Source organism: Anaerostipes caccae L1-92 (assembly GCF_014467075.1).
GTDB lineage: Bacteria > Bacillota > Clostridia > Lachnospirales > Lachnospiraceae > Anaerostipes > Anaerostipes caccae.
Genome location: NZ_AP023027.1, coordinates 315685 through 373355, shown reverse-complemented (window position 1 = coordinate 373355; position 57671 = coordinate 315685). Strand labels below are relative to the sequence as shown.

General features: G+C 39.7%; 42 protein-coding genes, 2 pseudogenes and 2 CRISPR repeat arrays (2 of these 46 only partly in view). Of the genes and pseudogenes, 7 read left to right on the top strand and 37 right to left on the bottom strand.

Translation table 11 applies throughout. The features are described from left to right. The 13 genes and pseudogenes from ANCC_RS01905 to ANCC_RS01845 all read right to left on the bottom strand — a co-directional run. Nucleotides 1-207: the 5' portion of a type II toxin-antitoxin system RelB/DinJ family antitoxin gene (locus ANCC_RS01905; RefSeq protein ID WP_006567713.1), read on the bottom strand. 96 nt of this gene lie to the left of the window's left edge; only the first 207 of its 303 coding nucleotides appear in the window; the start codon lies at nt 205-207; its stop codon lies off the left edge, out of view. A gap of 222 nt (nt 208-429) precedes the next feature. Further along, the gene (locus ANCC_RS01900; protein ID WP_039946786.1) at nt 430-711 is read right to left on the bottom strand and encodes a hypothetical protein; all 282 of its coding nucleotides are present in this window, start codon (nt 709-711) and stop codon (nt 430-432) included. 93 nt (nt 712-804) lie between these two features. After that, nucleotides 805-2411: direct repeats of the CRISPR family, unit length 30 nt; unit sequence CTCTAAATTCCACTATGTTTCTATTAAGAT. Nucleotides 2412-2590: 179 nt separating this feature from the next. Further along, nucleotides 2591-2869, bottom strand: a complete 279-nt coding sequence (cas2, locus tag ANCC_RS01895) for a CRISPR-associated endonuclease Cas2 (RefSeq protein WP_006567717.1) — start codon at nt 2867-2869, stop codon at nt 2591-2593. A gap of 3 nt (nt 2870-2872) precedes the next feature. Continuing rightward, nucleotides 2873-3865, bottom strand: coding sequence for a type I-B CRISPR-associated endonuclease Cas1b (gene cas1b, locus ANCC_RS01890; RefSeq protein ID WP_006567718.1), 993 nt, complete (start codon nt 3863-3865; stop codon nt 2873-2875). A 15-nt stretch (nt 3866-3880) separates the two neighbouring features. Then, nucleotides 3881-4375 (bottom strand): CRISPR-associated protein Cas4, encoded by a 495-nt coding sequence (cas4, locus tag ANCC_RS01885; protein WP_006567719.1) that lies wholly within the window; start codon nt 4373-4375, stop codon nt 3881-3883. A 67-nt stretch (nt 4376-4442) separates the two neighbouring features. Further along, nucleotides 4443-6710, bottom strand: a complete 2268-nt coding sequence (locus tag ANCC_RS01880; protein WP_006567720.1) for a CRISPR-associated helicase/endonuclease Cas3 — start codon at nt 6708-6710, stop codon at nt 4443-4445. A gap of 18 nt (nt 6711-6728) precedes the next feature. Next, nucleotides 6729-7808 (bottom strand): CRISPR-associated protein Cas5, encoded by a 1080-nt coding sequence (cas5, locus tag ANCC_RS01875; protein ID WP_006567721.1) that lies wholly within the window; start codon nt 7806-7808, stop codon nt 6729-6731. 15 nt (nt 7809-7823) lie between these two features. Continuing rightward, nucleotides 7824-8705 (bottom strand): type I-B CRISPR-associated protein Cas7/Cst2/DevR, encoded by an 882-nt coding sequence (gene cas7i, locus ANCC_RS01870; protein ID WP_006567722.1) that lies wholly within the window; start codon nt 8703-8705, stop codon nt 7824-7826. 2 nt (nt 8706-8707) lie between these two features. Then, nucleotides 8708-10096, bottom strand: coding sequence for a type I CRISPR-associated protein Cas8a1/Csx8 (gene cas8a1 / locus ANCC_RS01865; protein ID WP_006567723.1), 1389 nt, complete (start codon nt 10094-10096; stop codon nt 8708-8710). Then, nucleotides 10093-10839: a CRISPR-associated endoribonuclease Cas6 gene (gene cas6, locus ANCC_RS01860; RefSeq protein WP_006567724.1), complete on the bottom strand. Its 747-nt coding sequence runs from the start codon at nt 10837-10839 to the stop codon at nt 10093-10095. Before cas6 ends, cas8a1 begins: the two co-directional genes overlap by 4 nt. A 402-nt stretch (nt 10840-11241) precedes the next feature. Beyond that, nucleotides 11242-11996: a CRISPR direct-repeat array (repeat unit 30 nt; unit sequence CTCTAAATTCCAATGTGGATCTATTATTAC). Nucleotides 11997-12271: 275 nt separating this feature from the next. Continuing rightward, nucleotides 12272-12871 (bottom strand): class I SAM-dependent methyltransferase, encoded by a 600-nt coding sequence (locus tag ANCC_RS01855; protein WP_006567725.1) that lies wholly within the window; start codon nt 12869-12871, stop codon nt 12272-12274. Between the two features lie 21 nt (nt 12872-12892). Then, on the bottom strand, nt 12893-16207 hold the full coding sequence (locus ANCC_RS01850; protein WP_039946787.1) for a DEAD/DEAH box helicase: 3315 nt from the start codon (nt 16205-16207) through the stop codon (nt 12893-12895). A 93-nt stretch (nt 16208-16300) separates the two neighbouring features. Next, a pseudogene (locus ANCC_RS01845) lies at nt 16301-17089 on the bottom strand (ATP-binding cassette domain-containing protein); the annotation flags it as partial. Between the two features lie 637 nt (nt 17090-17726). Here ANCC_RS01845 and ANCC_RS01840 point away from each other — a divergent pair. After that, nucleotides 17727-18018 (top strand): annotated as a pseudogene (locus ANCC_RS01840) (ATP-binding cassette domain-containing protein); the annotation flags it as partial. Between the two features lie 408 nt (nt 18019-18426). Here ANCC_RS01840 and ANCC_RS01835 read toward each other — a convergent pair. The 21 genes from ANCC_RS01835 to ANCC_RS01735 form a co-directional block, all read right to left on the bottom strand. After that, nucleotides 18427-18846: a helix-turn-helix domain-containing protein gene (locus ANCC_RS01835; protein WP_006567730.1), complete on the bottom strand. Its 420-nt coding sequence runs from the start codon at nt 18844-18846 to the stop codon at nt 18427-18429. Nucleotides 18847-18865: 19 nt separating this feature from the next. Next, entirely contained in the window at nt 18866-19252 is a 387-nt protein-coding gene (locus ANCC_RS01830) for a metal-dependent transcriptional regulator (protein ID WP_008726159.1), read from the bottom strand. 48 nt (nt 19253-19300) lie between these two features. Then, the gene (locus ANCC_RS01825) at nt 19301-20674 is read right to left on the bottom strand and encodes an MATE family efflux transporter (RefSeq protein WP_006567732.1); all 1374 of its coding nucleotides are present in this window, start codon (nt 20672-20674) and stop codon (nt 19301-19303) included. Nucleotides 20675-20721: 47 nt separating this feature from the next. Continuing rightward, a complete protein-coding gene (locus ANCC_RS01820; protein WP_006567733.1) occupies nt 20722-22455 on the bottom strand; it encodes an ABC transporter ATP-binding protein in 1734 nt (577 codons plus the stop codon). A 4-nt stretch (nt 22456-22459) separates the two neighbouring features. Next, complete coding sequence (locus ANCC_RS01815) at nt 22460-24280, bottom strand: ABC transporter ATP-binding protein (protein WP_006567734.1); 1821 nt, start codon at nt 24278-24280, stop codon at nt 22460-22462. A gap of 155 nt (nt 24281-24435) precedes the next feature. Further along, a complete protein-coding gene (locus ANCC_RS01810) occupies nt 24436-25899 on the bottom strand; it encodes an ABC transporter ATP-binding protein (RefSeq protein WP_006567735.1) in 1464 nt (487 codons plus the stop codon). Between the two features lie 20 nt (nt 25900-25919). Next, the gene (locus ANCC_RS01805; protein WP_006567736.1) at nt 25920-26873 is read right to left on the bottom strand and encodes a helix-turn-helix domain-containing protein; all 954 of its coding nucleotides are present in this window, start codon (nt 26871-26873) and stop codon (nt 25920-25922) included. Between the two features lie 15 nt (nt 26874-26888). After that, nucleotides 26889-27650: an alpha/beta fold hydrolase gene (locus tag ANCC_RS01800; RefSeq protein ID WP_006567737.1), complete on the bottom strand. Its 762-nt coding sequence runs from the start codon at nt 27648-27650 to the stop codon at nt 26889-26891. Continuing rightward, on the bottom strand, nt 27631-28713 hold the full coding sequence (locus tag ANCC_RS01795) for an NAD-dependent epimerase/dehydratase family protein (RefSeq protein WP_008726155.1): 1083 nt from the start codon (nt 28711-28713) through the stop codon (nt 27631-27633). Before ANCC_RS01795 ends, ANCC_RS01800 begins: the two co-directional genes overlap by 20 nt. A 54-nt stretch (nt 28714-28767) precedes the next feature. After that, on the bottom strand, nt 28768-34302 hold the full coding sequence (locus ANCC_RS01790) for a non-ribosomal peptide synthetase (protein WP_006567739.1): 5535 nt from the start codon (nt 34300-34302) through the stop codon (nt 28768-28770). A 22-nt stretch (nt 34303-34324) separates the two neighbouring features. Beyond that, nucleotides 34325-37216, bottom strand: a complete 2892-nt coding sequence (locus ANCC_RS01785) for an amino acid adenylation domain-containing protein (protein WP_267904113.1) — start codon at nt 37214-37216, stop codon at nt 34325-34327. Between the two features lie 36 nt (nt 37217-37252). Next, on the bottom strand, nt 37253-37732 hold the full coding sequence (locus ANCC_RS01780) for a phosphopantetheine-binding protein (RefSeq protein WP_006567741.1): 480 nt from the start codon (nt 37730-37732) through the stop codon (nt 37253-37255). Further along, nucleotides 37729-39288 carry an AMP-binding protein gene (locus tag ANCC_RS01775; RefSeq protein WP_006567742.1) on the bottom strand — a complete coding sequence of 520 codons (1560 nt, stop codon included), beginning with the start codon at nt 39286-39288 and terminating at the stop codon, nt 37729-37731. Before ANCC_RS01775 ends, ANCC_RS01780 begins: the two co-directional genes overlap by 4 nt. Next, nucleotides 39218-39985 (bottom strand): 4'-phosphopantetheinyl transferase family protein, encoded by a 768-nt coding sequence (locus tag ANCC_RS01770; protein ID WP_025483254.1) that lies wholly within the window; start codon nt 39983-39985, stop codon nt 39218-39220. The genes ANCC_RS01775 and ANCC_RS01770 overlap by 71 nt, the downstream gene beginning before the upstream one ends. Next, nucleotides 39975-40727: a thioesterase II family protein gene (locus ANCC_RS01765; RefSeq protein WP_039946789.1), complete on the bottom strand. Its 753-nt coding sequence runs from the start codon at nt 40725-40727 to the stop codon at nt 39975-39977. Before ANCC_RS01765 ends, ANCC_RS01770 begins: the two co-directional genes overlap by 11 nt. Before the next feature lie 46 nt (nt 40728-40773). Continuing rightward, on the bottom strand, nt 40774-41469 hold the full coding sequence (locus ANCC_RS01760; protein ID WP_330385484.1) for an energy-coupling factor transporter transmembrane component T: 696 nt from the start codon (nt 41467-41469) through the stop codon (nt 40774-40776). Between the two features lie 2 nt (nt 41470-41471). Continuing rightward, nucleotides 41472-42083 (bottom strand): MptD family putative ECF transporter S component, encoded by a 612-nt coding sequence (locus ANCC_RS01755; RefSeq protein WP_006567746.1) that lies wholly within the window; start codon nt 42081-42083, stop codon nt 41472-41474. 440 nt (nt 42084-42523) lie between these two features. Then, nucleotides 42524-44023, bottom strand: coding sequence for an ABC transporter ATP-binding protein (locus tag ANCC_RS01750; protein ID WP_006567747.1), 1500 nt, complete (start codon nt 44021-44023; stop codon nt 42524-42526). Nucleotides 44024-44036: 13 nt separating this feature from the next. After that, nucleotides 44037-44762 carry an energy-coupling factor transporter transmembrane component T gene (locus tag ANCC_RS01745; protein ID WP_006567748.1) on the bottom strand — a complete coding sequence of 242 codons (726 nt, stop codon included), beginning with the start codon at nt 44760-44762 and terminating at the stop codon, nt 44037-44039. Continuing rightward, nucleotides 44762-45349 carry an MptD family putative ECF transporter S component gene (locus ANCC_RS01740; protein ID WP_006567749.1) on the bottom strand — a complete coding sequence of 196 codons (588 nt, stop codon included), beginning with the start codon at nt 45347-45349 and terminating at the stop codon, nt 44762-44764. Before ANCC_RS01740 ends, ANCC_RS01745 begins: the two co-directional genes overlap by 1 nt. A 78-nt stretch (nt 45350-45427) precedes the next feature. Then, the gene (locus ANCC_RS01735) at nt 45428-46045 is read right to left on the bottom strand and encodes a TetR/AcrR family transcriptional regulator (protein WP_006567750.1); all 618 of its coding nucleotides are present in this window, start codon (nt 46043-46045) and stop codon (nt 45428-45430) included. Between the two features lie 126 nt (nt 46046-46171). On the opposite strand from ANCC_RS01735, the gene ANCC_RS01730 reads away from it, so the two are divergent. Both ANCC_RS01730 and ANCC_RS01725 read left to right on the top strand, forming a co-directional pair. Further along, nucleotides 46172-47926, top strand: coding sequence for an ABC transporter ATP-binding protein (locus ANCC_RS01730; RefSeq protein WP_006567751.1), 1755 nt, complete (start codon nt 46172-46174; stop codon nt 47924-47926). Next, nucleotides 47927-49651, top strand: a complete 1725-nt coding sequence (locus ANCC_RS01725) for an ABC transporter ATP-binding protein (protein WP_006567752.1) — start codon at nt 47927-47929, stop codon at nt 49649-49651. It begins immediately after the preceding gene. 554 nt (nt 49652-50205) lie between these two features. Here the strand turns inward: ANCC_RS01725 and ANCC_RS01720 are convergent. The 3 genes from ANCC_RS01720 to ANCC_RS01710 are packed head-to-tail and all read right to left on the bottom strand — an operon-like array spanning nt 50206 to nt 53909. Further along, the gene (locus tag ANCC_RS01720; RefSeq protein WP_006567754.1) at nt 50206-50811 is read right to left on the bottom strand and encodes a hypothetical protein; all 606 of its coding nucleotides are present in this window, start codon (nt 50809-50811) and stop codon (nt 50206-50208) included. 33 nt (nt 50812-50844) lie between these two features. Continuing rightward, a complete protein-coding gene (locus tag ANCC_RS01715; RefSeq protein ID WP_006567755.1) occupies nt 50845-52428 on the bottom strand; it encodes a recombinase family protein in 1584 nt (527 codons plus the stop codon). A 2-nt stretch (nt 52429-52430) separates the two neighbouring features. Next, on the bottom strand, nt 52431-53909 hold the full coding sequence (locus ANCC_RS01710) for a recombinase family protein (RefSeq protein ID WP_006567756.1): 1479 nt from the start codon (nt 53907-53909) through the stop codon (nt 52431-52433). A 255-nt stretch (nt 53910-54164) separates the two neighbouring features. Here ANCC_RS01710 and ANCC_RS01705 point away from each other — a divergent pair, with 255 nt between their 5' ends. The 4 genes in view from ANCC_RS01705 to ANCC_RS01690 are tightly spaced (at most 41 nt apart) and all read left to right on the top strand, a layout consistent with a single transcriptional unit that may run on beyond the window. After that, on the top strand, nt 54165-55148 hold the full coding sequence (locus ANCC_RS01705) for a DUF6017 domain-containing protein (RefSeq protein WP_002569163.1): 984 nt from the start codon (nt 54165-54167) through the stop codon (nt 55146-55148). A 23-nt stretch (nt 55149-55171) separates the two neighbouring features. Then, on the top strand, nt 55172-55393 hold the full coding sequence (locus ANCC_RS01700) for a DUF5348 domain-containing protein (protein WP_002569164.1): 222 nt from the start codon (nt 55172-55174) through the stop codon (nt 55391-55393). A gap of 41 nt (nt 55394-55434) precedes the next feature. Further along, nucleotides 55435-55911, top strand: a complete 477-nt coding sequence (locus ANCC_RS01695) for a PcfB family protein (RefSeq protein ID WP_002569165.1) — start codon at nt 55435-55437, stop codon at nt 55909-55911. Further along, nucleotides 55908-57671 carry the 5' portion of a VirD4-like conjugal transfer protein, CD1115 family gene (locus ANCC_RS01690; protein WP_002569166.1) on the top strand. Its footprint extends 45 nt past the window's final position, so the window shows 1764 of its 1809 coding nt (coding positions 1-1764); its start codon is at nt 55908-55910; its stop codon lies beyond the right edge, outside the window. The genes ANCC_RS01695 and ANCC_RS01690 overlap by 4 nt, the downstream gene beginning before the upstream one ends.

Sequence of the window (57671 nt, the reverse complement as noted above, 5' to 3'; positions counted from 1 at the left end):
TTCATCTTCTGTCATTAGATCTACATTAATTGTATCTGGTGCTTTTGGCAATGAAATTGAAAAAGGAATACTACCTGTAAGAGAAATCTGATTTAAATACATATCAATCGCAGTCGACATAGGAACTCCTAGCCTCGATAAAACAGCCTCTGCTCTCTCTTTTACTTTTGGATTGACTCTTAAATTTAATGTTGCAGTTTTTTCCATGATATAACACCTCCTATTAAGATTATTGTAACGTTTTTGTCGTTACAATTCAATCACTATTTCTATTTCAAATGCTTTTTTCTTTTTAGAGGGTTAGAAATTGTACTACCATTGCAAACCAATCAATCTCTAAATTCCTCTATGTCTCTATTAAGATAAAAATAACCCATGTATAAGCCTTAGTAGACTTTACACGAGTTATATATGTTATATTATACCTATTTATCTCACTTGTGCTAAAAAACGCTTAATCATTGTTACGTCCGTTTTAAGAGAATCTATATCTTCACTTCCGTCTTGATAACGTTTATATGTATCAAGGTAGCAAGATTCAATATCTTTCAAACGTGGGATAATCTCAGTTTCCTGAGTAACTTCAAGATTAGTTACACGCTGTTTAACATCTTTCATGTCTCGTTTTATCTCACATACATCTTTAGATAATGCATTTACATCCTTAGATAGAATTGTAAGTATAGAGAGTATTTGCTCCTCGTTTGTCATGTTCATCACCTTCCTTGCTGAATATGTGCATGGATATAATAATATAATAACATAAAAATCTGTGCAACGTCTATTTAATATTCAAGTTGCTTGCTCTAAATTCCACTATGTTTCTATTAAGATTAATACATTTTCCGCCTTCCAAGCATCCTTTAAAATCCTCTAAATTCCACTATGTTTCTATTAAGATGAATCAATCCCAAGCCTTTTTCTTGCTTCTTTGATTTCTCTAAATTCCACTATGTTTCTATTAAAATTCGTGCGGTTTGTTACTATTGCGCTTGTTGCTACCTCTAAATTCCACTATGTTTCTATTAAGATTATTTCTATCTACCGGGAGATGCAGAAACATCTTTCTCTAAATTCCACTATGTTTCTATTAAGATGTCGAAAAAGCTAAATGAAGAGCAAGCATATTACAACTCTAAATTCCACTATGTTTCTATTAAGATTACTTCCGAATCGCTCATGCTCTTCGTTGTGGCATCCTCTAAATTCCACTATGTTTCTATTAAGATACTACTGAATTTTAAAAATCTGCAAACAGAAATCTACTCTAAATTCCACTATGTTTCTATTAAGATGATGTTGAAATAGAAGAGGAGGTGACCTTAAATGCCTCTAAATTCCACTATGTTTCTATTAAGATGGTTCTTAAAACGGTTGTTGATGATTTGCAGGATCCTCTAAATTCCACTATGTTTCTATTAAGATTGGAAATATGATGTTCAGGGACATGGCCCCACCGGACTCTAAATTCCACTATGTTTCTATTAAGATACTTCGGCATCATTCACTGCATTCATAATCTCTCGCCTCTAAATTCCACTATGTTTCTATTAAGATCATTGCTTTGGCCAACGTCTTCCCAGTTGTAGCTTTCTCTAAATTCCACTATGTTTCTATTAAGATAAAGAGGCACAAGAAGAGGTATTATTCAATGAACTACTCTAAATTCCACTATGTTTCTATTAAGATAAAATCTGGCAGCTACTTTGCACAGGGACTTAAACTCTCTAAATTCCACTATGTTTCTATTAAGATGAGCAAGATCAGAAAGTCTGTCAATATTGCAAAAAACTCTAAATTCCACTATGTTTCTATTAAGATTAAGGAGAAGGCCAGAGAACGTCTTCTCCTTTGTACTCTAAATTCCACTATGTTTCTATTAAGATCTGTCTACTAATTGCCTTATTCAATTCCCCATTCCTTCTCTAAATTCCACTATGTTTCTATTAAGATAAAGATGGGCAAGTAATTAAACGAAAAACATACGCCTCTAAATTCCACTATGTTTCTATTAAGATGGCTTGCATCACAGGCCGACATGCTGGCAGAAGACCTCTAAATTCCACTATGTTTCTATTAAGATGCGAAACAAGTGTCGATTGAGCGCTACGAACGAGCACCTCTAAATTCCACTATGTTTCTATTAAGATCAAGCTGGCCAATGCCCAATTTAAAGCGGCATCAGCCTCTAAATTCCACTATGTTTCTATTAAGATTGTTTTTCCGCTGGTTAAGCTATCGCTTCTAACTACTCTAAATTCCACTATGTTTCTATTAAGATTGTGACGGCCCCGCCGGATAAGGTATCAGAAGAGACTCTAAATTCCACTATGTTTCTATTAAGATGCAGAGATCTCTTCTGCATTTTTGGAGGCGGATCTCTCTAAATTCCACTATGTTTCTATTAAGATCCGTTACATTAGAAGCCCCTATTTCTCACCTTTAAACCCCTACAAATTGTCGACCCCATAATAATCATTAACTTTCAACACAAAGATACAAATTATATAAGCATGAAGTCCCTGTTTTATTAAGTTACTCGCTACTGTCGATCTCCCTATAATTTTGCACTACCAAGGGTCGACAGTTCTTATATAAGAAAACTAGTCTTATCCTCCTCTTTCCCCCAAAATTCCTTATCCAGCCATCTCTCATGACGACTTTTGAAAATAATGACGGAATCTAAATCTTTGTCCACATAAGGCTTCAATTCCTGCTGTAATTGTACCAGCTGGACCTTGGATATCTCGCCCTCAAAAACAGAATTTTGTATATGTGACAAATATTTCTTACATATCTTAAAAACCCTTGACCAGCGTTTTTGTCCATTTTCACTTTGACTAATATCATAAACCAAAACTACATACATAAACTACCACCATATCTTAAACCCTTCATACTCTTTTTCCCCGATTAAATGCTTAATTAATTTGTACGCTTCCAGCCGCATTAGATACTGATAAGATACCTTTTTCCCCAACTCCTTGTGCATAATTGTTGTTTTCAGACGATCTTCAAATTCTGTGACAATCAATTTAGACGCCTCTTTTTTTAAATGAAGAAAATTCAACTCTTTGGTAAAGCTATCTTCCGTTATCTGCTTCCGATTCAACAAAGAAAATATCAGCCGATCTCCAATCAACGGCTTAAATACCTCAGATAAATCCAGGCATAAAGAATACCTTCTCGCTCCTGGTTCATGAAGATAACTGATTGTCGGGTTTAATTGAGTATGATATATTTCACTTAACGTCTTTGAATAAATCAAAGAGTTTACAAAAGATATCAGTGAATTAATCATGTTATCCGGTGGATGCATGACTCTTTTCTCAAATTGAATTTCCTGGTTGACGATTTCATTCCAAGCTGTATAATAATATCTTCGGATGTTACCCTCTATTCCCATTAATTCATCAACAGCTTTTGCCTTTGGTATTTTCTTTCGCAGATGATCTACTTCATTCATAAATTCTGAAAGTTCTTTTCCTCTGCTGTTGTAATAGCGTAGATTTCGATAGATATTATCTGCCGCTGCATTAATAAATTTACGTGCAATTTCAATTCTTTTTTCATAATCTGTGTAGTGCTCCACCTGTTTTACGAGAAGCTGGCCCGCTAGAAGACTTTCTTTTGGATAATAACTTCCGGTATAAAAATTATAATAATTAAAGAAATGAATCGGGATACCATACTGCGATATGTAATTAATAAATGCTGTGTTAAATGTCATCTCTGACATTACATAAATATCATTAATCCGTTCAATGGGAATGTCTCTCTTTTCTCCTTCATATGAAGTAAACTGAAGTGTATTATCTTTTCTCTTTAAATCGCCATTGTTATATACATAAAGGCTTCTCTTCATCCTTTCACCTCCCTATTAGATGAAACATAAGTCATGGTAAGCACATTTCTTGCAAATTTTCTTTTCACAGAACTCAGGTGGTGTTTCTAATTCTTTGATTTCATGTATTTCAGAAATAATACCTTCTAATTTCTTAATATCCTCTTCTTTCAACTCAACAATCAGGTTTTTCTTTAACAATGGGTAATCAATTTTAGCCTTTAAATTCTTTACGCCTCTCTTCCAAAGATAGTAAAGATAATATTTCACTTGCCAGACTCCTGCCTCTTCAATAGATTTACTTTTCTTTACTTCATGCAATTCCTTATGTTCTTTTATAAAATCGATATTAATAATATTATCAATGTTGATGTGTTTTTCATCACGGCGATAGCTGTTTTCATCTAACAACTTACCCAGCATAACACTTTCGTTTTCGGCTTCCATATTTATTTCATGACAGAAATACCATAATTTCCTCTTACAGACGAAATAGTAGTAAATCATTACTCCTGTAATTCTCTCCTCCATAAAACGAAACCTCCCCTTTATATTACAATTACCAACTAGCTATTATAAAATTTTATTTCTCACTATTTTATAGAGTAAATATAGGCTCATCCATTTCCTCTACATCTAATGGATAAAATCCCTTTTCATCATAATGACAGTCTATTACCGGTATCGTCTCAAACCGATTAATTTTTATCTCTCCAAAAATTTCGATTTCATGACGTTTGTATTTTATATACATATATTTCGGTATGGAGACTATATATCCTTTAAGTTGTTCTTGTATCTCTAATCTCCTTTTCCACAAGTTATTTAAAATTAGTTTATCTTTTCCTAATTTCTTTTCCTCTTTTATTTGCTTTTCTACATCCATTAAATTTTTTTGCAGCCCTTCAATACTCTCTTTATAATCCAGATATACGGACTTTGGAACAATATTTTGAGAAAAGATATTTCGTAAGTCCTGTTCACCATCACTAACTTTAACACCAATCTTAAATTTATTAAAAGTTTCATTGTATTCTTTTAAATAGTCACTTTCAGAAACTGCTTCCGTAGTAAAATATTTTTCAATCAAAGCCAGTTTATCTTCTTCACTGATCGGACCATCACAATTTGACAAAGCTTTCATAGATTGCGTATATAAAACAGCATCTAAAAAGCCTTTCCGCCCCCTCTTAACATCTTTACCGTCACAATACACAAAGCAATTATATTCATCAATATCTTTCTTTCCTTTTCTATTGCACCTTCCCATTCTCTGAAACAATGCATTTAATTCAGAAAGTTCTGTAAATAAATAATCAAAATCAATATCCAGGCTTACTTCAACAACTGACGTTGCGATCCAAATCCCATCGCGGCTATCCAGGACTCCTTGTTTTTCATCTGAATAGGTTTTCCCAAATTCTTTGATTTCCGATTCCAGCTGCTTTCTATCATTTCGGGTAAAACGGCTATGAAAGACATTTAAATTCAAATCTATATCTGCTTCTTTTAATTCATCATACATTTCCTGTGCTTTTCGGATTGTATTACAGACAACTAAAATCTTATTACTGTGATTTAGCATCTTATTTTTTTTATAACATTGAATAATATCTTCTGCAGATAAGGACTCCTGCTTTACCTTTATCGAATGTCTCATTAAATTATTTGAAAACTGTTGTTCTTTAAATTCAATCCCTGTATCTCTTCTTAAAATATCTTTTAAAAATGGAGATAGCGTTGCTGTTACGATTGCAATCTTTCCGCCAAATTGATGTATCTTCCGAAGTCCAAAAACCAAATAGGCCAGTAATTCTGCATCATACATTTGAATCTCATCGATCACAATCTTTGAATATGCAAGCGTGACCAATTTCATCTCATAGCCCTTATACCCAAAAATAAAGCCAAATAATTGGTCTAATGTGGAAATGTTTAATGGAAGTGAAAGTATTTTTCCCCGATCTGAATATTCAAAAATATCTAACTCTTCACTGTTTGAAAGATGCTCTCTATAATATTCTAATGCTTCTGAATGTAATAATCCCAGACGTTCATGAAGTTTTTCTTCTTTTAAAATATCATTTTTGACACGATCATAAATAGAGTTGATCGCTACCCGTACAGGCAGTACGAAGAATCCTTTATTGTCTCCTATCCAATGAAGTCCTGCTTCCGTTTTTCCCATTCCTGTTGGAGCCAAAGCAATAATATCATCTTCACGATGCTCAATACAAAATTCCTGCAGCTCATTCCATTTACTCTTTGGATTCTTTACTTTCCATGCTTGCATCATCTGGTCGAGCCCCTTAATCAAGAAATCATTTGGATATTCAACCTGATAATTTCCGCTGGCACTGTAATCACATCGATGCAGTAAACCTTTTAATAAAATAGTCTGAGGGTCTGAAGGATATATTCCTACAAGTTCATTTTCATCATCGAATTCATGCTTATATTCATCCAACAGCAATGAATCAATTAAGTCCCTTTTCTCTCTTAAAACTTTCCATTCTTCACAGTAATCATGGTGGTATAAAATAGCACAGGCAACTCTCATAAAATCCTCATACTGATATTTCGATGAATGTAAATAAAAAGATGGGTCTAAATAAAAAATTGATAAAATATTGTGTGGAACTTCTTTTTCAGGATTGAATTTTAATTTTCCGTTTCTTACTCTTTTCTGAAATTCTTTATTTGCCTTGCCGTCATCATGGTGAAGACAGGCCTGGCATAACAAATCAAAGATATACTTATCATTAATATAATGAAAATCCCACAAAATCTCAGCTTGTCTAATTAAATCTTGCGCATGTTCTGCAATTGTTTTATTTGGCTTTGCCAGGTACTCCTGTAACTTCACCTATTCACCCTCCATAAATTATAAAAAATTTACAATATTCTTTTGATCGTCTATCCAAATATTTTCACTGGTTTTTCTGATTTTAAAGTCTGATGTATACACTACCGGAATTTTTTCAATAAAAATACGTTTTCCGTCTTGGATTTCATACTTTTTCCCCAAATAATATTTAGTTCCAAACATTAATCGTTCCGGGCCCATCCCTGTATATATTCTCCTGTTCTTCACATCATCATAGTGCAAGTAAGCAGAATATGGACTACGAACTGTCTCATCAGTTTCAAGTAATTCTACCAGCTCTGCATCCGTAACTTCTACGAAATCTTCACTCCTCCCTAATGATTTTAAATCATAAATATGATGATAGATGTCATTCAAAACTTCTTCTTCGGCACGAATATGTAAAATCAGCTGCACATTATCCAAAATTTCATAGTACTTAATGGACGTAGTTAAGGAACGGAATTTTGAGATTGGAACTTTATAGTTACTCGTCTCATAATCAGAAACCTTCTTCTTCCATTCTTTCTCTTCTGCCTTTATCTGCTTTTCTTTCTGAACAATCTCATCATACTCATTGCTTCCTTTTTCTGCTGTTTTCTTTTGTTCTGCTAACCTGTTTTTCTCCTGTTTATAATTTTGAATTCGCTCTTTGTACTCTGTGGATTTCCATTCCGCAATCTTATTTCCAAGAACTTTTAAATCCCGGTACTCCTGCAGTAAAGACTCATCATGAACTTGGATCGTAGTCCCATTAAAAAAACTATTCCCTTGAGATTTTTTAGCACTGGCAACTTGCGTAAATGCATTAGACAGCATACTCTCGTTTTTCATTTTGACCAAAGTTCCCCTGTCATCCATTGTAGAGTTCAGAAAACAATAATCTCTGTAAACTTTTTTTCGCATGGAAGAGAATTTGCCTTGAATGCTGATATCCATTTTTTTATATTCAGTATATCCGCAAATACTGTGCAGTGCACCGCTAACTGTGGATAACGGAGGTAATGGATACGTCATCTTATTCTCTGTTGTCTCTTCTTTTCTATAATTTGCGCTGGCTTGACGAATTTTTATCCTTAAGGCTTTCACCCCATTCACCTTCTCTCCTATGTATTAGTTTGAATAATACTCTTCTACTTCCTTGCGCAGTTCTTTAAAGAACGCGCTGATTGAAACCGGCGCCAATTCTTTTTCTATTTCATCTTCGTTTTCTAATAAGTTGCCTCTCAGCAGTCCCGCATGGAATCCTTCTTTCAGCTTCTCTTTCAGATCTTCTGATATCATCAGGTTTGCATGTTTGACATTTACCACATTTTCAAAATAATGTGTCTTTCTTTTAGATAATCCTCCTACTATGAAAACTGGTTCTGCATTATCTAAATTACCTTTCACTGTCAAAGATAAATTTTCTACTGCATTTAACAGAGCTGTTACTCTCTCTAGTTTCTCTGTCTGGGAAGCTTCTCCTTCAAAGTTCTCATCTTTCCCTATCATCTGCAAATCAACTGTCAGACTATATACTTTTAAGGATTTGTCGTATTCATACTGATACGGCATCAATCCCACTTTACCGCCGCTCTCCTGTACAGACAATCCATTTTCCTTTGCATAATTTGAGGCCATGTATAAGTTATTATGAAATCTTGTTTCATTTATAAAATGATCTGCTGCAATGGCATCCGTCAGATAAAAGGAACTTTTTCTTACATAGGTTGTCCCCTGGGTATTCATATACCCGCCCTCTAGTGCTCTGCAGTTAGCAGCATTTAATTCAGCATTTACTTTTTTTTGCGCTGCTCCATCTACTTCAGTTTCAAGATCATCATACCATCCACTCTGAACCATAATCGCATTCTTCAGACTTTCCCGGCTTCTCATAGAATATATTTTCTGGTTTTTAAAAACTTTTTGTACTGATGCAATATTCCCCAGGCCTTCAGAATAATTTGATGTCATATTGGCTACTACTGTTAAAGTTAATGCATTCTTTTTCATAATTAATTTCCTCCCTTATCTTCTTTCACTGTCTCTGTATTTTCCCTTCTTAATGCATTTACAAATGTATATGCAACTTCTTTGTTTTTCTCAAAGTCTTCAAACAAATCATATGCAAAACTAAAAGATTCGTCTGCATAATTTGCAAGATTCAAAAGTATCTTGCAAAAACGGTCATAATCTTCAAACGTAATTGCACTTGTTAATTTCTTGTTGTATGAACTTAATTTGTTATCCGGAACCTTATAACTGCCATTTTCACGCTTATCTACAACTGTTTTTGCACTTTTAAATGCAGACTTCATAGCTCCATCCATTTTGTCAGCCCCCTTTATTTTTATGTTGATTTTAATTAACTGGTTAATAACATATCCATAATTATTTACATCCGGCTTTTTCAGCAAATAATTTATTAAATGATCGAGTAATGTAAAGTTAAGAATTGATTCTGTGACTTCCTTCTGAATATCAACCCAATAATTCTCAGCTTCTTTAATACTGAAACATAGATATTTGTAGCTCTTTTCCAAAGATTTCAAGATCTTTAAACTGTCTCTTCGGATATATAATGTTTCAAAAAATGTCTGATCCGGATTTTTGACAATAACCTCAACATCGCCAGTGATAAATGTATCCGATTCTAAAAGCAGCTTAAAAAACATTTGTCTGGTATTCAGTTTTTTTCCTTCTTTTTCTGAAACCTTTTTTTCCTGCTGAACACTTTCCGCCCATCTCCCATTTGTCTCTACTAAACAGGATAGCTCTATATTGTCATTAATGAACATCATTTCTCTTTTACCATGAAACGCAAACGGTATGAAATCAAAAACCTGCATATCTGTTCCATGAAAATTAGCTTTATTAAAATTGTATGAAATAGATTTTCCTTTCTTTGGCATATCTATATAATATCCCAACAGACGGCAGCATTCTTTTCCATCCTCAAACAGTTGAAATGTATTGCAATAGTTTCGATATAAATTTGTTTTGTTCCTAAAAGTCTCAAGTGTTATCATTTCTCTATTTTCTTCAATTAAACTTAAAACCTCTACTGCATTTTCCCCGTCAAAGGCTAATTTCTTAAAAACTTTTTTTAAGATGGTATTTCCTTTCATCTTACTATTGACCAAAGATATTTGATCATCCGATAGATCTGGGGTTTGTAATAATTCTTCTATTTGAAGGTGGTGCATATCATCCGGGAAAGAGTATTCTACAAATTTTGCAAACTTTGATTTTTGTATGTAACTTCCATCATACTCTAATTTGTCCTCTTTCAATTCCCAGTCTGAAGCTTCATCACCAAGCCATGTCAGATACTTCTCCAAACCTACAATAGCTGCAGAGTATCTCCAATCTAACGGTTCTAGCTGTTCCCGTAATTCCTTCATATACTTTCCCCCTGCCTTAATACATTGAGGGCACCGAATCCTGCTGAATGCTTGCTCCCTGCCCCGGCCGAATACAAGTACTGCAAAACATCTGGGTCTCCTGTCATTTTTATAATCCCAACAGTTACATCTATATAAACTCCATAATGCAAAACAACTACCTTCTTACACTGAACAGGCTCAAGGCTAATGCCGGATGCCTTCTTATCTGAAAATCCTGCTAACTTTGCCTGAACAGATAGGACCTCCGAGGCTTTCTCTTTGAAATCTTCATCCTCAAAAGTAATGAATCGATCCCTATTTGTTTCCCGATCATGTTCACGAATACACAGACCATTTCCTAAAACAGTTTGCATATAGACTGTAGACTCGGTAATTAATTTCTCACTTTTTTGATCGATACGTTTTAGCACCATTGCATTGTTGTTTGCCAGTGGAAAATTCCTGTTTTTAATGCCCAAAAATGCTGAAAATAGTATCAAGCCTGTCTTCCTTCGGTCATCACAAGAAAATAAGATTTTTATTCTTGGTTCTTCTAAAAGGATTTTATCTTTAGAGAATTTAGGCCCTTTCATCAAAACAGAAAAACAGTAATCTTTTTGGATCGTATCTTTAAAGTACTTTTCAAAATACTTTCCGTCATTGCACTCGCTAAGCGCAAACTTTAAATACGACAATACAATTCTTCTATAATCTTTGCTTAGTTCAGGCTTTTCAAGATCCAATTGTAACTCTAGACGCATATTTATTTTCCTCCTTTTGCTTCCTTTATCTGTATAATACTACCACTTATTATATTTGTCAATATTAAACCTTATATAATAATGCTATTTATTTTAAAATGAAAAAATTTGAATAAGTTAAGTTTTTATATTATAATCAAATAGGTTAATAATATAGTTTATACATAATGGGATTTAGAGTATATAATAATTCTATAATAGTACTAATAGGCCATAGTGGATATTTTAAAAAATTATAATGAACTGAAAAGCAATATTTTGTACGGTGACAATACTTACATTGTTTCCGTATTTTTAATATTAACAGCATACTTCTTCCTGTTTGCTATCTAAGTTCATTCAAACTTTTATATTTCTATTATTACTTGTACCGAACACATTTCAGAGTTAGAACGGTTTAGTCTTCTAATTCCAATATGGCTCTATTATTACGACCATATCAAAGTGGCGATCCAAGGATATAACTACTTTAGATTCCAATGTGGTTCTATTATTACTAACTCTCCGTTAAAGATATTGTACCCGGCATATTCCTCTAAATTCCAATGTGGATCTATTATTACCAAAAAAGCCTACACCATTGTAGAAGAAAAGAACGGACTCTAAATTCCAATGTGGATCTATTATTACCTCGATCTGTTGATTGAACGCCTCCTCATAGTCATACTCTAAATTCCAATGTGGATCTATTATTACGCGATGGATACTGGTGCAACCTCAGGGGCTGGTACCTCTAAATTCCAATGTGGATCTATTATTACATATGTGTTGCTCTTTAAAAACGGCGTATTGGAATCCTCTAAATTCCAATGTGGATCTATTATTACCCGATTACGAAATTATCTACGAATTACGAAACCACCCTCTAAATTCCAATGTGGATCTATTATTACTTTTATCCCCTTTTATAGCTTTGCATTCGATAAAAACTCTAAATTCCAATGTGGATCTATTATTACCCTGCCCGCCGGAGCGGGCTAAAACAGGATGCCTAACCTCTAAATTCCAATGTGGATCTATTATTACGCAGAAGGGAGGAATAAAAAATGAAATATAGAATCTCTAAATTCCAATGTGGATCTATTATTACCAAAGTCCCAGGGAATTTTATTTGTGATGATAATGTCCTCTAAATTCCAATGTGGATCTATTATTACCCATACATTCACAATATAGCAAAAATAAGCATTTTTCAACCCCCATTTGTCGGCCTGCAAAGATTACCGCATTTTTCATAACTTTAACCTTCAACCCTGCTTATAATTTTTACATTTCACGCCTCTATTCCGCCCGTTGTCGACCCCCTGGTATTTTTACATTATAACAGGTTGACAGAATGTCCCTCATCCTTACAGATCAACCGTTTCCTAATTGATTATCTTTCTTATAACATCTATGATCTGACACTCGATAGAACCTTCTGAATCAACTCTCAAAATAATTCTTTCTTCTTCAAAATCATATTCAGCCATTTTTCTTCATCTCTCCCCGGTCTTACATCAGACGTGATCCATGTTTCCTCAACAATAAAAACTCCAGCTTCATCTGCCAATCTGTGCAGTCGTTCCTCATTCAAATCCGTAAAGTATCTTCCATTCCGCTCTCCCTCAAATTCTCCATATTTAAAAGAGGCATATACAACCCCCTGATTCCTCAACGCTTTTGCCATTTTCGGAAAAACTTCTTTCAGCTCATCTATCGGCAAATGAAGAATAGAAGAACAGGCCCAGATCCCATCATACCTATCCTCCTCATCCAGTTCATAAAAGTATCTGTGCTGCACCTCGATTCCCGTAAAATCCGAAGCCATCCTGCACAGTTCCTCTGATCCGTCCATCGCATCCACTTGATAACCCTGACTCATAAAATGCTTAGTATCACGACCGGATCCGCAGCCAAAGTCAAGGATCAATGCCCCTTTCGGAAGCCTTTCACAGAAACACTTCTGATGATACTCCATATTTGCTCCAACTGTATTAGAGACAAATTCTCCGGCATTTTCGTTGTAATACTTGATTGTCTTAGAGTGCATAACTCCTCCGCTTAAATCTGTCTATTTCAACAATTCCTTCAGTTCTTCTCTGGTAAAGCTTGCGCTTCCCATTCCTTCTCCGCCCAAAATCTGATCTGCCAGTTCCTTTTTCTTTTCCTGAAGCTTCACAATGTTGTCTTCAATCGTTCCCTCAACGATCAGCCGGTAGACCATAACCACGTTTTCCTGTCCGATCCGGTGTGCCCTGTCCGTGGCCTGATTCTGTACGGCCAGATTCCACCACGGATCATAATGAATCACGATATCCGCAGAAGTAAGATTTAACCCGGTGCCTCCAGCCTTTAGGGAAATGCAGAAGACCGAAGTATCATCGTTGTTGAAGTCTTCCACCATCCGGGCCCGTTTTTCTTTATTTACTGATCCGGTAAGCGTATAGAACGAAATTTTTTCAGCTTGCAGCCGCTCTTCTAATATAGAAATCATGGATGTAAACTGAGAAAAAAGGAGAATCTTATGTCCTCCGCTGACTGCATTTTTTATAAGATCAATACACAGGTCGGATTTTACAGATTTTCCTGTATATTGATCAAAGACCAATTCCGGACTGCAGCAAAGCTGTCTTAACCGGGTAAGTTCAGATAGTATCTGGATCTTGGAACTTTTAAATTCCTCTTCCGACTGCTTATCCAGCATCAGCTGCATCCGTTTTACATGGGCATCATAAAGCTTCTGCTGTTCTCCTTCCATCCTGGCGTAATAGTTTTTTTCCAGTTTGTCCGGCAGATCTTTCAGCACATCCTTTTTTAAGCGCCGCAGCACGAACGGCCTGATCATCTTTTGAAGACGCTTTATCTCATTCTCGCTGTTATCCTGTACGATCGGAAGCTCCAGTTCTTCCCGGAACCTCTGATAAGAATATAAAAATCCCGGCATAAGATAGTCAAAAATACTCCAAAGTTCACTCAGACGGTTTTCCACCGGAGTTCCGGTAAGGGCCAGTTTAAAGCCAGCATTTACCATCTTGACCGCTTTGGCAGCCTGAGTATTATGATTCTTAATATACTGAGCCTCATCAATGATCTGGCTGCTGAAGGTCATATTTTCATAGAGCCCGATATCCCGCTTTAAGAGATCATAGGAAGTTACAAGAATATCCCGGTTGCCTGCATGTCTGATAATAGACTTTCTTTCTCCGGCCTTGCCCACAACCATTCGGACCGGAAGATCCGGGGCAAACTTCCGGATCTCGCTCTGCCAGTTAAATACCAGCGATGCAGGAGCCACGATCAGGCTTGGACTGTTTCCTTCCTTCTCCAGGTATTCGGACAACAGAAATGCGATTACTTGAAGTGTCTTTCCAAGCCCCATGTCGTCTGCCAGGATTCCGCCGAATCCATTGTATTTTAAAGTCTTGATCCACAAAAATCCTCTTTTTTGATATTCTCTCAAGATAGGTTCCATCTCGGCAGGGAGTTCAAAATCATTATCCTCCACCGTTTTCATGTTCCGTATCAGTGCCTTAAATTCTTTATCTTTGTGGGCGGAAACCGACTGCCATTCTTTCAGCTCCTCGTCCAGGTAAAGGGCATGGTATTTCGGAAGGACCACCTGCTCCTGTTCCAGCTGCTTTTTTGTCAGGTGAAGCCCTTCTTTCATTTCCAGAAGGGCATTGATCCCCTCACCTTCCATGTTTACAAAATCACCGCTCTTTAAACGGTAAAATTTCTTTTTCCGATTATACTTTGATAAGATCTCCAAAAGTTCGTTTCTCGGCATATCTCCCGCGGTCATCTTTAACTCCAGCAGATCACCGGAGAGAGATACACCCACCGCCACTTTCGGTGCAGGCGCAATATTAATTTTTTTCAGGGCGTCGGAAATATATACTTCCGCAAACTGCTGCATAGCAGGTATCCCGCAGACCAGCAGTTCATAGAGCATATCCTCATCATTGGCCAGGACCATCATTTTTTCATCCTCATCGTAGGCATTACAGTAATGGGAAACGATCTTGGCGGCCTCTGCTTCTTTTTTCAGATCCCGCCCCTCTGTTTTCTGGTTCTTTTCAAAAACATGGTACTTCTGTTCCCCGTATACCGCATCCAGCCTGCATGTAATAAAGTCCTTTTGGGGCGCATCCAGATATATTTCAAATGCGGCCGGCACTACCCCATAGTCCTTCTCGTCAAAACTCTCTCTTGTACACTCAAAATACGTTTCCAGCACGGGCAGGGCTTCCCTGCAGAACACAGGCACATCTGCTGTTTCTATAAAAACCTTCCGCTGCGGCATATTTTCCATACAGGATAAAAAATCGTGGACAGGCTCCAAAAACGCTCTGCTCACTTTGTAGATCTTTCCTTTGGAAAAATAAATATTATGTTTGATGCCCTGATATCCGAACAAATAATTGACCTCTACGTTAATTCCCTGTTCCTGGCCTTTGATCTTCATGGTCCTGGACAGTGGATCCTCTGTCACATGCCAGAGTTTCTCCGGCATCCCATTGATTTCCGCCGGAAACTCCCGGTCTCCCACCGCTTCCAAAAACAATTCCAGCTCTCCGGTTGTCAGCGGGACCTTTCTTACTTTCATTGTTGAATCCGTATATGAGTATCCATAATAAGGCACCTGCATATACTTGATCCTGTTTTGGGCAGTCCACGACTGTAAAAATTCCGCCAGTTTCCGTGAATCTCGATCAAATACCTGGATATCATGTATAAATTCTAACTTCTGCCCATAAGCGAATTTCTGTTTATTTTGCAAAGCATCTGCAAAGGCAAAAACATCTTTTAAAACATACAGATAGGAAGTACCGATCTTAAACTCCACCTGAATAAAATTATCCATACATGTCAAAAGTGGTTCCAGATGTACCTTCCCATAAATAGACTCCTGGGCAATCGGCAGGGTGCTTTTAAGCTGCTGCTGTGAAAGAAATGCCTTGATCGCCGGAGTCGTCTTTGGCCTCCATTCCTCACTGGCCGAAAGTTTATTCTGCATGCCTTTCATTGTCTGAAGTTTTGCAAGGCTTTCTTCTTTCTTCTGTTCATACTGCCAGGCGGCTTCCTGTGTTTCCAGGTAATCTGTATATTCAAACAAGACAGCCACACAGTGCTTGCATAACCCCTCATATTCTCTGAACGCCGGACATGTGCAGTGCGCATTTTCCAGCCACCCTTCTTCCATATTATATTCCAAATCGACATCGTACATATTTCTGCCGCTGCCCTGGACGGCGGCGTATATATAATCAATTCCGCCGTCTTCCTCTACGGAATATTCCTGAACAGCATCTGAACGATAAAGGTTTCTTCCTCTCTTATAAGCATTTTGATCTGCCAATGCCCGTATTTCTGATTGATCCAACATCTTACCGCAACCGCCCTTTCCATATACTCTTATATCCATTATATGTTATAAAGAAAGGGCAATCAAATTAGTTTTCATCAGACAGCTTCAGATTCAGATTTTTATTTCTTTAAATTCTGTCAGCTGATCTGCGTTCATAAGATACATGTAAGCATCCTCCAAAGAAATTTCAGGTTGATAACACTCCGCTGACGGCTTTTGTCCGCTGATGATTTTAACCTTCATGCCGTCTTCCGTAAACTGTTTGGAAGAAATATGATATTTCTTTTCCAGTTCCCTCGCTTCTTTCTCATCCTTCACTCTGCAGATCCAGATATGGCCTTTTGCCGCCTGCATCATGTCTGTTACAGAACCTGTATAAAGGAATTTTCCTTTCTTCATGATTGCAAGCTTTTGACAGGTTGCAGTAAGGTCTTCCACCACATGAGTTGAAAAAAGTACCGTTCTGTCTTCAGAAAAATCAACAAGCAAGTTCCGGATTCTTACTCTTTCTTCCGGGTCAAGCCCTGTTGTAGGCTCATCTACGATTAAAAACTCCGGATCATTTAATAAAGCCTGGATCAGTCCGACCCGGCGTTTCATTCCGCCGGAAAGCTGCCTCATTTTTTTCTTTCTATGTTCTTTAAGACTCGTCTTATCAAGGTAATATTCAATTCTTTTTTTACATTCTTTCTTTGTCATGCCAGACAGCCCGCCCATATATTCCAGGCATTCCTGTACGGTCAGGCTTGGATAGAGATTTAATTCCTGGGGTAAATACCCTATTTTTCTGCGGATTTTTTCGTAATTTGCTTCAGTATACCGTAAGTTGTCAAGATATACATCACCCTCACTTTGTTTGAGTACCGTAGTCAGTACACGCATAAGTGTGGTCTTACCTGCCTGTGTCAAGTAAGAACCAAAAAAAATATAATAATATTCTTAAAAAAGCACAGCTAATAAGCAAGTTCTATTGCTGATTAGTTCTATTTTTTTAATGGTACACCGCACCATAAACTGGTGCGGCTGAATATTATCTCACCCCTTGTACCATGGGAACATGTAGATTAGGTATAACCACAACCTTCCTGACACTTTACAGCACCCTTACTCACTGTTCATGCCTCCAGCGCTACCTGGACCGTGATTCTATTATTACGGAGGTATCATTATCATTCTGGGTTTTAGACCGCTGGTTATATGGTCCAAGAAAAAGTGCCGCTCATACCTTTACTTCTTCTATTACGATTCCTGACATTTACCTTGTAGTTATATTCAAGGCAGGTATATCGTGGCGCAGCTCATTGCTCTTCTTCATGCTTTTAAGCATGTCCCAAATGTTTAGTATCTCAAAAGATGAATTCCAACATGTCATTTATGTCATAATAAAGTTAGAATGCATCTACCATGCTGATATTCTATTGTCAAGGTACAAACCTGAATTATCCAATTCAGTAACCACATCAGTTATACATAACTAAATCATTTGATGTGTATGAACCTATTCTACGATGATTTTCTCTTTTTATCCATTGACTGACAGTCCATTGACCCCGAAAAATTGATGAAGAAAATTTCTGTGGTATTTCAGGAGGTTTATTTATTTCAGGATACGATTGCAAACAATATACGCTATGGAAAAAAATGCCACTCATGAAGAAATTGAACAGGCAGCAAAATTGGTAAACTGCTATAATTTCATTATGGAGCAGCCCCAAGGCTTTCATACTATGATTGGTGAGGGTGGTTCTACTTTATCCGGTGGTGAAAAGCACCGTATTTCTATTGGAAGAGCCATGCTGAAAAATACGGCTGTTGTATTGCTTGACGAAAAACTTTTATACACGATTAAAATGATAGTCATAAACTAAAATATAAATATCCCTGATTAACCTTGTAGTGTCAATCAGGGATATTCCTGCATACTTCTCTTATTTTACAATTTCATTTTGATTAGTGGTTAGCAGCCCCTCCATGGTTTGTATTACGTAAATATTTTCACGTTTCATGTGACTTTTTCTATGTTTTACTAGTTCATGGTAATGATATGTTGATACGGAAATAAAATTACAAAACCAGTCCACACTGTCCCAGCATAGAGCCAGCATCGAATCTAGTTTATATTTTAACATATGAAAGCGTACGGAGACCGTTTTTCTTCTTTTATGCATGAATAAGGAGAGCTGCGGTTCCATAACTGATTTCTCAACTATTTTGCAACAGCCCCATCAACTTGTAATTTAAACAGTTCTTCTGGCTTCATATGCTGGATAATTATGATGTGTATTTCTCTTATGATTCCCAGCACTACTCTTTTCGTGGTTTCTTATGATATCCATATTGTTTTTTATTGTTTCTACAGTATTCAATAAAAATTCCACCTCCACTTCCGAGCATTCTTTTAATATTGATAATAGACGCAACACTAAATCGGAATGTATTTCGCTCTTTTCTGTTTCCGTTATCATAATGGGGACTGCATTTAACGCGTACAAAATTTTGCTATATGTTTTCATACCAATCATTCTGGAACCACTCTCCACTTTGCTTAAGTGGCTTAACGAAATTTCAGCTGACTCAGCTAATTCTTCCTGTGTCATATCTCTTTCCTCGCGCAGCCTTTTAATTTCTTCTGCTATGGAATAAACCTGGTGTATCATACGTTCTGTTCACCTCTAATCAATGTGTGTTTTCATCTTCCTCTTTTCTTAACAGATGTCTTTTTAGTTTCTGGAATGTCTCATCACTGATTGCATGTTCCAGCCGGCAAGCCTCTTCTTCCGCAATGGCAGGGTCGATTCCGGCATCAATAAGCTGATTCGTAAAGAATTGGTGACGCTCAAATATTGTTTCAGCTATTTCACGGCCCGCAACGGTTAAATGAAGATAGCCGTCAGTGTCCGTTGTCAAATAACCGCCATTACGTAGAACCGTCACTGCATGGCTGATGCTGGGTTTGGCATACCCCATGTGCCGGGCGAGATCAACCGAACGTACCATACCTTTTTGCTTTTGCAGAATTAACACCGCTTCCAGATAATTCTCTCCTGATTCATGAAGTTTCAGCGCTGCATCACCTCCTGTGTTTCGATACTGTTTAGAAAAACAGATTTCTTACTTCCCTGAAGCTTTTAACGCATCCATTCTTCTAAACTCATTTATCATCATACCAACCGCAACAATAAATACTATCACATCCGTAATAAACGGAGCAGCAAATACGCCATGTACACCAAATCCGGCAATATAAGGCATGATGATGGCTGCTGGTATGTAAATGGCTATCTGGCGTAAAATAACCAGAACACTCGCTTTTGTAGCTCTTCCGAGAGACTGCATCAGGGTCAGAACCACAATCCAGACTCCTAATAAAATATATGACAGGAAGAACAGACGGAAATCCCCTACTCCCAGTTCCACTACGGACGGCGTTGTAATAAACATAGAGAGAATTGTATTCGGTACTAACATAATCGGCAAATAGAAAATAAGCGCTAATAAAGTTGCTGTGATTGCAAACACTTTCGTGATGTGCTTTACCCGGTCGTATTGTTTTGCACCATAATTGGTTCCGACCGCCGGCTGATATCCCTGGGAAAGCCCCCATAAAGGAATAAATGCAAAAGACACTACCCGGTATGTTGCGCCGAGTATAATCTGCCATGTATCTCCTCCATGCTGCGCCGCAAGATTATAAAGTGCGGTTTGCTGGACCAGCATCATCACCTGCATCAGCATCGCAGAAAAACCTACTCCGATGATTTCCGAGAAAAGCGTTCTTTCAATGCGAATTGCATTGATTCTCACAGTCTTACTCCTTCGCTTAAAATACCAAAGAGAAGCCATTGCATACGCAACCTGCGAAGCCACTGTTGCATATGCAACTCCATCAATTCCCATGCCATAAGGTTTTAGAAGTAAAATGAAAATCGGGTCAAGTATAATATTCATGATAGCGGAACCGGCGCTAAAGAGCATTGCCTGTTTCAACAATCCCTCACCACGCATAATCATATTTGAGGACTGTGCAAAATTGACAAACAGACTGCCTGCAAAGATGATGCGTAAATACCGGAGTGCCAGCTCCAGAATTTCTCCGCTTGCACCAGAAAGCATTAAAATCTGTTTCGTAAAAATCATGCCTATCGCCATGATGATAAGAGAAAAAATCAAATTCATGGCGATCAGATTTCCCATTATCTTGTCAATTGTAGACTGATCCCTTTTTCCAATCGCCCTGGATAGGATTGAAGCGGAGCCGATACCGATGAGCGTGGAAATCCCACTATTGGCAAGCGTAAATGGATAGGACACAGAAACCGCTGCCATAGCGTTATCTCCTACCATTTGTCCGACATAAACTCCATCCATAAAATTGTAAAGCCCAACAACCACCATGCCGATAATCGCAGGTACGCTAAGTTTTAATACTAAACTTTGCGGGCTGTCATGAAGCAACATAGACCGAGTATCATTTTTATTTAACATAGAATCACTTCCTTATCTTTTTAACTGTCCATATTTTAAGTAACACCTTAGACTGACCAGCCAAGACTTTCCTGCTGTATGTAGAATAATTTGCTGTACAGTCCTTTTTGTTCAAGAAGCTCTTTGTGTGTCCCCTGTTCCATCAGTTCCCCCTCGTTCAATACCAGGATTTGGTCGGCATCTACTACTGTCCGCAGACGATGGGCAATCATTATAACTGTTTTCCCTTCTACAAGTCTGGCAATGGCCTGTTGAATCAATACCTCGTTCTCCGGGTCAAGGGAAGCGGTTGCCTCGTCCAGCAGAATAATGGGAGCATTTTTTAATAGTGCGCGGGCAATGGAAATACGCTGCCTCTCTCCGCCTGACAAGGTACTGCCATTTTCACCAAGGATCGTGTCATACCCCTCCGGCAGCCGTCTGATAAACTCATCACAATGAGCTGCTTTTGCAGCCGATACAACCTGCTCATCACTGGCATTCATATTTCCAATTCTAATATTATTAAATACCGTGTCATTAAATAAGGTCACATCCTGAAAAACAAATGACATGCTACGCATTAAATATTCTGGTTCAATTTGTTTCAGGTCCTTACCGCCGATTGTCACAGTACCTTTATCTACATCCCAAAAGCGGGCAATGAGTTTTGCCAGGGTACTCTTTCCGCTTCCGGACGGTCCAACTAGGGCAGTAATGCTACCTGTATTTATTTTTGCCGAAACATTTTTTACTACATCTTCTTTTCCATAGGCAAATGTAACCTGATTTAACTCGATATCATAATCCTTAATGTCCTGTTCTTCTCCCTCCATTGCCGGTGTTGTCAGCAGTATACGCATCCGCTTTGTAACCGTTCCCAGATGGAACAAACTGGTAAGCTGTGATAGGATAGATAATATCGGTCCATAAATTTGTGTAGAAAACATCAATAAAACCAGGAGGGGGTATAATTCAATCTGTCCACCTGTAATCAGGACTGTACCGATAAATATAGTGATTCCCAGGCTTGCCTGTAAAATCAGGCTCGCACATTGCACAAGAATACCTGAAGCCAATTCCACTTTAATTGCCGTCTTTTTCATTGCCAGGAGAGCCTTATTCAGTGTCTGAAAACGTTCTCCGCTCAAGCCACAGGATTTGATAATCTTGATTCCCTCCAAATACTCCTGAATCTGACTGGACGCCGCCAGTTTCACCCCCACCTGCTGGTCAAACAGGTGTAATTGCAGTTTACGGCCGCACCATATTATAAAGAAGCAGACAGGCATGGTACAAAATATTGCTAATGCCATGCGCCAGTCAAAAAAGGCCAGACATACGCATGTAAGTGTAACCGATATAATATTTGCTATGAGCGGAGGAATCGTACTGCTAAGCATGGATTCCATGCTGGCACAATCAGCCATCATATTTGTAGTTATATCTGACAAGTCTTTTGTGTTAAAAAAGCTCATAGGAAGCCTTCTTAAATGTTCAGCAATCCGTAACCGCGTGTTGCTTGCTTCCTTATATGACGCAAGGTAAGTTTTTTTATAATCATTCTTGGCAGCGATAAAGACCAGGATTGTAGCAAGCACTCCGATCACCAATAGTACCCACATAGTTGACCAGGATATCTCCTGCCCCATAAAGGGCTTTAAAAGCTGGCCGAACAACAGAATTGGAATCGCAGATGAAAGCATAATGGACAGGTTTGTCAATGTGCAGGCAAAAATCGCTTTTTTAAGGTCTGAATATCCTTTATCAGATAATAACAGTCGTTCTTGTAAAAATTTCATTTCGTTACACCGCCTTCCCTGTATGGATTTTCCAATTGACTGATTCTACATAACTGTTCCACATCTGCGTGTATTTTTCGCCATTTGCTATTAATCCATCATGGATTCCCTGTTCAATGAGATGTCCCTGCTCTATAACAAGAATCTGGTCGGCGTTACGAATCGTGGAAAGTCGGTGGGCAATCATAACCACTGTTTTGTCTTTAATCAATTTCTCAAAAGCTTTCTGTATTAAATATTCATTTTCCGGATCGCTAAATGCAGTTGCCTCATCCAGTACTATGATGGGGGAATCCTTAATTATGGCCCTGGCAATGGCAATCCTCTGCCGTTCCCCGCCAGACAAGCGGATTCCTGAAGAACCAATTACCGTATGATACCCATTCGGCAATTTTTCGATGAATTCGTGACACTGGGCCGCCTTTGCAGCCTCTATAACCTGCTCTTCTGTTGCATCAGGATTTCCCATCCGAATATTATCCAAAACACTTTGTTTAAAAAGAAATGTGTCCTGAAATACAAAACCAACCTGCTTCATCAGTTCCGCAAGGGGAATTTCACGGATATCTACTCCTCCAATTTGAATATTTCCCTCTGTCACGTCCCAAAAACGGGAAATCAAATTAGCAATGGTGCTCTTTCCTCCTCCTGACGGGCCAACGATTGCTGTCACCTCTCCCTGTCTGGCATGAAACGATACGTTATCCAGCGCCTTAACAACCACATCTGCTTCAGCTTCATAAGAAAAACTCACATGATCAAAGACAATATCCTTCCCCTGCTCCTTGACGCCGCCTCTGTAATCCGGCAAAACAGGTATATGTAAAATTTCTTCCATACGCTCCACATTGCCGTCAATCTGGGTAAATGACTCCGAAATGAACATGATCTTATTTAAGATGCCAGATATGGCCGGCACTAAAATCAAATAAAAGATAAAGGTTAGGGAGTAGTTTCTGTAATCTGTCACATTTCTTCCAATCAATATACCTACAGGAATCAGCAACAAATAGATGCTGTGGATAATCGCTGTAAACGCCGGCATGCAATTCCTCCACCCCATGGCATATTCCAATATGAAGGAGGTGTAATCAGTTATGGATCTGCTTAATCTTTTAAATGAATCTGCCGTCTGATTAAAGGCTTTGATTTCAGGCATCCCTCGCACATATTCCACAGATGCATTATTCATATCTTCCTGGGCAGACTGAAAACGGTGCATCTTCTCTTTGGCCGCCCCATTGAATCCTGAAAATTGAATGGCAAAGGCCAGCACAATTCCAAGAAGAGAGACAACACCATAACGCCAGTCAACAGCCAAAAGAATTATGACTAAAATAAGCGGAGCCACAAGAGATGCAACAAAATCCGGGAATTGATGGGCGATAAATTTTTCGATACTTTCTATATTCTCGTCCATAATTTTCCTCATACGGCCGCTTCCAATGGTCAGGTGATATCCTAACGGGATTGCAGTGATATGATCCGCAAAGTTTAATTTCAGTTCATACAATGTTCCAAAGGCTGCCAGATGGGAACACATCAGAGCACAGAAATAAAGTACCACATTTCCAGCAATGCCGGCCAGGGCAAACCAGCCGCACATCAAAATGGCAGGCATATCTGCTGCAGGCATATCCGGAAACACCAAAATCAGTTCCCTGATAACAAAATAGATTGACAGATAAGGTATAAACGAACATACTGCCGCCAATGCAGACAGAATTCCTGAAATAATCACTAACCCTTTGTGTTCTGATGCCAGCTCCAGGCAACGTGCCATTCCTGTTTTCCTTTTTTCCTCCTTGTTCTTTTCCTGTTTCATTGTTGCTCCTCCAATTCCATAATATTTGCACTATAGTTAGATTTTACTAACTGTAGTGTATTATAACGAAAAAATCCGCGGTTCTCTACTCCATTTCAAAATAACTTCCCGAAAATAGCCCGAAATTTCAACAACTTTATCCTCTTACAGATAGCTCAATACCCCATTTTCTCCAGTAGATAATCGGCAGAATTTATCACAAAATCGTCTGTCACCTTCCCCTCTTCCAACCTGATTGCTCTCTGGCAGCAAGACAGCACACATTCTGCATCATGGGTAATCACCAGAATTGTACGTCCTCTCCCAGCAAGTTCCTGAATAACATGGCTTACCTTTCTCATATTTACCCCGTCAAGGCCGCTGGTTGGTTCATCTAAGATAATAATGGGGGCTTCATGCATCAACGCCACCGCCAATGCGAGCCTCTGTTTTTGCCCCCCTGACAAAGTGGACGGGTGTTGTTCTCTAAACTCATACAAATCCAGTTCAGTTAATATCTGCCCAGCCTTTTCCCTTATTTCCGGTGATTCTTTACTGCCCAGTATCAGTTCGTCTATCAGATCCTCACCAAACAACTGGCTGTCGAGATCCTGGGGAATATACCAGACCGTTCCCCTCCTCTTTTTTATGTTGCTTTTATTTCCAAACAGAGTAACACGGCCGGAATCTTCTTTTAATAATCCGGAGAGCATTTTTCCCATTGTACTTTTCCCCATCCCATTGGAACCTATGATAGCGATAGATTCTCCTCTCCTGCAGGAAAAGCTGATATGGTCTGCAACCACTAATTTGCCAAACGTTTTACATAAATCTTTTACTTCTAAAATCACATCGCTGTTATTTTCAAATGGCATATGAGAACAAGTCACCGTATGCAGGTCAGGGTTTCTTAAACCCAGCTTACGGATTTCTTCCGCGGCCAGCTGCCTGATTTCAGCCTGCGTAAATTCATGCATAACGCGGCCATCTTTTATATACAGAAACCTGTCTGCAATTGGCATCAAGTAATAAAGTCTATGTTCCGCAATCAGAATTGTTTTTCCCTTTTCCTTCAGTTTCCTTATTGTATTACCCAATCTCTCTGTTGAATCCGTATCTAAATTTGCGGAGGGTTCATCCATAACATAAATTTCAGGCTCGATTGCTTCGGCAGAAGCAATCGCCACCTTCTGTCTCATTCCATAGGAAAGGTTCCGAATATTATAATTTAATATATTATTTATGCCCATACTATCGGCTGAAGCTTGGACATGGGCCACAATTTCTTCGTGCGAATACCCGTAATTCTCACATCCGAACGCAATCTCCCCTGCCACCTCATTGGCAAAAAATTGGCTCCGTGGATCCTGAAACACATTGCCTATAATCTTCCCCCTCTCCCAGGATGGATAACTGGAAAGGGGCTGTTTCTCTACATTGACGGTCCCTTTTAAATCGCCCTCATAAAAATAAGGAATCAGTCCATTAATAACTCGGGTCAGCGAACTTTTCCCACTGCCTGACGGACCGGTTATAACCACCGTTTCCCCTGCCTTAATATTTAAATTGATATCAGTAAGCTGGGGAATTTTATGCTGATATGAAAATGTCACATGCTGCATTTCTATTTCTTTTCCCATTTTTATTCTCCATATTCTTATTAGCTTCTCAGCTTTCTATAATCTTTTGGCAAAATACCATAGACATCTTTAAATGCAACAGAAAACTTACTTGCATTGGAATACCCCAATGAAAAGGCAATTTCACCAATTTTCATTTCACCATCTAAAATCAGCTTTTTCGCAATCCCCATTTTGTATTTCTTCAAAAATGCATATGGGGAATCTCCATAAACGTGATTAAATATTGTTTGAAACATGGTAGTCCCCATATTTTTTTCTTTCACCAATTGTTTAAGTGAACGCTCCTCGTCTAAATGAGTAATCATGTAGTTCCAGATTTCTTTGACTGCCTCGATCTGGTCTTTGGGATAATACTGTTCCTTCTCAGCGTCATTTCGTTCAATATTTTGCAAATAGAAAAGAAGTTCCAACGTTTTAATTGCAAAGTAGCAAGTGCTCTCTTTCCCTTTTGCCTCATAGACTTCATCAAACAATCGCTGTAATTTAGAAGGAATATTGCTGATATACCATGCAGTGTTCAATGATAATTTTTCCTCAATCGCCTTAATGTCTATGGAAAAATCCGCCATAATCTTTTTCGTGGACAAACTCATTTTTTTCTCGTCAATCACCAGAGTAACGGCATCAAAGTAACCGAAGGGGAAATAATAGGAAGCTGGCAGATGCTCCCCGCTGCCAATCCAGAAATGGTCCTCCGACAGATGGGCACATATATTATTTGCAAATTCACAGACAACTCTCCCCCTGCGGCAACAGGTAATCTCCAGAATCTCGCTGTATGGGGTTACTGGAATAAAAGCATCTTCGGAATTAAACTCCATGAATACCATTTCCATTCCCTCAAATACTTTATATGTAACAATCAAACCCTTTCCCTGGCATTCGTACCGTTCTATTAAGCAATCACTGTCACTGTGCATAACCCTGGCGTTCCGGCCGTACCATTCCTGCACTTCCTGTTTTTCCGGCATGGTTTTAATCCTCCATTATGCTTCTATCATATTGCAGATTATCTGCGGTTTCCTGCTCAGAGCCTCCGCGTGTCCCATTTTCTCACAGGCACGGACTTTAAGAGGATAAATACTGACTCTTCTTATTAAACCAACAGAATTGGGGGCATATGTTTCATTGCCTCCATACATAATCACCACTTCCATTGATATTTTCTCTTTCCTGCTCCGGATATCATACTTGTAAGCTGCAAGAGCTGTCTGTAATAATGTTCCAAAGATTATACCGGCCTCCCCCATTGGCTGAAGAACCTGGACATCATTGTTATGTAAATACCCCATTTGTTTTTGCATATACTTCATCATGTGCTTTCCATGCAAAACCCGCTTCATCTGCCACGCCATAATAAGGCTGTATATGTATTTCATATTACCCATAGATTCATATTGTCCGCCGTCCAGTATCAGTTTTTTTATTCTTATATCACCTTTGAGTGCAAGTTCAAGTGCAATACTTGCTCCCAAAGAAATGCCATAAACTGTATCAACATAATTAATTCCCTTTTTCAGCAATGCAGTACTGATATAGTCGGCACTAAGAATGACAGAAGTAACCGCACCACTGGACGAAGCACTATGGCCTGGCAACTCCGGAATTATAAAATAATAATCTTTCCCCAATATATGAAGAACCTTATCAAAACAGTTCTTCCAATTGAATCCCATCCCATGTATGAGAAGTATTCTTTTACCGTTTTTATTACCAAGCAGATGAATCTTAGATTGATCCTTCTTCATAGGTTTCCTCTTTCTCCAATATTTTATCGGTCAAAACCAGGTCGATATTTAATTGTGGTAAATCATGTATTACAGTTTCTAAATCCACGATATCCATAGCATAATGAATTCCGAAGTCCGGTTGTTTTTCAACCAGGGCCTTAACCGTATAAGCGGCTATAATTGAACTGATATCACTACTGTATGAACTATGTACGTCCGCAGTTCTTATGTGACCCTGATTATTATCTGAACCTGTTACTTCAATATGTATATAGTTATATGCTGCTGTTGAGCCACCAGTCATTTCAAATAGCTTGATAATAGAATCAATACTTTGCTGCAGTGCCTCATCGCCTTGCTTTAAACCATATTTGATAACTGCTTCCTGCATTAACTTCGTGATTTCTTCTCCAAAAGAGGCGTAATACCAGTTTGCCCTCTCAGGTTTATATTTTTGAGTAATCCGTTGCAATTCTATCGTATAGTAGTTCTGCAATGTATACTCCTTATTTTCTACAATCCTGTAGATTGGTGTTTCATCCCTTTTTAATTCACCATTTTCATAATAGTTTAATGCAGTTCCAAATCCGGCTGTATTTGTCAAAATAAAATCTTTGATTGCCGATCTGCTCGGAATTTCATTCGTGATGCTCAACCCCATAATACAATCTACTGACTTTAAGCTCTCACATAAATATTTCATCAACAGGCCAGTCATTCCTGGGAAGAAGCCACTGGAAAGCACATAAACCGATTCGTTCTCTATATCTGCTATTCTGTCTTCTAAAAATGCCTCACCAGAAGGGTCCACAACAGGTATGTGATATTTAGCCGCTGCTCTTGCAATCTTTTCTCCATTGACAAAGGAGGCTCCTGCACAATTTACGATAATACTGCACTGACTGCAAAAGCTTTCTAAGTCATCAGATATATCTACATCTAATTGGATATATTGGTTATGGGCAGTAACTGATGGTTTTACCGAATGATAGGAAACTAGCAACTCATATTGATTCTCCAACAGTTTAACAACTCTTTTTCCTATTTCACCAGTTCCGCCTAATATCCCGACTTTCTTCATATTCCGCCCCTTTTCCAGGGTGTCCATACGGTGATGGGCACCCTTTGGCAATCGTTAATAGTTAAAATCTAAAATCTTAGAAATATTCTTTTCCAGATTATCACCAATAATACAATCAAAATGTTGTCCTGCAATTGTATTATATTTTAAATTCCCCTTGATATATGGTTTCCATGTTTCAAAATCTTCCTCAAAAAATCCCGGATAAAAGTGGCTTCCTAAAATCTCACAACAGAAAATCCTTATATTTCCATAGTAAAGCTTCGGTATATAACTGGACACACATCTGAAATTTTGTGAGAATATCCGGAAAAGTACATTCAGCATCTTCAGCTGATGTTCCATCAACTCCCCATTTGGACGCTCAATCGTGCGGTATAAAGCATTTAACCTTTCTGAAATTGTATAGCTGGCGAGCCGGCGGAACTCTTCAGCCACATCTTCATACTCCCCGCCCGTTTCGCATAATGCTTTTACTGTAATTTCACCACTTCCACATCTGGAAATATACTCTATATACTGCTGCAACCGCTCATCGCTTACCTGATATCCTGCCTTATATGCATCTGCCCCAATCACTCTTGCAAAAATCCTCTCCAACAGCAGTTCGTTATCCAGGCTTGAATGCAATGCATTACGGAATATCTCATCCGATGCATCCGCTAAAATCGTGTTCTCTTTCCGCTTTGGAATACCGGTGCTTATCAGCGTCACATCAGAAACGGAAATTCCTTTATTTCTCAAATATTGTGCTGTTTCCAGTGCAATCAGACCACCCACGCAATGGCCCACAAGAATATAATTTTTATATCCCATTTTTTCCAATATCTCACCATATTTCCTCCCCAACAACCGGAAGGTCTGGCTGGTTTCCATAGAAATATACTCTGCATCATTTCCAAAAACAAAGCCGATAATGCTTTCACTGTCCTTGCTGTCCTCTTTTATGCGAGACAGTAAATCCGTATAGGGTGTTAAGGTTCCCGCTCCGGCATGGAAAAAAACCTTCGCAACAGAATCCTCATTATTTAAACTGCTATTTTTCAGAATCATTAAGGACGGGTCCTCAAGATTTCCCTTATCATTTTGATGGTTCAAAAGGCTTTCTGCTATCTGCTTAATAGTGGGTGCTTTCATCATTTCTGTCAGAAGGTTGCTCCACTCCCAGCCGGAGGCTTCCGATATGTTCTCCATCATCTTCCCAATGATTTGAGCAATTAACAGAGAATCACCGCCCACCAGATAGAAATCATCATTTCTCCCCACAGAAGTAATCCCCAGCTCTTTGCACCATATTTCGGCAATGCGCCGCTCCAGATCTGTCTGGGGCAACTCGTCCTTTTTCTTGATATTCTCCTTATGGTCCCAACTCTTGAAGTATTCTTTGATTTTTCTGGTATCCACTTTACGGTTTGCAGATAGTGGCATATCCGGAAGAATCAGAATCTGGTTTGGAACCATGTACGGAGATACTGTACTTTCCAAATAGCCTCTGACCGCCTCCTTTTCTAACTGCTCATATTCTCCGGCAAAGCGAACCACATATATTGTCTGTCCAGCTAAGTCCAATTTGCTACCCTTATCAGGGAATTCATAAAGCAGCTGCCCATCATGCCTCTTAAATATATCTTCCCACTGTTTTCGTGTGAAGAATGTCTGGTCATGTTCGCTGCGTTCGTCCGTAAAACCGGTTAAGCCGTCCTTAAATTCCATTGACGTAAGCAACAGGTAACTTGTTCGTGTTTCCTCAAGTATGATAATGGACGCGTCCTCTGATAATAAGCCCTTTAAATTTTTCATGACACTATTGATATTCCGTGAGTTATGGAGCACGTTTGCACATAAAATCACATCAAAGCTGAATGCCTCATACCCTTGCGATACGAAGTCTTCATTAATATTGAAAATCCCGTATTTCACCCAATTATACTTACCGAAATTTTCCTGTGCCTTATTTAAGAAGAAAACCGAAAGATCAGTAAAATAATACTCAACATTACAGCCTTCAAGCTCGGGTATCACATCGAGAGAGGTTCCACCAACTCCAGCTCCCACCTCTAATATTCTAAAGGGTTTCTCCGGACTTTTTTTATTCTTTTTCTCGCACAGATAACGTATTTCTTTCGTAGCAATGTTGTTGAGCATCCCATTTACTTTATTGTCATGATAAGCTGCCAGCGCCGGGTCTGTGTCTCCCTTTGGAAACAGAATATTCAGAGGGTCCTCTTTTCCCTGAATCAGTTCTGGAAGCAAATCACTCGATTCCTTCAAATAATCAACAAACTCCTTGCTGTATTGGAAATCGTCCTCTATTTCAAAAAATTCCTTCCAAAGCTTTTCAGAACCTAAATCCGTACTTATCTCAGAAGCTTTATATGCATTGGCTTCACATGTGATAATTCCTTCATTAACCAATACCTGCAGCCATCTTTTTGTCAATTTGTGCAGTTTCTCCGGTATCGACATCATTTCTACAATTTGCTCAAAATTGAAGGCTTTGGATTTATCCGAAAAAATTCCGCGCTTTCTAAACGTGTTGTATATGTCCGCAGAAACAACTTCCTCTGACTTCTTAATCCACTTTTCAAGTAAATCCTGATCCATCTGCTCTTCATAATATTGTTTTATGGACTTGAGCAAATATTCCTCTTTATCGTCCAGAGCCGGTGATGCCACAGTCTTTTTCCTGACCGGAGAAATGACTGCATCAATATGCAAATCCTCCGGGCTTTCACCTAACGCTAAAGCGACAGCCCTTTCAATCAGTGGATGTTCATTTAAGACAGAACTAATTTCAGCCAGTTCAACTCTATGGCCGTGTATTTTAACCTGATTATCGCCGTCCTCGCGTCCTTTAAAAATAATGACTCCGTCTGGTAAATAGCACCCCTTATCCCCGGTTCTGTAAATGCGCTCTCCACTCCACGGAAGAGCAGGGTACTTTTCACGATTCAGCTGTTCATCCTTCAGGTAGCCGGAGGATAATCCGATTCCTCCAATGTACAGGCTTCCGTCTACCCCATTAGGGCAGGGCTGCATTTCGTTGTTTAGAACATAAAATGTTTGATTGGACATTGGATATCCATATGGAATGCTTTTTGTAAATACTGCTTTTTTAGAAATATCGTAACTGATTGACCAGATTGCTGCTTCCGTGGCTCCACCAAGGCTGATCACACGGCAATCGCCAAACAGATCGTAAATCCTATGCGGCAGGGTTACGGGAATCCAGTCACCAGAAAGTAATAACAGCCTCACCTGATAATCCACGCTGACATTTGCGGATTCAAGATAGGAAACAATCATCTGATGCAAAGCAGGAACCGCATTTATTACAGAAACCCTATGTCTGATTATTAATTCCGACAAATATTTGGAATCCCTAATTTTATCTGTACTGGGTAATACTAATGTTCCTCCTGCTGAAAAACAGCCAAATAAATCATATACAGAAAGGTCAAATGATAAATTTGACAACCCCAGGAATACATCCCTCTCACCAACTGCATATGTTTCATTAACATCCGCAATTGTATTTGATGTTGCACGATGAGTCATGATAACCCCTTTGGGTTCACCGGTTGTTCCAGATGTAAATATAATATAAGCCGGCCTGTCATAATCTATTTTATCAATAGGCAACGATTCTGTCGGTTCCGGTTTTAGGCTGTGAATATCTACAACATTGCAGTATTGTTCTAAATCCTCATTCCCTGCTTCTGCAAAAAGCAGTTTAATATCTGCACTTCTTATAATTTTCTCTTTGCGTTTATCAGGCTGCTGCACATCTATTGGCACATAAGTCGCTCCTGAAATAAGGGCAGCCAGTACCGCAGCTACCTGCCATACATGTTTTTTTGTATCAATTCCTATCTTATCGCCGTCCTGGGTTCCTGCCTCGCCCAAAATACGCAGTACAGCATTCACATATCCCCCAAGTGAACGATATGTATATTCTCCCTCATCAGTTATTAATGCCGTTTTATCAGGGTAAAGGTTAAAAGATTTCAGGAATCCATCTTCAAGCATTGCCGGCATAATATTTTTAAAAGTATTATTTACATCACGTCTTATTTCAAGGGTTTCCTTCATAAGGCTGACCGGGTATTTTTCCTTAAGAACTTCACTATTTTTATCGGCTATAGATTGAAGCAACAAAGCAAAACTTCCAAACATTTCTTCTATTATATAGCCCTCAAATACACCATTTCGCACGTCCCAGTTAATAGTGGCACCACCGTTTTCTTCTGCGGCCTGGCAGTCTATATACACCTGCGGAGTCTGACTCAGTTTATATACAATTCTGTTTTTTACAGTTGTATCATCCTTTGAACTAACCCCCAAAGTACTTGTGAACACAACCGGCATAATTACATTTTTCTTGCGTTCTTTCGTTAGACGTCTTATTATTTCTACTCCGGACACATCTTTATGTTCTAAATCAGACCAGAGATCCATTTGCAGTTTTTTCACTCTTTCCAGAAATGTTTCACTATACTCTATATCAATGGCAGTAATATTGACATCTGTGAAATCACCAACCACTTTATATATATCTTCAGCCACTTCCGGTCTGTTGAGCAGTGTAGTGTTAATACAGAACTTTTTGTCACCAGACCAAACTGCTATTACCTCCGCCAGTGCTGCCATAACAAACACAGATGGCGTAATATTATACGATTTTGCCAATTCAACAAAAGCTTTCCATTGTTTATCATTCAAGAACACTTTCTTCTGAAGGAAGCTCACTTCCTGATTGTCCTCCATCCCTATAACCGGAAGGTTAGGTGCATCTCCCATCATTGATATTTTCTTATTCCAATAAACTTCCGCTTCCTGCCTTGATTTGCTATTAAATGTTTTCCGCTTCTCCTGATATAAAACAATATCTCTGTAAGACGTAGTCGGTATAATGATTTCATGAGGATTCTCATAAAACCTTTCAAGATCATTAAGCATTACATTCATACTTGCAAAGTCAGAAATAAGCATGTCTAACGAAAAATAGATTATGCTTTTGTCTTTCTCAATACTCAAGGCCAAATCACACATGGGCCACGTTCCAAGCTGATACTGCTTCGTAGATAACTCAGTTCTCAGTTCTTCCTTATCAGCGCTAATATCTTTATCCCGCCCGTCAAGTACTATGATTTCCACTGAAGGTACTGCCTCCTGGACAATCTGATAACCGGATGCCGATACAATTGCCCGCAGCATATCATGCTTTTGTATCACTTTATTCCATGCAACCTCCAGCTGACCAGGATCAAGTAATCTATTGACTTCAATTTCTATGTAACCGTGGCAACCAATTCCACCCAATTCATATAAACGATTTCTTCCCATAACATAGGAATTTTGTATGTCGGTCAGTGGGAATTTTTCATATCTCCGTTTTGTATCACTGGTGAACACTAAGTTATTATGTGCTTTTAAATAATCCAGCACTTCTGACTTATACTGTCTCAACTTATTTTTATTTTCCTCTGTCATTGCCCCCTTCGGAGCTTTGAACTTGATGGAATCACCTTCACACCAAATTACAATTTCTTTTTCTGCCAGCTCATTAATGTACTTTTGGATATCCATAATTTTTTCTCCTTGTCTGCAGCTAAATGGTATCAATCGTCAACTCTGCACCCTGATTAATCATTTGTATCTGACTTGCCAGTTCTCTAATCGTAGGGGCATTCACTAATATTGCTGTCCCGAGATCTCCATTGACTAAATGTGACTTTTTAATTTTATCAATCAGCATAATCGCCTTTAAGCTATCGCCTCCGGCTTTAAAAAAGCTGATATCTCTTGAATACTTTGTGGAACCGAGTACTTCTATCCATAGCCGTTCTAATTCTTCTTCTATAGCTCCCTGCGGTTTTTCGTAACCGGCCACAGCCTGACGTTCTTTAAAAAACAATTCTGCTACCATTTTACGGTCAACTTTCCCATTTGCACTCAACGGTATAGACTTTCCATATTGATATTCAGATGGAACCATATAGAGAGGAAGATAGGAACTAATCGACTGATTTATGGTTTCGTCCTGAATCAACTCACTATCTGGGTCGTTTTTAACAATAAACGCACAAAGTTTTTGACTGCCGCCTTCCGAAACGATACATGCAACAGAACTCTTAATACCTTCCGCCCTGTTGATTGCTGCTTCAATCTCTCCCAGTTCAATCCGGTACCCTCTGAATTTTACCTGCGTATCTTTTCTTCCCAGGAATTCAATTGTTCCATCATTCCAAAACCTTCCCATATCACCGGTTTTATACCATCTTATGTTTTTAAATGATACAAACTTATTATTTGTAGTGGTTTCATCACCGACATAGCCCTTTGCCACTCCAATTCCGCCAATCCATAATTCTCCCGGCACCCAATCAGGGCAGTCTCTTCCCCTCTGGTCAACGACCCTGTATAGCTGTCCGTCCAGGGGAGTTCCATATGGAATTGATACCCACTCTTTAGGAACAGGCAGCTTCACCTGATAATAATTAGACCATATAGAACCTTCAGTTGCTCCACCAAGAGCTGTCAATTCAGAATTTGGAGCAACATCTGCTAATTTTGCCGGCAGGTCCGTACCAATCCAGTCCCCGGACAACAATACGGTTTTAAGGGATTGCAATTTCATCTCCTCAGCCTGTGCCTGTTCCAGAAGCATCCGTAATAGAAAAGGCACTGAATTCCAACAGGTTATATGGTATCTGGTAACTAAATCCAACCATTGAGCAGCATCTGTTTTACTCGCCTCGTCCAGCAAGACTATAGTCCCGCCCGTTCCAAGAATTCCAAATATATCATAAACCGATAAATCAAATTCCAAAGAAGACACTGCCAATAAACTATCTTTTTCACTGATGTCACATTTCTTGTTCACATCACAAATTGTATTCATGGCTGAAAAATGGGAAATCTCCACGCCTTTGGGTTCTCCAGTAGTTCCAGAGGTGAAAATAACATAAGCACTGCTGGAAGGATTTACTGGTTCATTGGCAGATATCTCCTCCCGCTTCGCCCGGTCATTCACATCAATGATATTCACTCTGTTTAACCTTAAATGACAGCCATGAGATACCATATATCTTATATCAGCGCGTTTCACGATCTTTTCGATGCGCTTATCCGGCTGGTTCATTCCAATCGGCACATAACATGCACCCAGCAGCAATATTGATAGTACTGATATTATCTGTTCTGCTCCCCTGGGCAATCGCACAGCCACCTTATCGCCAGGCCCTACACCTTCCAGCTGTAATAAACGTGCTAATTTCTTCGCTTCTTTGCACAGCTCATAATAAGTCAAGGTTCTGCCGGTGCCTTCTATGACAGCCGTTTTGCTGCTACGGTCTGTTGCATTTCTAAAAACAAGTTCATGCAGACATAGATTCTGCTTTACCCCAATTGTATTTATGCCTGAATATCTCTCTGCGAATTTTGTCTCTGATATTACAGGAAGTTCTTCCCCCCATTTGTCAGGATTGGATATAGTCCATCTCAAACATTCTATATAGGCACTGAACATATCCTCTATAAAGCCTTTCGGGAATACATCTTCAACTGTGTCCCACGAAAGCAAAATGCCTTCCGGGAATCTCATGACCTGGAAATCTATCAAAACTTGCGGTGTCTGTGAAGAAATATATTTTAATTTGCCAAAACTCCCTGCAAACCCATCAGTAATGATTGGTTCCATGCAGTCACAAGAAAATACGATTGGCGCCACAAGCTTTTGTGTTGGCCTTGACCTTAGTATATCTCTTATTACTTTCACTCCGGAATAAGCAGAATAGTCCAGCGATTCCAGAAAGGCTTCCTGAATTCTTTTCGTTTTACTAATAAAACCTCGTTCTTCAATGCCCTTTACCGGAAGCAAAAGGATATTTGTAAAATCAGCCACTTTGTCCTCTGCTTCTGACGGTCTGTTAAACAGAGGTATATTCATCAGAAAATCCGATTGATTGCTGTAACGTTCTAATATCTGTGTATAAATGGTCAGCAGTATCATTGCAGGTGTGACCTGGTTCTTCGCAGCACTTGCCGCAAGCCTGTCCCAATCCGCTTTCTCCAGCATAAAATTTCTTCTTTTAAACACCGGCTTCTTTACCGATTGATACGCTCTCTTTAATGGCAGTTCCGGCGCTTCCGGCAGTGTAGCAAAGTGTTCTTTCCAATAAGCGGCCACTTTTCGGTAAGCGTCCTCATTTTCTTTATGCTTCATGTGCTCTTCAAGAGAAAAAGGCGATTGCGTTTTCTCAAAAGAACAATCATTATATAATTTTTCTAAATCCGAAAAAATAATCTTTATGCTCTTTAAATCCGCTACCAGCAAATCAATGCCAAAATGCAAGATAGTTTTGTTCTTGCCTATAACCGATAAAATGAGTACTGCCACTTCGCCTCGTTCAACAGCCAACACTTTATGACTGTACTCATTTCTTACCGCTTCCATTTTCTCTTTCTTTTCTGTTTCATCTAATTGTTGTAAGTCATATATTATGATGCTGGAATTATATGGTTTATCCTGAATAACCTAGGTTCCGCTCTCCAAAAACTTTGTCCGGAGCGATGAGTGCAGGTATTGCACGTTTTCCCACGCCTTTGATAACCTCTGCCGGTCTATTTCCCCACATTCAAACTCAAAATACAGATAGCACGATATTCCTCCCATCACCTGATCTGGATTTCTGCCCACCCAATACGCATGCTGAACATCGGTAAGAGGAAATTCCATCGTTTCCGTCCGACTCCTATCCACTTCCTTTTTACTTTCTGCGCTGACACTCTGCATTTTTATTATTTTCCACCATTCCGCCAGATACGGTTTTTTCAGCAATTCAGAAACGCGGACATTGATACCTCTGCGTTTTAGCTCACTGGATATTAGCATTACCTTTAAGGATTCAAATCCAGCCTCAATCAAATTTATGTTTTCTATATCTGCAGTATAAGAATACTCCCCAATCTCTGCTATAATCTGACACAGCTCTGCATATGTAATCTCCGATTTCATATTTTCTCCTTCCCTGCAGTGTTATTCGCAATCTCCCGCAGCTTTACCCGGTTAATCTTTTTTACCGATGTAAGAGGCCACTCATCTATCTTCACAAGCTGGTCTGGTAGCTTATATGTTGCCAACCCCTTTTCCATAAGAAATTTTCGTATATGTGATAAATTAATTTTTTCATCCGCAGTCATGATGAAAGCACAAATTCTTTCTCCCATTAGAAAATCCTCAACACCTACTACCACCGCCTCATCAATGTTCGGATGTTCACTTATAAATATTTCAATCTCTCTCGGTTCTATTTTCTCACCAGACCTATTTATTTGGTCCGTGATCCTTCCCTGTACCTGATATCCATATGTGGAATCCCATCTCACTTTATCGCCTGTTCTATAAAATCCGTCCGATGTGAACTTATCTTTCATACTGACATCCTGGTTATAATAACTTTGAATGGTAAATGGTCCACGAATTATCAATTCTCCTTCTTCACCATTCAGTACGTCCATGCCATTCTCATCAATAATCCGGATTTCCTCATAGCCAGACACCGAATAATGGTAGCCTACCGCATCGCCAAGATTGCTGCGATCATAAATACTATACAGGGCCAGTCCTTCCGTTGCTCCATAAAGGGGTAAGACCTCACATTCCACCTTTTCAATTAATTTTGTAACAAGGCTCTCATCAACCAAGGAACCTCCAATAATGATTTTCCTGACGCTGCTCAAATCATATCCACACTCTTGATTCAGATACTGATTCCAGATTCGCGCCAGTGTTGGAACTAAGGCTGTAATTGTAATATTTTCTTTTTCAACTTGTACAAAAATATCATCGCAGTCCAGGTCACTGCATAAAACAGCTTTTCCCCCTGCGAAAAACACATTCAGAATTCCGGGCGAATATAACCCAACCTTATGTGCTAATGGCAGACAAGCTAAATAACTGTCAGAGGACGTAAACTGGAATTTCTGATTATATCCATAAATATGCCAATAAATCATTCTATGAGTGATTGGCACTAATTTAGGAACTCCGGTTGTTCCGCTTGACAACATAAGGAGGGCTATGCTGTCAAGCTCCTTGTTTTCTTCGATGATATTTTCGGTGTCTTCTTTCAATCCTTCGGCTATATCCTTGACTGCGATTTTACAAATCTGTCTGCTTGCACGCCCCTTGTGAATCCTTAATGATACTTCGTCCTTATCATAGAAAACCAATGTTGAGGCATCCGTCTTATCAAAAATGCCCTTTAACTCATTCTCACCAAATAAAGAGTTTGTAACAATTGGGATTGAACCTATTTTAATTAACCCCAGCAAACCAAATACAAACTCTTTTACATTCGGTATTCGCAAAACAACCAGTTCACCCTTGCTTATCCCGCGCCTTTTGAAATAGCAGCCATACTGGTTGATTTTCTTTTCCAGTTCTCCATAGGTAATACGATTTATGCCCTCCACAATAGCGGTCTTATTTCTATTTGCTTTAAACCTTTCTCCCAGCCAGATATCTATCGTTTTCTCCTGTACCGGTCGCAATTTCTTCCCATAGTTCATTCTCATTCCTCATTCCATATGCCAAACATGCTTTATGACATTTATCTACAGCAATTTGACAAATCCGCCAAATCTGATCTCCGTAGCTTTCACTGCTGGTTCCGCCGATTTTTACAGAAAAAGAGGCGAAATCTTTATAAAGCCCATAGCCGATTGCCTTCACATAGGCTTCTTTCGCTGTCCAAGATTCAAAAAAGGACTCAATATTATTTTGCCTGATTACAGTTGCTGTTTCTTCTGGTGAAAAATAATTTTCTGCGAGCCTTTGATATTCCTGTATTTGTTTTATTGCCTGCACATCTACGCCAACCTGAACATTACGTCCAAAGGCAAGCATTACAATCTCTCCCGAGTGAGATAGGTTGTAATTTATAGATAGACGTTTTCCAGAACAGCACAGATATGGTTTCCCAAAACGTCCTCTCTCAATTTGTATATCTTTTATATCTTTGCCAAGATAAGATGAAGAAATCTTTTTTACAGCGATTCGCCCTATTGCACCTCTCATTATGTCTTCATACTTTACATATGATGTATATTGCTTTATCTCTTCTTCATTCAAGATTCCCCAATTCTCTTTTATCCAACCTGTCATGCTTCTCCACCGCAGAATCCAAACCTGTATTTCTTCTGGAGGAAGATTATTCATAAAGCAATGCCGTGAAGTGAATGTAGGACGAATCACTTTAATTTTCACGATTGATAAACTCCTCAGATTTTTGATGAATTAACTTTAATACATTTTCCTCATCTTCTTTTATAAAGAAATGCCCGCCTCTGAAAAGGTAATACTGAAACTTGCTCTGCGTGTATTCAGACCATCTCTTAATATCGGCCAGGGTCGCTTCCCTATCCTCATTCCCGCCAATTGCCAAAACTGGACATATTAATTTTGATGGGGCATCCGGATAATAGCTTTCATCCAGAATAAAATCCGATCTGATTATCGGCATATAAAAGTTCAACAGTCTTTTATCCATTTTTATTTCTTCCGGAATACCGTCATATCGTTCCAGGCCAATCAAAAACTCCTGTTCTGTCAAATGAGATATCGGCTGTGGTTCCGGAATATGGGGAACTCTGCTTCCGGAGAAAATCGCCAACTTTGCTACCCTTTTGTTGTTCTCAAGCATTTTTTCAACTTCAAATGCTATTTTGCCGCCCATGCTATGGCCAAATAGGATAAAGTCATTGTCAAGCCTCATAATAGCGTCCACAACGTCTTTTACAAGTGATTGCATGTTCAAATATGGCTTCTCACCAATACGTTCTTCTCTTCCCGGTAATTGTATGGGGCAAACCGAAAGTTTCTTGTCAAAATATTGAATCCACTTAGCATAGAAAGCGGCACCGCCTCCTGCATATGGGAAACAAAACATTATTGTACTTTGGGGGCTAATACCTTCCGAATTCTTAATCAATTTCCCATTGTATATCATAACCTCACCTCCTGAATCCAGACTAACCCAACCGCCCCCCACTGATTTAAACCCTGCAGCAAACAACAGCAATGATGGTACTGGACATTACTAAGAAAATATCTTTTGCAGTCAGACTTATAATGTAATAGCTATCTTTCTTATACGGACTCTCGATTCCTCTGACAATGGCTGATGATGCCAGTTCGTCCGCTATTTTCAGGCTTCTGAAAACCATAGGGACAATTGCATATTCCAATGTACTAAGCGGGTGAAAAAGGACTGTCCTTATAGACCGCAAAAAGCCTCTTACCTTCATAGCGTCTTTTACTTCACCAAACTCATGAACAAGGGTGGGAGCAAACCGGAGCATGACAATTATAATCAGCATTATATTTTCGGGAATCGGTAACTTCCTTATACTGGAAGTCAGTTTGCCTGAAGGTATATGCACTATCAGACACACAATCATCGCCGGCATCAATAGACGATAAAGCATATGAAATAACAGCGGTGATGGAAAAGAGATATGGTATTTTGTATTAATAGCCAGCCAAACTACCGACAGGATATATACCCCCAACATTCCTAATCCCATCGTAAATAACTCAAAATAGCATAACAATAGAAAAAGCCATATCATATATAAACCATGCCCCAGCAAACTGGTGCTTAAGAAGGAAGTGAAGCATGCGCAGACAGCCAACAGCAACACTGTCCTGCCATCGATCTGCTCCACTTTTCTGATGTTACTATGATTCATAATCATTCCAAAATACCAGCTTTCTGAAAATGTCTTCTTAATAGTCTCTGCCCGAACAGAACACCTAATACAGCAAGAAGACCGGTTATTGCACAGCCCAAAAGCATCAGCCCCGGATGGGTTGACATTAAAAACTGCATATCTAAGGTTTCCTGTGAAAAGCCACTATTTAATGCCATTTCTTTATAACTGTCCCATGCCCACCAGAGAGGCACCGCACATCCAACGAAATTCCCGATACTGTTTAAAGCCCAGCCAATCATATTGCGGATCGGCTTTCTATATGTATTTTTTCCAATCATAGACAGCTCGGAAATAACGCCTACAATCAGGAAATATGGCAGCAAGAAGGCGTAACCCATAAGTGCCTGGATAAGGCCATACACAAATGCCCAAACAAACAACAGCCCATGTTTGTTCACCCGGTTTGCCGCTACAAGGAAGAATACAGCTCCTAAAAAGCCGTCAATGGCGGCTGAACCATATAAATACACTTCTGAAAATGGCAATGTGACAGCGCTGACCACCATTGCTATCATATAATTGATTACCAACATGGCTGCAACCGTGATTACGTCTCTGATACTAAACTTACTTCCCTTTGTTTCACTCATATAAAGATCCTCCTGTAATATAGTGGTTTTGGTTAGTTGCTACTAACTATTAGTTAAAGCCTCGGCATGTTAGCAGCAACTAACTCTATTGTATTTTACAGGATTCTTTTTAATATTTCTACCCCTTTAAATGTGTATTTTTTTAAAATAGCCCATTTTAACAGTTTGTTTCATTCAAAGGCTTGTCACATCACAGGGCTGTAGATGACTTTATGAAACATTCAATTAAATTTCGTTTTACTTAAATATTAAATTATAAAATAATTGCCGCAGACTTTTTGATAAATCGACATTGTCACTATTATAAAAAGTACTGCGGCCTGAATCATTATATTAACTTCCAGCTTACTCTTACGTATTTCTATATCCGAAATAAGTTCTCTTTAGTCCTTATGACAAATAACATTTCTCTCAGCCCACTTCAAAGTACTCTTTCGCTTTCATATAGCCATTGCTGAATCACCCTTTTCGTGGGAGAAAAATTCCTGTAAAAGTCTTACAGCCTCGTTATCCATAGGCCGATGCCATAATATACGGCCATGCTCAATAAACATAAGATGTGTACAGCATTTGTATATCAGTTCAGGATCATGCGTTATCAGAAACAACGTTTTTTTCATTTCTTTTAGCTGTATTAATTTTTCTGAAACCTCAAGCATATGTCTATAATCCAATCCACTGGTGGGTTCATCAAATATGATTATTTCTTTCCCAGATGCAACAGCACTGCCAATAGCGACTCGCTGCTTTTCACCACCGGATAACGACATTGGGTGCAGTTTCAGTTTATCCGACAAATCAAGCCCGGCCAAAATTTCTTGTGCCCGAACCTTGTCCTCTTCCTCATTTTCTCCATCCATACTCAGCAAAAGTTCATCAAGTACATCTTCTGTAAAAAGCTGGTGATTTACATCCTGCATTACCATATAGGAAATATGCCGGCGCTTCTTCGCATTGAGAGCATTGCCATTTAATTTCAAAGTGCCCTTTGAAGATTTATCTAATCCGCATAGACATCTGGCAAAAGAGGATTTACCAGCTCCATTGTCACCAATGATTCCAATGATTTCTCCCTGCGGCAATGTTAAATTCGGTATGTTTACAATCGGATATCCCCGTTTTTCATATGAAAACCAAAAGTTATCAATCTGCAGGCTTTTTTCATTTGCTTCAGGTTTTTTTTCAGGCATCAAGTCAAATGGATTTAATGCACGTAATCCCATTTTCTTTAACTCCTTTGGATCTAGTTCCAAAAATTCCTCTCTTGTATATTCATTACATATCTCTCCGCGCTTCATATATATGATTCGGTCCGCATATGGAGCCAGGTAATAAAGGCGGTGTTCGGCAACGATTACTGTCTTATTTTCAGATTGCCATTGGCGAATTACTTCTGTTAAATCTTTTATCGAAGAAATATCCAAATTTGAGGACGGTTCATCCAAAACAAAAGTATTAGGGCAGATAGCATCTGCCGATGCACAGGCTATCTTCTGCTTTTCTCCACCAGATAAAGCAAACAGGCTCCGTCCAAGCAGATTTTCTAATTTAAGGCATTTTGTTGTATTCTCAAGCCTTGCCAGCATTTCCTGCACCGGCAACCCCAAATTTTCGCATCCAAACACAATCTCGCTTGTCGTATCTACATTGTAGAACTGTGTTCTCGGGTTTTGAAATACAGAGCCAACCATGGGGGCAATCTGATATAACTGATAATCCTTTACCTCTTTCCCATCCAAATAAATCTGTCCCGTTAACTGTCCATTATAATAATGCGGAATCAATCCGTTAATCAGGCGCGTCAAAGTTGTTTTACCGCAACCAGATTCACCACATAGTAAAACAGTCTCTCCATCTTCGATTTTCAAATTGATATTACGCAGGCTATTCTCTGATTCTCCGCTTTCATAGGTAAAGGACACATCTTTAATTTCTATCATTTCACTTCCCCTTCTACCATTTAATAATAAATAAGGTGACAAACAGCATAACGCCTGAAATTACTACCGCAATGGCATCGTAACAGGTAAATCCAACTCTCGTTATGCTTGACCGCTTTGCTGGATTATCCAGCCCACGGGTCAACGCTGCCGCAGACAGTTCATCACCAATCTTTACAACCGAAATCATAAGCGGTATGAAACGATATTCAAGCAGTGCCATTGGATTCTGCCAAAATTTTTTCGTACCAAACTGGATTTCCCTCATTCTCATAGCGTCTTTAATAGCTGCTGATTCTTCCTGCATGGTAGGCAAAAAGCGAAATAATACAGAAAGAGGAATGGTAATATTCCTACCGATATGCATTCTGCTCAGTGATGTAATACACTCACTGGCAGTAGTAGATTTAATTATGTAATTCCCCATTGCAAAAGCAGGAAAAAGCCTTAAAACCAATCCCACCAATAAAACTACAATCATATTGACAACCATGTGAAAACGAATTGAGTTTTGGATTTCCTTAACCACCAAAGCAGCTACAAACAGAACTATAAAAATGGCCGCTGCCTTATATTGTCTGTTTGTAAGTAATAGAATAAAAGGTATCAAAGCCACTGCAAGCATAAAAGCGGTATGGCCATATAAAAACTCGGCGGTAGCTACAACGGCCATCAGCAGTAATTTTGTCCGTGGGTCTAAATGGAATCCTTTCGTCTCTGTAACAGCAAGCATGTGCATCAAACAATACCCGCCCTCTCAAAGTGCTTCTTTAACATTTTATGACCGAGCAAAGCACCGCAAATCCCGCCGACAAACAAAATCACAAATCCCGCATACATCATCCATGATGGCATCATAGATTGTAATGTTTCTGCGTATTGGTTCCCCATGGAGCTGTGAATATTTTCCCAGTAGGACTGCCCGGCAATCCAAAGATTCGCAGGGCATCCCATCATGCCAAGGCAAAAACACGCATAGCTTAGGAGGGTAACGTTAAAGTTTTTATACTGACCGGCCTTTAACACAATATCAGCAAGAATTCCGCCCAGTGTCCACCCCACCAGCCCAATCCATGTATAGCCTATAAGAAAGAAAAACAGACCGCAGATGACACCTGTAATTGTCAGCATCCCGAATTTCTGAATTTTTGTGTAGTACAGCATCATAGGAATGCCACATACAAACGGCCAGATAAACAGAAGGAATGGATATATTACAGGCAGTGCAGTCAGTAATCCGAAAACAAAAAATATTACAAGAGTCATGGCAGTATAAATTCCTACATTGATAAGATCTTTTCCATTTAGTTTATTAGATTTTTGCATTTTAATCGTCCTTTCGTTATGACTAATTTCATATTTTATAGTTAGATTCAGCTAACTGTAGGGGAAATTTTTTGGGGATTAAATCCCCAAAACAGTTTGCCAGCCCGAGCTGAAAAATACCGATAGCGTATGAGCATACTTCAATGCAGCTGACTTTGGATAATTGTGCATAACAATTTCCGCAATTGAAGCATAGTAAGAATGGACCAACATATGCCACTCGTCCTCATCTAAATCATTGACAGGTACACCGCGTGCTTTTAATTCTGCAATGAGTTTTATTGTCTCCTGCACATCTGCGCGTACCAAGTCGTCTAAAAAGCCTGCATACTTTGTTCCTGACGAGCACATCAGAAGCAGCCTGAATACATCAAAATGCTCATAAATATATTCGATTATCTGGATAATCGTACTTTCTGACAGCCTCCACAAATTCTTAAGCTCATCTGTTTTTACTAAATCAAAATGCTTATCTATTGATTCTGAATATATCTTTTGGATTGTCTGAACAACTGATTCCACTAAAGAACCAAATAAAGCTTCCTTATCAGCAAAATGATTGTAAAAGGCACCATTGGTTACATTTGCGTCTTTACAGATTTCCCTAATACTGGCTCTTTCAAAGCCAAATTCTAAGAAGTGTTTCTTTGCACAGGCCAAAAGATTTTCATGAGTTTGCTGGAAATCCCTTGACATTTCCTCCCCTCCATTCTATACTATATTACACTGTAATATTACACCGTAATATAGATTTTACCACCCTTTTCCTAAAAAATCAATACCCAATTACAAATTCTGATTAGCAGAAAGGAAGATGTTTATATGAAATCAAAAGAACCGGGGGCAATCCGGCAGCTTTTTATGTTTGTTGGCAGTAGCAAGGGGAAAATGAAATTTTCCATTCTTATGGCCGTTTTAGGGGAACTATTTGGTATGGTTCCATTCCTTATACTGGCTATGTTGGCAGACTCACTCTATTCCGGAACAGCTACTACTAAAGATACGGTGATACTGGCGGGAATCGCGGCACTTTGCCAGTGCATTAAGACATTCCTTACATGGAGGTCGTCCCTTCTGTCCCACCGTATTTCCTTTACTATTTTACAAAATATACGTGAAAGAATTGCCGATAAAATGGCGAAGGTTCCCATGGGCGTCATGTTGGAAACCCCTTCCGGCATTTTTAAAAACTTAATTGTAGATAATGTGGCAAAGCTAGAGGATTCTATGGCCCATTTTATGCCTGAACTTCCGTCACACATCACAGCACCTCTATGCAGTATTCTATTAATCTTTATTTTGGATTGGCGCATGGGGCTGGCCTCTTTAATTACTGTCCCGTTGGGAGGTTTGTTTTTCGCTGCCATGATGCGCGGATATGCCTCCCGTATGGAAAACTATATGTGTTCTGCGAATGAAATGAACAGTTCTCTTGTGGAATATGTAAATGGTATTCAGGTCATTAAAGCTTTTAACCGGTCCAGCTCGTCCTATGGGCAATACTCAAAAGCTGTCAATTACTTCCACGACTGCACCATGGAATGGTGGAGTGAGTGCTGGCTATGGAATGCGGCCGCTCGTGCAGTCCTTCCCTCCACCTTACTTGGCACACTTCCTATCGGCGCTTTGCTTTTTATGAATGGTTCGATTACTTTACCGGTTCTGATGATATGTCTTATTGTCCCCCTTGGCTTTACAGGGCCGCTGATGAAAGTATCGGAAGCCATGGAGCAGGTAAGTATGATCAAAGGAAACCTTGAACAAGTTACTGCCTTCTTAAAAACTCCTGAACTGCAGCGGCCTGCGGACCCGGTTACTCTCACAGAACCGACATTTGAATTTAGTCACGTTTGCTTTGGTTATAACAAAAGTGAAGTGCTGCACGATATCTCATTTAAGACGTCACCGAAATCAATGACAGCGATTGTCGGTCCGTCCGGATCTGGTAAATCTACCATAGCCAAATTAATGGCGGGATTTTGGGATGCCACCTCCGGGACTGTGCTTTTTGGTTCACAGGATATTCGCAACATCCCCTTTGAGCAGCTGATGGGAGAAATCAGTTATGTTGCACAGGATAACTTTCTTTTTGATAAAACCATCCGTGATAATATCCGCATGGGAAATCCAGCCGCAACGGACGAACAAATAGAAACCGTTGCAAAAGCTGCAAACTGCCATGATTTTATCATGCAATTAGAAAAAGGCTACGACACTATGGCCGGAGATGCCGGAGACCGCCTATCTGGTGGAGAACGCCAACGTATCACCATAGCGCGTGCCATGCTTAAAAAAGCTTCCGTGGTTATTCTTGATGAAGCAACTGCCTATGCAGACCCGGAAAATGAAGCACTGATACAAGAAGCAATCAGTAAGTTAATTTCCGGGAAAACCCTAATTGTTGTTGCACATCGTCTGAATACAATCCGCAATGCCGATCAAATCCTTGTTGTAGCTGATGGGAAAATAGCTGGATGCGGAACGCAAAATGAACTGTTAGAGAACTGCCCTCTTTATAAGAAAATGTGGGAGAATTATTCAGATGCGGTAACTTCCAAAACGAAAGGAGAATCTTAGATGTTTGAAATGATTTCTCGTATTTATCAAATCGCCGGCTCCAGCAGAAAAAAAATAACAGTTGGAATACTGTGCAATATTTTAAAATCCTTTTTTCAAAGTTTTATGATGCTCAGTGTATTTTTAATCATGTTAAATCTTGATACACTAACCTCCTCAATAATTTTAAAAGCTGTAACTATCATTCTTATTAGTATTCTTGGACGTTTCTTTTTCCAATGGATGAGTGACCGTACCATGAGCGGAACCGGTTATGATATTTTCCGTGATTACCGTTTAGAAATTGGTGAGCGATTAAAACAAGCACCTATGGGTTATTTTTCAGAGCAGAACCTTGGAACCATCCAAACAATTTTAACCACTACCATAGCGGATCTGGAAGGTTACTCCATGATGGCTATCGAACAGATGACCAGTGGTGTTGCCATGGCATTCCTTATGTCTTTCATGATGTTCTTTTTCAACCCAATAATAGGGACACTAAGTATGATAGGCTTAGTAATTGGCCTGACAGTATTACGCCTGGTCAGACAGCGGGCCGCAGAACATTCGCCAATTTATCAGGCTGCCCAGGAAAATCTGGTTAATAAATGTTTAGAGTACATACGTGGGATTGCTGTTCTCCGTTCATTTTCAAACGGCAAAAGCGGCCAGCAAGAGGTACACACTGCATTTCAAAAGAAATGGGACGCTGATTATTCACAGGAAAAGGCAACCGCAGGTGTTCTCCGGCTATATGGCCTTGTCTATAAATTGATGAGCTGCGTCTTAATCGCTGCTGCTGGTATCTTATACATGGACGGAAAAATTTCCCTACCATTCTGTATGACATTTTTGTTTTGTGCATTTACCGTTTATTCTGATTTGGAAACTATGGGAAACAGTGCATTCTTGAGTAAGAAAATAAATACCGAATTAGACCGTTTGGAAGAAGTGACAAATATTCCCCAGATGGACACCACCACAGATAAACTCCATCCTTCCAATTATGAGATTTCATTAAAAGATGTATCATTTGGCTATGGTTCCCGCAGAATTATTGACCACATATCCTTAAACATACCAGAGCATACTACATGTGCGATTGTAGGTCCGTCAGGAAGCGGTAAAACGACATTATGTAACTTAATCGCTCGTTTCTGGGACGTTCAGGAAGGCTCTGTGTGTATTGGCGGCCAAAATGTGAAAGACTATACCGCTGACAGTGTGCTTGACTGTATCAGTATGGTTTTCCAAAAGGTTTATCTATTCCATGACACAATCGAAAATAATATTAAGTTTGGGAAGCCTGATGCGTCACTTGAAGAAGTAATGGAGGCAGCAAAAAGAGCCTGCTGTCATGACTTTATTATGGCCTTGCCGGATGGATATCAAACTGTAATTGGCGAAAGTGGATCTACATTATCTGGCGGCGAAAAACAAAGAATCTCCATTGCACGGGCAATTTTAAAAGACGCACCCATTGTCATTTTAGATGAAGCAACCTCCAGTGTTGACCCTGAAAATGAACAGGCTCTTTTATCTGCGATTGAGGAGCTGACTAAAAATAAAACTTTAATTTCCATAGCCCATCGATTGAGTACCGTACAAAAAGCTGACCAGATTATTGTGATTGATAATGGGCACGTCAAACAAAAGGGCACCCATGACCAGCTCAGTAAAAAGGACGGAATTTACCGGAATTTCCTTAAATTACGTGTGGAAGCCACCGGATGGCAATTATAAATATTACCCCATTTCACCCCTCTGTATCAATGAAAACCAGGGAAGGATTTAATGAATTCCTTCCCTGATTTTCTTTTTGTGCCAAGGCACTCATTTTCTCTTAACCTTCCAGAACCGGGCAGTCGTCAGGCCATATACCTCACCTTTCGCTTTTGCATAGACCTGTTTTTACTAAACAATTGCCTGAACCTACACATTCCTCTTTAATTTATTTTTCCTATCTAATCAAAGTATTTGCAGTTGCCAGTTTTTCCTCCCTTAACATAAGTTCTTTCCATACATCTACAAAGCCTTCCAAATTGTTTTTCGACAGCTTTTTCACCATCTGATTGATATAGTCCAGATATTCTACATGCATACAGCTTTTATTAATGCGGATCAATGTGAATGGATATCCCCAGGCCAGTAATTCATGTAGCTTTTTATAGCATTCCTGTACTACTTCTAAGTCACAGTTTTCATCAACATAGTTCAGAAAGAAAAAAACCGATAACCATGAGAAATATGCTCATAAGTTATCGGTTCTATGTTTTCAGGTGTTTATTCAGTAATATTTAGTCCACAAATACAGTTTCATTCACCCGTTTATTCAATGCATCAAATTGCTCCTTTGATATTATTGGCTCATAATTGCCTATATATCTCAACTCTTCTGAATATGATTTTGTTCTCGCCGTAACAACCCCTGCATAGTATACGGAGGCAGGCATTTTTCTCAATCTCTTTGCCCATATGCCTGCACTTCTCATTAGATTCCCCTGATTACTCCAATGTGATTCCACTTCTGTAAATGACAGCTCCATCACATTCTGTAAAGCAAGCAATGATATATCTTCTCCCGCCTGAAAGTATTGTTCCCGAAGTTCTATTTCTTTTCCCACCTGCCGGCAAATCCAACTATAGGGAATACTGTTTGCCGCCTCCTCGTAATTCAAGACAAGATGCTGTGTATCTTTTTTATAATCTATGAACTCCAATACCATGTATTCCGGCGGATTGTTCAGATAATCCATAACAAACTTTAAAGCAGACCTCACGCGAAAAGCTTCCATTTCCTCTACAACTAACTGCCTGTCCTTAATACGATAACCATAGGGTGCCTTTACGAACTCGGCCCTCTTTTTCATACGACTTTTCATACAATCCTTAATATTCTTCATATAGATTGTCCACTCCTTTTAATTTGAAAGTAATTAACTTGCTTTTCTCATACACAGCATATTAATTTCGTCCTGAAATTTAAAAACAACTTCAATATTATGATTCTTGTCTACCAACACTTTTTCAATAAAGGCATCAGCCAACTCCGGAGACAACGCCTCCTCATTTCTAAACTCATCGACCAATCGGGCAAAATCTGAATAGAATATGATATTTGCCTCATCATATTTTCGGATTCCTTCTTCCACCTTTTGAATTCCTGCCTCCAATGGAACAAGCTGTTCTGACAATTTCTGTTTTTTTATCAGATATTCTTCTCTGCTTACATGCCCTGCTCTGTAATCTTCATACAAGTTCATTTTCTTCTGCTTTATTTCTTCTGCCCTCTCCTGAAATCTTTCCATGATTGCATGGTAATCTGCCATATTATGATTCAAAGCCTTTAAGATTTTCTTTTTGCTGTCAGTAAATAATCTTAAATTGAATTGTATAACCGAAAACACTGCTTTTTCTAATACCGCTGTTTCAATAGGCGGAAAAGTACAATCCGACAATGGATTTTCACGCTTAGCCAAACAATAGTAAAAGTCATTATCTTCATGATATCTGCGCCTGCTTAATGCTGAACCGCAATGTACACAATACACATTTTTATATAATGCTGATACTCTGCGCCTCGGTCCACTTTTGCAACCACTTTTAGCAGCCCTCTCATCCAGCCACTCATTCACCCTGTTAAACTGCTCTTCTCTGATAATTTTCGGCTGTCTGTTTGGAACAAGAATTTGGTCCGCCTTATTCACTGCCCGTGTTCCTTTTGTCCCCAATACACAAGCCTCTTCCTTATGACGTACTGAATATCCCAAATAAGCTTTATTCCTTGCAATCTTTTTCAGTGTTGTTTTATTCCAGATAGAACTGGTCTTACATAATTTGGCATTGTATTTTTTAGCCAAATAAACGCTCGGCGGATCAATTCCTTTTTCAGCCAGGAACTTAATTATAAACTTATAACTTTTTTTCTGGTCTAATAGATCCATAATTATTTGTAGTACATATGCCGCCTCCCAATCCACCTCATATTCACGGTCAGCTGTATACCGATATCCATAAAGAGGTACTGGGCCGTTATGCTTTCCTTGAAGAGCCTCCTCCATCTTAATTCTCTTCTGAGTGGTAGACGCCTGAATTGGAACTAACCCATTAATCAAATTCTTGAATTTGGCTTCAAAATCTATACCATATTGATAATCTTTGCTGTCATAATCATCATTAATCGCAATATAGCGTACTTCCAAAAAAGGAAATATCTTTTCTAAATAATTGACGGTATCTATGGTGTCCCTGCCAAGTCTGGAGAAATCCTTCGTTGCTATTACTATCATATTTCCATATAAAGAACGGACTCTGCTCATCATATTCTGAAAATTAGGTCGGTTAAAATTACTGCCAGTGTAGCCATCATCAATAAATTCTTCTACTTGATAATCATGAAATTCACTGTGTTCCTCCTTGAATCGGTTAAGCAATCTTCTTTGGTTTGTAATGCTGCAGCTTTCATCGTCTCCATCTTCCCTGGAAAGACGTTCATAAAAAAGCAGAAATTTTTTCTTCATCCTCACACCGCCTTTGCAATCAAATCCATGCTGAATATATCTTCAAATTTGAAGATAACTTCCATGGAGGTTTTGTCTATAATTTTGATTTCCGAAATCAATTCATCAATAATCTCCGCTGTCACGCAGAGATTTCCCTGCTTGTCCATCAATGCAGAAAGCCATTTGTTCTTTAAAGAATATCTCCTGACCATATCATTTGACTCTATAATCAAACTCCCTTTTAGTGCCCTCAGTTCATCAACCTTCTCCATATTCTGTCTTTTAAATTCTATGTACTCTCTTTTATCCAGAATCTGATCTACATAATCTTCGTATAATTGTTGCTGCCTCACTAAAAGGCTCTGGATTTCCCGGTCAATGTCAGCAATCTGATTCTGGTATTCCCGTTTCAATTTGGTTATAAAAGAGTCCTTTTTATATGCTTTTTTCTCCTTCATTGCTATACTGACCCACTTATCTAAGAGGACCGTAACAGCTTTTAATACTGCTTTTTCATTGATAAATTTGTTCTTGCAATGATTAGGTGCTACATCATGTCCAGGACAATGATATTCAATACCTATTCCCTGCTTTGTATGATACCTGCTTTGTGACATATGCCTTCCGCAAACTCCACATACGAGCTTCCCTGCGAATAATCCATATTTCTTATCAATTTCTCTGGTAAAGCTATTCACCCAGATTTTCTGTGCGTTCTTTTGGGCCCTGTCATAAATTGCCTGCTTTATGATACGGGGTAGAGCATCCTCTTCAATATTCCATTCCTGCCGCGGCACCCTTTTTAATTTTTTTCCTTTATAATAGCTTTGTTCTGTTTTATGGGTAACCAAACAGCCAATATAAACGGGGTTCTGAATGATACTAGAAATGAAATTGCCCAGCCACAGATACTTTTCCGGGTTCTTTTCTACCTTTTCTGCTTTTCCATGTTTTATCAAGTGATAGGCTTTCGGCGAGGGAATATTCTCCCTATTCAATATTTGGGCAATCTTATAGTATGAATATCCTTCCAGCACAAACATGTTAAATATACGGACAACAACAGAGGCAGCTTCCGGGTCAATCACGAGTATTTTACTATTGGCTTTTGAACGCTCAAATCCATATGGCGGCCTCGCTCCCCAGAACTCCCCATTGCCTCTGGCCAGTTCATGGGCCTGGGTAAGTTTTTTGGAAGAGATACGGGCGTAATATTCATTTGCCAGATGTTTAATCACATAAACCATTCGTTCTTTGCTGCATTGTGGATCTGCACTGTCATATCCATCGTCTATGCTGATGAAACGAACATCTAATTCCGGGAATACTACATCTAACAGCTCCAGCGCTTCCAAATAGTTTCTTCCAAATCTGCTAAAATCCTTAACGATTACTGCATTGATTTTTCCAGACTTAATATCTTTGAGCAGTTCAGAAAAGCCCGGACGATTAAAAGCTGACGTTAGATAACGATACTTTTGAAAACACTGGAAAATCAAGGTTTTTCGAGCGACGGACAAGCAGGGTATTGTACTAAAAACTGAATACGACGCAGAAGCGGCGTTTCTTACTCTCTACATGGGAGAACAGGAACGCCGCTTTTTTATGCCCTTTGTTACGCAGTAGGGGCAGAAAAAGCCTTGCTACAAGCGATTTTGCGGGCGCGTATCTGGCGCGGCAAGGGATTTATACCTTATCCCCCGAAACCGCGCTTCTACTGCGTAACAAATCCACAGCAAAAGGAGTGATTTACTATGGCAGTTTTCAGAGTGGAACGGAACAAGGGCTACACCGTAATGAGCAACCACCACCTACGCAACAAGGAGCTTTCCTTAAAGGCAAAAGGGCTGTTGTCGCAAATGCTGTCACTCCCCGAAGATTGGGACTACACCTTGAAAGGCTTATCCCTTATCAACCGGGAGAAGATAGACGCTATCCGCGAAGCCATTAAGGAGCTTGAACGCGCCGGGTATATCGTTCGGTCAAGGGAGCGCGACGAGAAAGGACGCTTGCGGGGCGCGGACTATGTGATATTCGAGCAGCCGCAGCCGCCTACGCCGGATTTACCTACATTGGAAAATCCAACATTGGATAATCCAACGCAGGAAAAACCAACATTGGAAAAACCTACGTTGGAAAATCCAACGCAATTAAATAAAGATATACAAAGAACTGACTTACCAAAAAAAGAAAAATCAAATACAGATTTATCAAGTACCCATTCCATTCCTATCCTTTCCCCTAACCCCTCTCCTTGCAGAGAAGCGGCTACGCCGCCGGAACGGAAAGGAACGGAAGCGGCAGCACAGAGCGCAGTTGATATATACCGGGAAATCATCAAGGACAATATCGACTACCACATTCTCAAACAGGACATGAAGTTTGACGGGGACAGGCTGGACGAGATTGTAGACCTCATGCTTGAAACCGTATGCACCGCCAGAAAGCGGGTACGGATTGCGGGGGACGACTACCCGGCAGAGCTTGTGAAATCTAAGTTTATGAAACTGGACGGCGAGCATATCCGCTTTGTGCTTGACTGTATGCGGGAGAACACAACGAAAATCCGCAACATCAAGCAATATCTGAAAGCAGCCCTTTTCAACGCCCCGTCCACTATCGGCAATTATTACACTTCCCTTGTCGCCCATGACATGGCAAGCGGCGCACTGTCACCGAAGAAGCCGCAGTACGGCGACCCGGACTATTATTCATTCAAACCGGGCGAAAGCCTGTAAAACAACAAAAGGAGGATTTTATTATGGCACAGAAAATGACAGGAGCATTGGTATTTGACGAGCGCACCGACCGTTACGACATTCGCTTTGACTTAAACAGCTACTACGGGGGCTTGCATTGCGGTGAGTGCTTTGACGTATTCGTGCGGGGCAAGTGGAAGCCGACCCGGATTGAGTACGGCGACAACTGGTATCTTGTGGGTATCAGAGCCGAGGACTTGAACGGGCTGCGGGTGCGTATCTGACCGCCGCCCCATAAAGAAACGCGAAAGGAGGACGCGAGGAATTGCAGGACGAAGTAAACGAAAAGACCATAGCCCTTTACATCAAGACCGGGAAGCTGACCGCCCAGACGCTCCAAAAGGCAATGAAAGCCATACTGTCAAAGGGCAAAAAGCAGCTTGCAAAACCGCCACAGGGAAAGCAGAGCTTAAAGCAGCTTATGAAGCAGAACGCGGGCGTTTCCAACATTGAGATTACCGAGGGCAATATCAAAGCCTTTGAGAGTACGGCGAAAAAGTACGGTATCGACTTTGCGCTGAAAAAGGACGCAACGGAAAGCCCGCCCCGCTATCTGGTTTTTTTCAAGGGGCGGGACGCGGACGTGCTGACCGCAGCCTTTAAGGAGTTTTCCGCAAAGAAGCTGACACAGGAGAAAAAGCCCTCTATCCGAAAGCTGCTCTCTACGCTCAAAGAAGCCGCACAGGGCAAGAACGCGGAACGGGCAAAGGTCAAGAACAAGGACAGGGAGGTATCGCTATGAAGCCGGAAATCAAGAAGCTGCTTATCCTAAATCTCCCGTATCTGCTCTTTGTCTGGCTCTTTGATAAAGTGGGCGCGGCTGTCCGTCTATCCCCCGGCGCGGACGCAAGCGCAAAGCTGCTACATCTTGGGGACGGTTTTACCACCGCCTTTTCCAGTATCGCGCCGAGCTTCCACCCGGCAGACTTACTTATCGGCATTGCGGGGGCGGTCATTGTCCGGCTGATTATCTACACCAAAGGCAAGAACGCGAAGAAATACCGCCGCGGGACAGAATACGGTTCGGCGCGTTGGGGCGGGGCTGACGACATAAAGCCGTACACAGACCCGGTATTTGAGAACAATATCCCCTTAACGCAGACGGAACGGCTCACCATGAACAGCCGCCCGAAGCAGCCGAAATACGCAAGAAACAAAAATATTCTTGTAATCGGCGGTTCCGGCAGCGGCAAGACCCGGTTCTTTGTGAAACCGTCGCTCATGCAATGTACGTCAAAGGATTTTCCAACGTCGTATATCGTCACTGACCCGAAAGGAACACTGATTTTGGAAACCGGGAAAATGTTGCAGCGGTACAAATACCGTATCAAAGTGCTAAATACGATTAACTTCAAAAAATCCATGAAATACAATCCCTTTGCCTATCTGCGGAGCGAAAAGGACATTTTGAAATTAGTCAATACCATTATCGCCAACACCAAAGGCGACGGGGAAAAATCCGGCGAGGATTTCTGGGTGAAAGCGGAAAAGCTCTACTACACCGCACTAATCGGCTATATCTGGTATGAAGCCCCAGAGGACGAGAAGAACTTCACGACGCTGCTTGAAATGATAAATGCGTCGGAAGCCCGCGAGGACGACGAGGATTTCCAGAACCCGGTTGACCTCATGTTTGAACGTCTGGAAGAAAAAGACCCGGAACATTTTGCAGTCAAGCAGTACAAAAAATACAAACTGGCGGCGGGCAAGACCGCAAAAAGCATACTTATCTCATGCGGCGCGAGGTTAGCCCCATTCGACATTAAGGAGCTGCGGGAGCTTATGGAAACCGACGAAATGGAGCTTGACACCATAGGTGACAGAAAGACCGCCCTTTTCGTGATTATCAGCGACACCGACGACACCTTTAACTTTGTCGTGAGTATTCTCTACACACAGCTATTCAACCTCTTGTGCGACAAAGCAGATGATGAATACGGCGGGCGGCTTCCCGTCCATGTACGGTGCTTACTTGATGAATTTGCGAATATCGGGCAAATCCCCAAATTTGAGAAACTAATCGCAACCATACGGAGCCGGGAAATCTCCGCGTCAATCATCTTGCAGAGCCAGTCACAGCTAAAGGCAATCTACAAGGACAACGCCGATACCATAGTCGGCAACTGCGACACCACGCTTTTCTTGGGCGGCAAGGAAAAAACCACGCTCAAAGAAATATCGGAGATTTTAGGCAAGGAAACGATAGACAGCTTCAACACTTCCGAAACAAGGGGGCGGGAGCTTTCGCATGGGCTGAACTATCAGAAATTGGGAAAGCAGCTTATGACGGAAGATGAAATCGCAGTCATGGACGGAGGGAAATGTATCTTGCAGCTACGCGGGGTGCGCCCGTTCTTTTCGGACAAATTCGACATAACGAAACACCCGAAATACAAGTACCTATCCGACGCAGACCCGAAGAACGCCTTTGACATGGAAAAGCACCTTAAACGCCGCCCCGCCATTGTCAAGCCCGACGAGGTTTTTGACTATTACGAGATT

What these genes read in the sequence shown, in the direction of transcription:
- ANCC_RS01715 (WP_006567755.1), bottom strand. Translation starts at nt 52,428, where the DNA reads ATGAAGAAAAAATTTCTGCTTTTTTATGAACGTCTTTCCAGGGAAGAT.
- ANCC_RS01750 (WP_006567747.1), bottom strand. Translation starts at nt 44,023, where the DNA reads ATGATAGAAATTAAAGATGTGTCCTTTACCTATGAAAGCGGAGAATCA.
- cas1b (WP_006567718.1), bottom strand. Translation starts at nt 3,865, where the DNA reads ATGAAGAGAAGCCTTTATGTATATAACAATGGCGATTTAAAGAGAAAA.
- ANCC_RS01765 (WP_039946789.1), bottom strand. Translation starts at nt 40,727, where the DNA reads ATGATATACAATGGGAAATTGATTAAGAATTCGGAAGGTATTAGCCCC.
- ANCC_RS01780 (WP_006567741.1), bottom strand. Translation starts at nt 37,732, where the DNA reads ATGAAATCGGAGATTACATATGCAGAGCTGTGTCAGATTATAGCAGAG.
- ANCC_RS01705 (WP_002569163.1), top strand. Translation starts at nt 54,165, where the DNA reads ATGGCAGTTTTCAGAGTGGAACGGAACAAGGGCTACACCGTAATGAGC.
- ANCC_RS01755 (WP_006567746.1), bottom strand. Translation starts at nt 42,083, where the DNA reads ATGAGTGAAACAAAGGGAAGTAAGTTTAGTATCAGAGACGTAATCACG.
- ANCC_RS01805 (WP_006567736.1), bottom strand. Translation starts at nt 26,873, where the DNA reads ATGCCGGAAAAACAGGAAGTGCAGGAATGGTACGGCCGGAACGCCAGG.
- ANCC_RS01855 (WP_006567725.1), bottom strand. Translation starts at nt 12,871, where the DNA reads ATGCACTCTAAGACAATCAAGTATTACAACGAAAATGCCGGAGAATTT.
- cas2 (WP_006567717.1), bottom strand. Translation starts at nt 2,869, where the DNA reads ATGTATGTAGTTTTGGTTTATGATATTAGTCAAAGTGAAAATGGACAA.
- ANCC_RS01760 (WP_330385484.1), bottom strand. Translation starts at nt 41,469, where the DNA reads ATGAATCATAGTAACATCAGAAAAGTGGAGCAGATCGATGGCAGGACA.
- ANCC_RS01725 (WP_006567752.1), top strand. Translation starts at nt 47,927, where the DNA reads ATGTTTGAAATGATTTCTCGTATTTATCAAATCGCCGGCTCCAGCAGA.
- ANCC_RS01775 (WP_006567742.1), bottom strand. Translation starts at nt 39,288, where the DNA reads ATGAACTATGGGAAGAAATTGCGACCGGTACAGGAGAAAACGATAGAT.
- ANCC_RS01810 (WP_006567735.1), bottom strand. Translation starts at nt 25,899, where the DNA reads ATGGGAAAAGAAATAGAAATGCAGCATGTGACATTTTCATATCAGCAT.
- cas8a1 (WP_006567723.1), bottom strand. Translation starts at nt 10,096, where the DNA reads ATGAAGGAATTACGGGAACAGCTAGAACCGTTAGATTGGAGATACTCT.
- ANCC_RS01815 (WP_006567734.1), bottom strand. Translation starts at nt 24,280, where the DNA reads ATGAAACAGGAAAAGAACAAGGAGGAAAAAAGGAAAACAGGAATGGCA.
- cas7i (WP_006567722.1), bottom strand. Translation starts at nt 8,705, where the DNA reads ATGAAAAAGAATGCATTAACTTTAACAGTAGTAGCCAATATGACATCA.
- cas4 (WP_006567719.1), bottom strand. Translation starts at nt 4,375, where the DNA reads ATGGAGGAGAGAATTACAGGAGTAATGATTTACTACTATTTCGTCTGT.
- ANCC_RS01900 (WP_039946786.1), bottom strand. Translation starts at nt 711, where the DNA reads ATGACAAACGAGGAGCAAATACTCTCTATACTTACAATTCTATCTAAG.
- ANCC_RS01720 (WP_006567754.1), bottom strand. Translation starts at nt 50,811, where the DNA reads ATGAAGAATATTAAGGATTGTATGAAAAGTCGTATGAAAAAGAGGGCC.
- ANCC_RS01790 (WP_006567739.1), bottom strand. Translation starts at nt 34,302, where the DNA reads ATGGATATCCAAAAGTACATTAATGAGCTGGCAGAAAAAGAAATTGTA.
- ANCC_RS01700 (WP_002569164.1), top strand. Translation starts at nt 55,172, where the DNA reads ATGGCACAGAAAATGACAGGAGCATTGGTATTTGACGAGCGCACCGAC.
- ANCC_RS01850 (WP_039946787.1), bottom strand. Translation starts at nt 16,207, where the DNA reads ATGTTGGATCAATCAGAAATACGGGCATTGGCAGATCAAAATGCTTAT.
- cas6 (WP_006567724.1), bottom strand. Translation starts at nt 10,839, where the DNA reads ATGCGTCTAGAGTTACAATTGGATCTTGAAAAGCCTGAACTAAGCAAA.
- ANCC_RS01740 (WP_006567749.1), bottom strand. Translation starts at nt 45,349, where the DNA reads ATGCAAAAATCTAATAAACTAAATGGAAAAGATCTTATCAATGTAGGA.
- ANCC_RS01800 (WP_006567737.1), bottom strand. Translation starts at nt 27,650, where the DNA reads ATGAAGAAGGATCAATCTAAGATTCATCTGCTTGGTAATAAAAACGGT.
- ANCC_RS01825 (WP_006567732.1), bottom strand. Translation starts at nt 20,674, where the DNA reads ATGTTAAATAAAAATGATACTCGGTCTATGTTGCTTCATGACAGCCCG.
- ANCC_RS01735 (WP_006567750.1), bottom strand. Translation starts at nt 46,045, where the DNA reads ATGTCAAGGGATTTCCAGCAAACTCATGAAAATCTTTTGGCCTGTGCA.
- ANCC_RS01745 (WP_006567748.1), bottom strand. Translation starts at nt 44,762, where the DNA reads ATGCACATGCTTGCTGTTACAGAGACGAAAGGATTCCATTTAGACCCA.
- ANCC_RS01795 (WP_008726155.1), bottom strand. Translation starts at nt 28,713, where the DNA reads ATGAAGAAAGTCGGGATATTAGGCGGAACTGGTGAAATAGGAAAAAGA.
- ANCC_RS01730 (WP_006567751.1), top strand. Translation starts at nt 46,172, where the DNA reads ATGAAATCAAAAGAACCGGGGGCAATCCGGCAGCTTTTTATGTTTGTT.
- ANCC_RS01820 (WP_006567733.1), bottom strand. Translation starts at nt 22,455, where the DNA reads ATGAAATTTTTACAAGAACGACTGTTATTATCTGATAAAGGATATTCA.
- ANCC_RS01835 (WP_006567730.1), bottom strand. Translation starts at nt 18,846, where the DNA reads ATGATACACCAGGTTTATTCCATAGCAGAAGAAATTAAAAGGCTGCGC.